Source organism: Achromobacter sp. JD-1, assembly GCF_038594925.1.
Lineage (GTDB): Bacteria > Pseudomonadota > Gammaproteobacteria > Burkholderiales > Burkholderiaceae_B > Achromobacter > Achromobacter spanius_C.
Window position 1 is genome coordinate 1 of record NZ_JBCGCS010000023.1, and the last position, 54,451, is coordinate 54,451.

General features: G+C 64.2%; 56 protein-coding genes and 2 pseudogenes (1 of these 58 cut by a window edge). 25 read left to right on the top strand and 33 right to left on the bottom strand.

Annotation, left to right across the window (positions count from 1 at the left end):
* Together WBR68_RS25945 and WBR68_RS25950 are read left to right on the top strand one after the other, a co-directional pair.
* Positions 1-223 (top strand): annotated as a pseudogene (locus WBR68_RS25945) (phage tail protein); the annotation flags it as partial.
* A gap of 244 nt (positions 224-467) precedes the next feature.
* Positions 468-824, top strand: coding sequence for a hypothetical protein (locus WBR68_RS25950; protein WP_050449843.1), 357 nt, complete (start codon positions 468-470; stop codon positions 822-824).
* Between the two features lie 3 nt (positions 825-827).
* Here WBR68_RS25950 and WBR68_RS25955 read toward each other — a convergent pair whose 3' ends face one another.
* Complete coding sequence (locus WBR68_RS25955; RefSeq protein WP_127186421.1) at positions 828-1,850, bottom strand: tyrosine-type recombinase/integrase; 1,023 nt, start codon at positions 1,848-1,850, stop codon at positions 828-830.
* Positions 1,851-1,979: 129 nt separating this feature from the next.
* On the opposite strand from WBR68_RS25955, the gene WBR68_RS25960 reads away from it, so the two are divergent.
* From WBR68_RS25960 to WBR68_RS25975, 4 genes are all read left to right on the top strand, one after another.
* Positions 1,980-2,444 carry a hypothetical protein gene (locus tag WBR68_RS25960; protein ID WP_230695656.1) on the top strand — a complete coding sequence of 155 codons (465 nt, stop codon included), beginning with the start codon at positions 1,980-1,982 and terminating at the stop codon, positions 2,442-2,444.
* Positions 2,434-2,928: a hypothetical protein gene (locus tag WBR68_RS25965; protein WP_230695657.1), complete on the top strand. Its 495-nt coding sequence runs from the start codon at positions 2,434-2,436 to the stop codon at positions 2,926-2,928. The genes WBR68_RS25960 and WBR68_RS25965 overlap by 11 nt, the downstream gene beginning before the upstream one ends.
* A complete protein-coding gene (locus WBR68_RS25970; protein WP_127185258.1) occupies positions 2,912-3,178 on the top strand; it encodes a hypothetical protein in 267 nt (88 codons plus the stop codon). Before WBR68_RS25965 ends, WBR68_RS25970 begins: the two co-directional genes overlap by 17 nt.
* 224 nt (positions 3,179-3,402) lie before the next feature.
* A complete protein-coding gene (locus tag WBR68_RS25975) occupies positions 3,403-3,873 on the top strand; it encodes a carboxymuconolactone decarboxylase family protein (RefSeq protein WP_230695658.1) in 471 nt (156 codons plus the stop codon).
* 1 nt (position 3,874) lies between these two features.
* Here WBR68_RS25975 and WBR68_RS25980 read toward each other — a convergent pair whose 3' ends face one another.
* Both WBR68_RS25980 and WBR68_RS25985 read right to left on the bottom strand, forming a co-directional pair.
* Positions 3,875-4,921, bottom strand: a complete 1,047-nt coding sequence (locus WBR68_RS25980; protein ID WP_230695659.1) for an Lnb N-terminal periplasmic domain-containing protein — start codon at positions 4,919-4,921, stop codon at positions 3,875-3,877.
* A gap of 175 nt (positions 4,922-5,096) precedes the next feature.
* Entirely contained in the window at positions 5,097-5,264 is a 168-nt protein-coding gene (locus tag WBR68_RS25985; protein WP_164741279.1) for a hypothetical protein, read from the bottom strand.
* A gap of 310 nt (positions 5,265-5,574) precedes the next feature.
* On the opposite strand from WBR68_RS25985, the gene WBR68_RS25990 reads away from it, so the two are divergent.
* Positions 5,575-5,769 (top strand): hypothetical protein, encoded by a 195-nt coding sequence (locus tag WBR68_RS25990; protein WP_050449850.1) that lies wholly within the window; start codon positions 5,575-5,577, stop codon positions 5,767-5,769.
* 5 nt (positions 5,770-5,774) lie between these two features.
* On the opposite strand, the gene WBR68_RS25995 is transcribed toward WBR68_RS25990, so the two are convergent.
* Entirely contained in the window at positions 5,775-7,022 is a 1,248-nt protein-coding gene (locus tag WBR68_RS25995; RefSeq protein WP_230695660.1) for an MFS transporter, read from the bottom strand.
* A gap of 85 nt (positions 7,023-7,107) precedes the next feature.
* On the opposite strand from WBR68_RS25995, the gene WBR68_RS26000 reads away from it, so the two are divergent.
* The 3 genes from WBR68_RS26000 to WBR68_RS26010 all read left to right on the top strand — a co-directional run bounded on the left by WBR68_RS26000 (position 7,108) and on the right by WBR68_RS26010 (position 9,186).
* Complete coding sequence (locus WBR68_RS26000) at positions 7,108-7,845, top strand: ArsR/SmtB family transcription factor (protein ID WP_050449852.1); 738 nt, start codon at positions 7,108-7,110, stop codon at positions 7,843-7,845.
* Positions 7,846-8,025: 180 nt separating this feature from the next.
* Positions 8,026-8,682, top strand: a complete 657-nt coding sequence (locus WBR68_RS26005; protein WP_230695661.1) for an N-acetyltransferase — start codon at positions 8,026-8,028, stop codon at positions 8,680-8,682.
* 231 nt (positions 8,683-8,913) lie between these two features.
* Positions 8,914-9,186: a hypothetical protein gene (locus WBR68_RS26010; RefSeq protein WP_050449854.1), complete on the top strand. Its 273-nt coding sequence runs from the start codon at positions 8,914-8,916 to the stop codon at positions 9,184-9,186.
* Here the strand turns inward: WBR68_RS26010 and WBR68_RS26015 are convergent.
* The 3 genes from WBR68_RS26015 to ypfJ all read right to left on the bottom strand — a co-directional run bounded on the left by WBR68_RS26015 (position 9,183) and on the right by ypfJ (position 11,515).
* Positions 9,183-9,947: a hypothetical protein gene (locus WBR68_RS26015; RefSeq protein ID WP_050449856.1), complete on the bottom strand. Its 765-nt coding sequence runs from the start codon at positions 9,945-9,947 to the stop codon at positions 9,183-9,185. The two genes, WBR68_RS26010 and WBR68_RS26015, sit on opposite strands and share 4 nt — an antisense overlap.
* Positions 9,944-10,480 carry a hypothetical protein gene (locus WBR68_RS26020; protein WP_050449857.1) on the bottom strand — a complete coding sequence of 179 codons (537 nt, stop codon included), beginning with the start codon at positions 10,478-10,480 and terminating at the stop codon, positions 9,944-9,946. Before WBR68_RS26020 ends, WBR68_RS26015 begins: the two co-directional genes overlap by 4 nt.
* A gap of 183 nt (positions 10,481-10,663) precedes the next feature.
* Positions 10,664-11,515, bottom strand: coding sequence for a KPN_02809 family neutral zinc metallopeptidase (gene ypfJ, locus WBR68_RS26025; RefSeq protein ID WP_230695662.1), 852 nt, complete (start codon positions 11,513-11,515; stop codon positions 10,664-10,666).
* 86 nt (positions 11,516-11,601) lie between these two features.
* Between ypfJ and WBR68_RS26030 the strand changes: the two genes are divergently transcribed.
* The 4 genes from WBR68_RS26030 to bamC all read left to right on the top strand — a co-directional run bounded on the left by WBR68_RS26030 (position 11,602) and on the right by bamC (position 15,083).
* Positions 11,602-12,228: an L-threonylcarbamoyladenylate synthase gene (locus tag WBR68_RS26030; protein WP_050449859.1), complete on the top strand. Its 627-nt coding sequence runs from the start codon at positions 11,602-11,604 to the stop codon at positions 12,226-12,228.
* Positions 12,229-12,300: 72 nt separating this feature from the next.
* Positions 12,301-12,948, top strand: coding sequence for a site-2 protease family protein (locus tag WBR68_RS26035; RefSeq protein ID WP_050449860.1), 648 nt, complete (start codon positions 12,301-12,303; stop codon positions 12,946-12,948).
* An 87-nt stretch (positions 12,949-13,035) separates the two neighbouring features.
* Entirely contained in the window at positions 13,036-13,941 is a 906-nt protein-coding gene (gene dapA, locus WBR68_RS26040; protein ID WP_050449861.1) for a 4-hydroxy-tetrahydrodipicolinate synthase, read from the top strand.
* Positions 13,942-13,958: 17 nt separating this feature from the next.
* Positions 13,959-15,083 carry an outer membrane protein assembly factor BamC gene (gene bamC / locus WBR68_RS26045; RefSeq protein WP_050449862.1) on the top strand — a complete coding sequence of 375 codons (1,125 nt, stop codon included), beginning with the start codon at positions 13,959-13,961 and terminating at the stop codon, positions 15,081-15,083.
* 169 nt (positions 15,084-15,252) lie between these two features.
* Here the strand turns inward: bamC and WBR68_RS26050 are convergent, their stop codons facing one another.
* From WBR68_RS26050 to mutS, 3 genes are all read right to left on the bottom strand, one after another.
* A complete protein-coding gene (locus tag WBR68_RS26050; RefSeq protein WP_083447553.1) occupies positions 15,253-15,465 on the bottom strand; it encodes an endopeptidase in 213 nt (70 codons plus the stop codon).
* 218 nt (positions 15,466-15,683) lie between these two features.
* On the bottom strand, positions 15,684-16,877 hold the full coding sequence (locus WBR68_RS26055; protein WP_230695663.1) for a ribosomal protein uL16 3-hydroxylase: 1,194 nt from the start codon (positions 16,875-16,877) through the stop codon (positions 15,684-15,686).
* Positions 16,874-19,528 carry a DNA mismatch repair protein MutS gene (gene mutS / locus WBR68_RS26060; protein WP_230695664.1) on the bottom strand — a complete coding sequence of 885 codons (2,655 nt, stop codon included), beginning with the start codon at positions 19,526-19,528 and terminating at the stop codon, positions 16,874-16,876. The genes WBR68_RS26055 and mutS overlap by 4 nt, the downstream gene beginning before the upstream one ends.
* A 248-nt stretch (positions 19,529-19,776) precedes the next feature.
* Here mutS and WBR68_RS26065 point away from each other — a divergent pair, with 248 nt between their 5' ends.
* Both WBR68_RS26065 and WBR68_RS26070 read left to right on the top strand, forming a co-directional pair.
* Positions 19,777-20,682, top strand: coding sequence for an aldose epimerase family protein (locus tag WBR68_RS26065; protein WP_050449240.1), 906 nt, complete (start codon positions 19,777-19,779; stop codon positions 20,680-20,682).
* A gap of 66 nt (positions 20,683-20,748) precedes the next feature.
* On the top strand, positions 20,749-21,105 hold the full coding sequence (locus WBR68_RS26070) for a hypothetical protein (RefSeq protein ID WP_050449241.1): 357 nt from the start codon (positions 20,749-20,751) through the stop codon (positions 21,103-21,105).
* A gap of 22 nt (positions 21,106-21,127) precedes the next feature.
* Here the strand turns inward: WBR68_RS26070 and WBR68_RS26075 are convergent, their stop codons facing one another.
* The 7 genes from WBR68_RS26075 to WBR68_RS26105 are packed head-to-tail and all read right to left on the bottom strand — an operon-like array spanning position 21,128 to position 28,901.
* Positions 21,128-21,880 (bottom strand): carboxymuconolactone decarboxylase family protein, encoded by a 753-nt coding sequence (locus tag WBR68_RS26075; protein ID WP_050449242.1) that lies wholly within the window; start codon positions 21,878-21,880, stop codon positions 21,128-21,130.
* Positions 21,868-23,052 (bottom strand): SDR family NAD(P)-dependent oxidoreductase, encoded by a 1,185-nt coding sequence (locus WBR68_RS26080; RefSeq protein ID WP_050449243.1) that lies wholly within the window; start codon positions 23,050-23,052, stop codon positions 21,868-21,870. The genes WBR68_RS26075 and WBR68_RS26080 overlap by 13 nt, the downstream gene beginning before the upstream one ends.
* Positions 23,052-23,810 carry an SDR family NAD(P)-dependent oxidoreductase gene (locus tag WBR68_RS26085; protein ID WP_050449245.1) on the bottom strand — a complete coding sequence of 253 codons (759 nt, stop codon included), beginning with the start codon at positions 23,808-23,810 and terminating at the stop codon, positions 23,052-23,054. Before WBR68_RS26085 ends, WBR68_RS26080 begins: the two co-directional genes overlap by 1 nt.
* A gap of 9 nt (positions 23,811-23,819) precedes the next feature.
* A complete protein-coding gene (locus WBR68_RS26090) occupies positions 23,820-24,764 on the bottom strand; it encodes an acyl-CoA dehydrogenase family protein (protein ID WP_230695665.1) in 945 nt (314 codons plus the stop codon).
* Positions 24,761-25,966, bottom strand: coding sequence for an acyl-CoA dehydrogenase family protein (locus WBR68_RS26095; protein WP_230695666.1), 1,206 nt, complete (start codon positions 25,964-25,966; stop codon positions 24,761-24,763). The genes WBR68_RS26090 and WBR68_RS26095 overlap by 4 nt, the downstream gene beginning before the upstream one ends.
* On the bottom strand, positions 25,963-28,128 hold the full coding sequence (locus WBR68_RS26100; protein ID WP_230695667.1) for an acetate--CoA ligase family protein: 2,166 nt from the start codon (positions 28,126-28,128) through the stop codon (positions 25,963-25,965). Before WBR68_RS26100 ends, WBR68_RS26095 begins: the two co-directional genes overlap by 4 nt.
* A gap of 2 nt (positions 28,129-28,130) precedes the next feature.
* A complete protein-coding gene (locus tag WBR68_RS26105) occupies positions 28,131-28,901 on the bottom strand; it encodes an enoyl-CoA hydratase/isomerase family protein (RefSeq protein ID WP_050449249.1) in 771 nt (256 codons plus the stop codon).
* Positions 28,902-29,178: 277 nt separating this feature from the next.
* Between WBR68_RS26105 and WBR68_RS26110 the strand changes: the two genes are divergently transcribed.
* Positions 29,179-30,057: an SMP-30/gluconolactonase/LRE family protein gene (locus WBR68_RS26110; protein WP_230695668.1), complete on the top strand. Its 879-nt coding sequence runs from the start codon at positions 29,179-29,181 to the stop codon at positions 30,055-30,057.
* 13 nt (positions 30,058-30,070) lie between these two features.
* On the opposite strand, the gene WBR68_RS26115 is transcribed toward WBR68_RS26110, so the two are convergent.
* Positions 30,071-31,018: a LysR family transcriptional regulator gene (locus WBR68_RS26115; RefSeq protein ID WP_127186416.1), complete on the bottom strand. Its 948-nt coding sequence runs from the start codon at positions 31,016-31,018 to the stop codon at positions 30,071-30,073.
* 108 nt (positions 31,019-31,126) lie between these two features.
* On the opposite strand from WBR68_RS26115, the gene WBR68_RS26120 reads away from it, so the two are divergent.
* Both WBR68_RS26120 and WBR68_RS26125 read left to right on the top strand, forming a co-directional pair.
* Positions 31,127-32,191 (top strand): LLM class flavin-dependent oxidoreductase, encoded by a 1,065-nt coding sequence (locus WBR68_RS26120; RefSeq protein WP_230695669.1) that lies wholly within the window; start codon positions 31,127-31,129, stop codon positions 32,189-32,191.
* Positions 32,192-32,203: 12 nt separating this feature from the next.
* On the top strand, positions 32,204-33,001 hold the full coding sequence (locus tag WBR68_RS26125; RefSeq protein ID WP_050449253.1) for a flavin reductase family protein: 798 nt from the start codon (positions 32,204-32,206) through the stop codon (positions 32,999-33,001).
* Between the two features lie 52 nt (positions 33,002-33,053).
* On the opposite strand, the gene WBR68_RS26130 is transcribed toward WBR68_RS26125, so the two are convergent.
* From WBR68_RS26130 to WBR68_RS26140, 3 genes are all read right to left on the bottom strand, one after another.
* Entirely contained in the window at positions 33,054-34,016 is a 963-nt protein-coding gene (locus WBR68_RS26130; protein WP_050449254.1) for a tripartite tricarboxylate transporter substrate binding protein, read from the bottom strand.
* Between the two features lie 192 nt (positions 34,017-34,208).
* Entirely contained in the window at positions 34,209-35,222 is a 1,014-nt protein-coding gene (locus tag WBR68_RS26135) for a zinc-binding alcohol dehydrogenase family protein (protein ID WP_127185204.1), read from the bottom strand.
* Positions 35,223-35,249: 27 nt separating this feature from the next.
* Positions 35,250-36,044, bottom strand: coding sequence for an SDR family NAD(P)-dependent oxidoreductase (locus WBR68_RS26140; protein ID WP_050449255.1), 795 nt, complete (start codon positions 36,042-36,044; stop codon positions 35,250-35,252).
* Positions 36,045-36,166: 122 nt separating this feature from the next.
* On the opposite strand from WBR68_RS26140, the gene WBR68_RS26145 reads away from it, so the two are divergent.
* Entirely contained in the window at positions 36,167-37,069 is a 903-nt protein-coding gene (locus WBR68_RS26145; protein ID WP_050449256.1) for a LysR family transcriptional regulator, read from the top strand.
* A 15-nt stretch (positions 37,070-37,084) separates the two neighbouring features.
* Here WBR68_RS26145 and WBR68_RS26150 read toward each other — a convergent pair whose 3' ends face one another.
* On the bottom strand, positions 37,085-37,603 hold the full coding sequence (locus WBR68_RS26150) for a DUF6496 domain-containing protein (protein WP_050449257.1): 519 nt from the start codon (positions 37,601-37,603) through the stop codon (positions 37,085-37,087).
* A 186-nt stretch (positions 37,604-37,789) separates the two neighbouring features.
* Between WBR68_RS26150 and WBR68_RS26155 the strand changes: the two genes are divergently transcribed.
* Positions 37,790-38,005, top strand: coding sequence for a dodecin (locus WBR68_RS26155; protein ID WP_050449258.1), 216 nt, complete (start codon positions 37,790-37,792; stop codon positions 38,003-38,005).
* A gap of 644 nt (positions 38,006-38,649) precedes the next feature.
* Here the strand turns inward: WBR68_RS26155 and WBR68_RS26160 are convergent.
* From WBR68_RS26160 to hpxZ, 4 genes are all read right to left on the bottom strand, one after another.
* A complete protein-coding gene (locus WBR68_RS26160; protein WP_230695670.1) occupies positions 38,650-39,441 on the bottom strand; it encodes a DUF6708 domain-containing protein in 792 nt (263 codons plus the stop codon).
* A 12-nt stretch (positions 39,442-39,453) separates the two neighbouring features.
* Positions 39,454-42,636 carry a T6SS effector BTH_I2691 family protein gene (locus WBR68_RS26165; RefSeq protein WP_230695671.1) on the bottom strand — a complete coding sequence of 1,061 codons (3,183 nt, stop codon included), beginning with the start codon at positions 42,634-42,636 and terminating at the stop codon, positions 39,454-39,456.
* 503 nt (positions 42,637-43,139) lie between these two features.
* A complete protein-coding gene (locus WBR68_RS26170; RefSeq protein ID WP_050449268.1) occupies positions 43,140-43,694 on the bottom strand; it encodes an NADPH-dependent FMN reductase in 555 nt (184 codons plus the stop codon).
* Positions 43,695-43,804: 110 nt separating this feature from the next.
* Complete coding sequence (hpxZ, locus tag WBR68_RS26175) at positions 43,805-44,179, bottom strand: oxalurate catabolism protein HpxZ (protein WP_230695672.1); 375 nt, start codon at positions 44,177-44,179, stop codon at positions 43,805-43,807.
* A 198-nt stretch (positions 44,180-44,377) separates the two neighbouring features.
* Between hpxZ and WBR68_RS26180 the strand changes: the two genes are divergently transcribed.
* The gene (locus WBR68_RS26180) at positions 44,378-44,920 is read left to right on the top strand and encodes an antibiotic biosynthesis monooxygenase (RefSeq protein ID WP_050449261.1); all 543 of its coding nucleotides are present in this window, start codon (positions 44,378-44,380) and stop codon (positions 44,918-44,920) included.
* Positions 44,921-45,000: 80 nt separating this feature from the next.
* Here WBR68_RS26180 and WBR68_RS26185 read toward each other — a convergent pair whose 3' ends face one another.
* From WBR68_RS26185 to WBR68_RS26215, 7 genes and pseudogenes are all read right to left on the bottom strand, one after another.
* Positions 45,001-45,708 carry a GntR family transcriptional regulator gene (locus WBR68_RS26185; protein WP_127185199.1) on the bottom strand — a complete coding sequence of 236 codons (708 nt, stop codon included), beginning with the start codon at positions 45,706-45,708 and terminating at the stop codon, positions 45,001-45,003.
* A gap of 89 nt (positions 45,709-45,797) precedes the next feature.
* Positions 45,798-47,186: an AtzE family amidohydrolase gene (locus WBR68_RS26190; protein ID WP_230695673.1), complete on the bottom strand. Its 1,389-nt coding sequence runs from the start codon at positions 47,184-47,186 to the stop codon at positions 45,798-45,800.
* Positions 47,183-47,365, bottom strand: a complete 183-nt coding sequence (locus WBR68_RS26195; protein WP_050448639.1) for a DUF4089 domain-containing protein — start codon at positions 47,363-47,365, stop codon at positions 47,183-47,185. The genes WBR68_RS26190 and WBR68_RS26195 overlap by 4 nt, the downstream gene beginning before the upstream one ends.
* Before the next feature lie 31 nt (positions 47,366-47,396).
* The gene (locus WBR68_RS26200) at positions 47,397-48,218 is read right to left on the bottom strand and encodes an ABC transporter ATP-binding protein (protein ID WP_127185197.1); all 822 of its coding nucleotides are present in this window, start codon (positions 48,216-48,218) and stop codon (positions 47,397-47,399) included.
* Positions 48,219-49,046 (bottom strand): ABC transporter permease, encoded by an 828-nt coding sequence (locus tag WBR68_RS26205; protein WP_230695674.1) that lies wholly within the window; start codon positions 49,044-49,046, stop codon positions 48,219-48,221. It lies immediately after the preceding gene.
* 3 nt (positions 49,047-49,049) lie between these two features.
* A complete protein-coding gene (locus tag WBR68_RS26210) occupies positions 49,050-50,057 on the bottom strand; it encodes an ABC transporter substrate-binding protein (RefSeq protein WP_054426592.1) in 1,008 nt (335 codons plus the stop codon).
* Positions 50,058-50,377: 320 nt separating this feature from the next.
* A pseudogene (locus WBR68_RS26215) lies at positions 50,378-50,605 on the bottom strand (NAD(P)-dependent oxidoreductase); the annotation flags it as partial.
* Between the two features lie 210 nt (positions 50,606-50,815).
* Here WBR68_RS26215 and WBR68_RS26220 point away from each other — a divergent pair.
* From WBR68_RS26220 to WBR68_RS26230, 3 genes are all read left to right on the top strand, one after another.
* On the top strand, positions 50,816-52,114 hold the full coding sequence (locus WBR68_RS26220; RefSeq protein ID WP_050448644.1) for an imelysin family protein: 1,299 nt from the start codon (positions 50,816-50,818) through the stop codon (positions 52,112-52,114).
* A complete protein-coding gene (locus tag WBR68_RS26225; protein ID WP_127185195.1) occupies positions 52,111-53,625 on the top strand; it encodes a di-heme oxidoreductase family protein in 1,515 nt (504 codons plus the stop codon). Before WBR68_RS26220 ends, WBR68_RS26225 begins: the two co-directional genes overlap by 4 nt.
* 171 nt (positions 53,626-53,796) lie before the next feature.
* On the top strand, positions 53,797-54,451 hold the 5' portion of the coding sequence (locus WBR68_RS26230) for an imelysin family protein (RefSeq protein WP_370641285.1). The gene runs 359 nt beyond the window's last position; the window shows 655 of its 1,014 coding nt (coding positions 1-655); its start codon is at positions 53,797-53,799; the stop codon falls past the right edge of the window.

Consider the following 54,451-nt stretch of genomic DNA (forward strand, 5'->3'; position numbering starts at 1 on the left):
CACTGCAAATGCGAGGGCATTGGGTTCTAAGCAATCCGACCAGTTCCGAAGCCACGGCCACGCGCAGAACGCGGCCACGCTGGACCGGAGCGGCAATGCCAATGCTGCGGGCGGCACGCTGCTGGCCGTGCGCAATCTCGGGGAAGGCTTGACCACCTTGGCTACTGGCGGCGCTGAAACGCGGCCGATGAACGCTGCTTATCACCCCCGAATTCACGCTTAGCCTACGCATGGATTCTCGGGTGATAGGCGGCATTCACCGGGCGTGTCTCCGGGCCTCCTGCTACGTCGGTCGTCATTCCCGAGCCGTCGAGCAAGGCCCAGGCTTGTGTTCCCGTAACTGCCTCTACACGGTTCGGACTAATGCGTTTAGTGATGTCGTGGATGTGCTGTTGCAGCCCCTGCGCTTGCAAGGTTCCCAACTCTCTCGCATTTGCAGTGCAAATTCCACTTCCTAGGAGAACAGTATGCAGAAAGACGTATTTCAGACCGGCGAAGGTGGTCTATATCTGTACAAGTCCATCGCCAACGAGCTCGCTCTCTCGCCCGGCGCATTCAACATCCCCTATGGCGCATTCGAGGATGCGCCGCCAGCTCCGCCCGAGGGGAAATGGCCGCGGCGTGCGGGCGGAGCATGGACCATGGTCGACGACTATCGCACCACGCCTTTGTGGGTGGTGGATACTGGCGCGCCGTATTCGCTTGGTGCCGATCATGAAGGCGCAGGCGGCACAGTCAGCTATCCAGGCTGGGGGGAACTACCAGCATGGTTGACCGCGTCAGAGCCGCCGCGATCGGTGGAAGTGGCTTCGGGTGAGGCGTAGGCGCTATGCTGCCAGGGGCCGGGCTTCTGACGCAACATCGCGTTCAAGACGCATCTCTTCCAGTTGGCGTCGCCCAAGTGGGCTGCGCGCGAGCTTCAGGGCTAACTCTCGCCCGTGTGGGTGGTAATAGCGCAGCAGCATCCGCGTGTCCACGTTGCCATTGACCTTCGCCAATTCATGAATCTGGAACACCGTAGCAAGCTGCGATGTGCCTTCGTGTCGAAGGTCATGAAATCGCAGGTCGCGAAAATAGGCGCCATTAGGTCTACGGCCGTATTGGCGGCACATATCTTCATAGTGCAATCGAGCCCGGCGACGCGCCCGGATGAAAGCGCGTGTGGCTGACCCCGGTTGCATCGTGAAGATGCTGCCCCGCAAAGGTTTGCCGGAGACCCATCGACGCAAAGCCTCTCGCGCGCGAGGGGTCAAAGGAACATTTCGCGCGCGCCCGTTCTTGGTATGTGGCAGGTGCACCACCCCGTGCATGAGGTCCAGGTTTTCGCGTAGGATTCCCACCACCTCAGACCGGCGCATGCCAGTCTCTTTGGCAACAATGAGGATGGTCGGTAGCTCTGCCGACCGGGTGGCGCGGATGATCCAGTTCAGTTCCTGACGTGGGCAGTCGTCTTCGGAGACTCCGCGCAAAGTGATGCGTTCAAACAGGCGACGATCTCGCGCGTCATCAATCGTAGGTCGGCGCACCAATTGGACCGGATTAGCCAATTGGTCAAAGCCCCAGTCTTTTCGGATCACGGTGTAGACGTGCGAAAGGAAGGCCATCCGCCGTACCACCGTGGCGGGCGCCCTGTCCTTAAGCCACTCGTCTCGCAGTTCGGTTAAGTCGGAGCTGCGGATCCGATCAACCGGCCGAATGCCCAGCCGTGTAGCGCGCCAGATGCGCGCGATGGACTGCTCTGCGGCTTGTCCTTTCTTTGTGGACGAAACCTCGGCCAGATAGCGCGTGAGCGCTTCACCCAGGGTGGGCGTGGACTTGCGGCGGGGCTGACGGCGGGACCAGAGTTTCATGGGCAAAAGCCCCGAGTTGTAACGCACATTCTCCATTCATGCCTTTTTTCATTGCCCGCTTGTGCGGGCCTTTTTTTCGTCCCTACAGGAGGCCCCATCCTGCACACAATTTTCAGGAGCAACCCCAACATGGAACCCGGCTCTACCAGTTTGGGCGGCCTGGCCGCCCTGAAGGTCGCGATGGCGTATGGCATTCCGGCTGCGATCGCGGCCATGCTTGGTCTCTTGATCATGCCGCCGCATAGCATTCGCGAGTTCACCGTCCGCACGGTATCCACCGTGGTCTGTTCTTTTCTCTTCGGTCCCGCGCTGGCCGCCGCCGTCATCACCTGGAAACCCGCCTTGATGCAATCCATGACCTGGCTGGCCCAGCATGGCGCGGGTACCGATGACGCCTTGCTCGCCAAGTTCTACGTCCTGGGGCCCAGCATGTTGTTGGCTGGCCTGCCCGCGTGGTGGGTGCTGGGCGCCTATATGCGCTGGATGGCCAGCATGCGGAAAAAAGGCGTGTTGGAATGGCTGGCGGATGCGCGCCGCAAGCTGCTTGGCGTTGGCGCGCATCGGCGGGGTGGGGGAAGCAACCATGGATCTTGATGTCATCACTCATGCCGCCATCGTGCCCGCGCTCGCGCTGCTTCCGCCAGCGATGAACACGCCCCAAGCGCGGATCCTGCTGCTTGCCATCGGCTTGCAGGAAAGCCGTTTTCAGCATCGCCGCCAGATTGGCGGGCCGGCGCGTGGGTTCTGGCAGTTTGAACGCAATGGCGGCGTGCAGGGCGTGCTGACGCATTCCGCCAGCCGGGACGACGCCTTGCGGATTTGCGCGGATCGTCATGTTGTCCCGGACTCCGCAACGGTCCATGCGGCCTTGGAAACGGACGACGTCCTAGCCGCCGCGTTTGCGCGCCTGTTGTTGTGGACGGACCCGCGGCGTTTGCCTGCTATAGGCGACGCCGATGGCGCTTGGGCGCTGTATCTGCGCACCTGGCGTCCGGGCAAGCCGCATCCGCACACGTGGCCGGCGCTGTATGCCAAAGCCCTGTCCACGACGGAGCCCGAACATGCGCGCCTGGTTTGAGCGGTTCACGGGGATGGCGATGGCCGCTTTGGCTGCGACCATCGTGCTGCTGCTGGCCTACCTGCGTGGACGCAGCGAGGGCCGCAGTGCCGAGCGCGAGCAGCGCGACACGCAAATCAATCGGCAGGCCGACCGTGCCCGCCAGGAGGCCAGGGATGTTCAGGATCACACGGCGCGCATGGATGATGCTGCCATTGCTGATGAGCTTAAGCGTGACTGGGTGCGTGGCGCCGGCCCGCGTGGGCGTTGAATATTGCGAGCACGCGCGGCCGGTGTATTTTGATGAAGCGGCCCAAGTGGATGCCACGCCCGCCCCGATACACAGGCAGATCCTGGAGGGCAATGCGGTCTGGCGCAGGCTGTGCGCGGGCGCGCCATCATGACCCAGTCGATATTGCACATCATGGTTCTAGCCATCCAGGCAATAGATGGCGCACGATGGCGGTTCTGTATTCATCGATTCCTGGATCCATCATGAGCACTCGCCTCGACTACGCCCAAGCTTCGCCCGACGGTTACAAGGCCTTCGGCGCGGTATATACCTACCTGCATGACTGCGGGCTGCCCAAGACCTTGGTCAACCTTGTCTTCCTGCGGGTGTCGCAGATCAATGGTTGCGCCTACTGCATCGACATGCATTCGCGTGACCTGATCAAGCAGGGCGTTGCCGTGGAAAAACTGGTGTTGGTGCCGGTGTGGCAAGAAGCGGGCGCCGTGTTCACGCAGCAGGAACGCGCGGCGTTTGCCTGGGCGGAAAGCGTGACGCGCGTGGCGGATACTGGCGTGCCCGACGAGGACTATGCCGCGGCAACCGCTGAATTCAACGACAAGGAACTGGCGGACCTGACCTACGCGATCGGCCTGATGAACGCCTTCAATCGTCTGGGCGTGTCATTCAGGGCGACCCCGGCCGCCACCAGGGCGGCGGAGAAGGCGGCGCGCTAAGTCAAAGGCAAGGTGGCGGTGACGCGTGCGGCGCAAGCTTGGTGGGCGCCATCCCTTCACACGGCGCACCGATACCCGGCACGCCCTGCCGGACGACCCTGGAAAACCCCGGGGCATTCCCATGGGCCCGCGCCCGATCCGTATAACGGCCCAGCCGCCGGTACTCCGCCGCGCTCTGCGCGCCTTGCAGCACACCCAGATCGTAAAAATACTCGGGCAGATACCCCGACGCCAGTTGCCGATAGTCCAGCGGCAGGCCGGGCACGATGCGCCGCGCCATCTGGAAGACGATGGTGGTGCAGTTGGCGGTCAGCGTGTGATAGAAGCGCGGCGAGTCGCGCAGGCGGTTTGCGCTGGCCACATAGGCCAGGAACAAAGATCGCGCGTTGTCCGGCGGCATGTGGACGCGGTACAGGTAGCTGTCTTCGTCGCGCACGTTGGTGCGCACGCGCAGGCTGTCTTCTTCGGTCGACGCAATAAGGCTTAGCTCATACTGTTTGAAGAAGCCGCCGATCTCGGAAAACCGGTCACCTTCCTTGCGCCGGATCTCCACCGAGAACACCACGTAGCGGTCATCGCCGAAACCGAACGACACCAAGGCGTGGGCAATGGCGGGGCGGCCCCAGTACGACAGCGCCACGTCCACGGACTGCAATTCGTTGAGCGCATAGTGGCGGGTTTCCCAACGCGGCGTGAAATCGGTGCGCGTGCGCCAGTGGAAGTTGCGCACGTTGTGCAGCGTGACGCGGTTGCCGTCGACCTCGCCATAGGTCTGGCGGGCAACCTCCGGGATCCATGCCCGATCGTTTGACGCGCGTATGCCGAGCCACCAGATCAGCAGCGCCAGCGTGGCGGTGGCGAAGCCGTAGCCCGCTGGCCGCCATGATGGCCAGGCCAATGCCGCCAGCGCGGACAGCGCCAGCAGCATCCAGGCAAGGGTCAGCAGGGCTCGCGGGCCGCGTGCCAAGGGCGCGCGTATCCACAAGGCCAGCGCGCCCCAGGACGCGACCAGCACGATGGTGATGCCAAGCAAGAGGGAAGCGGTCATGGGCACCCTGGACGGTTCAGGCCGCCAGAGTATGGCCGCGCTGGATTTGAGCCGTCAATCACGCCATGGGCGTGTCAGGGCTGATTCCGCAAAAAGACTTGCCGGCCGGGCCGGACAGAGGGGCATGAGGCGGACAACGCCGCGCAGGCAGCGAAGCGTGCGCGGTGGGACAAGCTCATGAGCGCGCCCGGCTTGTGGCTGGCGGCTCTTTTTTGGCGCGCGGTTTAGGCGCGGGTTTCTTAACTTCTGCAGGAGCGTCGAACTCCTGCTTATTGCGCTCACCGCGTGGGGTGTTTTCCGGATGCGGCTTGGGAAAAGCCCAGGGCTTCATTTTCTGATCCATTGCATGTACTCCTTGCACAGGCGGAACAGTAGCATTAGCCGTGGCTGTGGGTAAGTGAGGGTTGACGTCAATATTCATCACATCGTGATTCTTAGAAAAAAACTTGGCGCATCGACCAAGGCGGCGCTGGCGAATTTTACGCAGATTGCGCGGTGCAGCGATGCGACGCGTGCGACGACGCTTCCGCCCGCGGGCCGCGACGGGTAAACCCTGTCAGGATTTGGAGATCATCCTTTTTTTCAGGGAAAGCCGCGTCGCCGTGGGCGGCATGCAGCGCTACGATTGAAAGCGTGCACGTAGGGGGATCACTATGGACACCGCCAAGGACTGGTATGCCGCTGTCAAAGCGTGGCAGCGTGCGCGCGACGAGCTCACCGCAGCGATCGCCGCGATCAAATGGCCGAACCCGACTCCGGGCTGCCTCGAAAGCTACGACCGCGCCTATGCGCGCGAAACCGAGGCTCGCGAGCGCATGAACCAGGCATACGAACGCGTCCGACGATAAGCACGTTAACGATGTGCGCGCTTTGCCGCGCGGCCCAGCCCCGCGGCAAAGCACAGGATGGCTGCGCCCTGCAACAAGGCCGCCACCGCCAGAAAGCCGAGCATCGCTTGCCCGCTTGCGTCCAGCATCGCGCGCAGCAGGCCAAACAGCGCGGGCGCGAAGGCGTATGCGCCTTGGGATAGCGCGACAATCAGCGGCACCACGCGCAGGCTGTCTTCGCGCGCGAATTCCGTTTGCGCAATCAGCGGCGGCAAGGACGTGGCATTGCCGATGCCCGAGCCGAACAAGATTACGCCCAGCCACACCGCCCATGTATGGTCGGCCGCCAGCATCAGCGTGAGCGAACCTAAAATTTGCACGGCGTAGGCCACGCACGCGACTTTGCGCCGGTCGGCACCGGCGGGCATCACCGCGCCCACGATCGTGCGGCCCGCGATGGCGGCCGCCGTGGCCAGGCCCATCGCGATGCCCGCCGTCTGCGCGCCCAGCAACGGCGCCAACAAGGACAGCAGGTGCGCAATCAGTCCGATCTGCGCGAACAGTCCCAACGCCATGCCGCCTGCCAGCGTCAGAAAAGCGCGGTCGCGCCACAGCTTGGCCACGCGAGGCAACGGGGCGGACGACGCGGCAGCGGGCGTGGCGGGGCTGTCGCCATCGGGCAATTGGCCCAACTGCTGCGGCGTTACGGCGAACACCTTGCGCGCCAGCAGCGCAATCACCCCCACCATCACCACGCCCACCCACCAGGCGGCGTGAGCAAAGCCCGCCTGCGCGATCAGGAACACCCACAGCGGCGAGAACACAATGCCGCCCACGCTGGCGCCGTTATAGGCCATGCCCAGCGCCGCCGGACGCCGCCGCACGAACCAGGGGGCAATCAGCGCGTTGACCGCCGCGGCGCCCAACGCCACCCACCCCATGCCGCTCAACATCGCGGCGCCATACAACTGCCACGGCGCCGCGGCCATTGACCACCCGGTCACGCCCAGCGCCAACAGCACCGCGCCGCCAACGGTGACCAGGGGCACGCCAACACGGCGGTACAGACGAGGCAGGTTCGCCACAACCACGGTGCCGCTAAGAAAGTGCAGCGTGACGGCGCCGGACACCAGCGCCACGCTCCAACCGGTGCGCTGCACCACGGCGTGCAGGAACACGGGCGGGCCGTAAAAGCCCACGCCCCAGCCAAAGATGGCCAGCACGAATGTGGCGGCAAGAACTTTCCAACCGAAGAACGCGGAAGGGTTAGACATGATTTTCGGATTTCTCGGATGTTTTGTTGAGATGAGCCGCAGTATGCTTACGCCTTGCACACAACACTTTGGTCTATAGCGAATCATGGAATCCGAGTTCGCCGACATCAATCTCTCGGCCGTGGCGGGCGCCATTGCCGACCCCGCGCGCGCGCGCATGCTGTGCCTGTTGCTGGACGGGCGTGCGCGCACCGCCACCGAGCTGGCCGCCGCCGCCGATATCGGGGCGTCCACGGCCAGCAGCCATTTTCAGCGCCTGCGTGAACAGGGGCTGGTCGATATGGCCGTGCAAGGCAAGCATCGCTACTATCGCCTGGCCAATGGCGAAGTGGGGCATGCGCTGGAAGCCTTGCTGGTGGTGGCGGGCGCCGAGCGCGTACCCTTCAAGCCCAATACGCCGTCCGCGCTGCGCGACGCTCGCACCTGCTATGACCACATGGCCGGCACGCTGGCCGTGCGTATTCACGACGCCATGATCGCGCGCCATTGGCTGGCGGCTGATGGCCGCGATTACACGTTGACCCCGCTGGGTGAGGCCTCGCTGGCGCAGGTGGGGGTGGACGTGACGCAAGCACGGCAGCGCCGCCGCCGCTTTGCCTGCGCGTGCCTGGACTGGAGCGAACGCCGTTCGCACCTGGGCGGCGCGCTGGGCGCGGCCTTGCTAAGCGCATTGGTGGAGCGCGGCTGGATCGAAAAAAGCCTGGACTCGCGCGCGCTGTCGGTCACGCGCAAGGGCGCACGGCAGTTTCCGGCTTTCTTCGGCGCACCGGATGCGCCGGCCGCCCATGATGGATTGCAGGGGGACGCGCATGCCGCGGCATAGCCTGCAAGCCTTCGTTTTGCGCATGCGCGGTTTGGTCCGATGGCGGCGCATTGAACATTGCCATTCCAGCCGCGAATGCGGCTTTTTTTTCGTCGGCTTGTTTCCGTTCAATCCTTTTTGAACATTATTTCTTTCGCTTGTTTTTCTCATTAGCCTTATTACTTTCGTCAGGAGGGGGCCTTGCCTACGTTGGCGTTGCACGCATTCCGTTTTCCCACCCGGTTCGTCACCGAACTTCGCATTGACGTCAATCACGCTCCAGAAGAAATCGAGCGCGAACTCGATGCCATCCACCAGCGGATGCAGCGGCCCTTGGACCGCTTGCACGGACTGCCGCAGGTGCAGACAGACATCCCCGGCATCGTGCTGCGTTATCGCGAAGCCGATGGCGAGTACTACGTGTATGTGCTGGACGCGCGGCGCAACCGCGTGGCGGGTTACACCGTCTTCAACCGGCTGATTGAAGTGGGCAAGCGGGCAGATCCTTTCGTGCGCGCGCCGCATTCCAAATATGCCGCGCCGTATCAGGGCATGGGGCTGGCCACGGCGGTCTATCGATGGGGGTTGGAAGCGGGCTTGTGCATCATCAGTGGCGCGCGCCAATCACCCGGCGCGCATCGGCTGTGGATGGGTCTGGCGCGTGACTACGAACTGGGTTACGTGGATCTGCGACGCAAACAGTTGCGCTATCTGGGCAGGCAGGTGCCGGCCCGGGTGCAGGAAGACCTGCACACGCGAATGATCATGCTGGGGCGTGGCTGGGATCTGTCTGATTACATGGACGTAACGGGGATGACATTGTCCGACGATGCACTTTCGCAACAGGACTTAGGGTAATCCCCGTAAAGCGGTGGGGGCGGGCGCCGGGCAAAAAGCGGCGTCCGCCGAAAAGCCGCGCCAGGCTTGCCGTTGCGCCAAGCTCGCTGCCAGGCAGGGTGACCAGGCAGAAACGGGGACGCAATTATTGCAACGCAACAGTGTTTCTATTAACCACCAGGGTTACAAAACATATCCAAACTGTCATGAATGGTCGAGGTATGCTCGATCGCAGAACGAGGGCATCCGAAAGTGCATCAAAACAACTTGATCTACAAGGGATACCGGCTGACGGCCAAGGTGTCCCGGGGCGCGGACGCTGAAATTCCAGCGTTGCCCAGCGGCCCCGTATTCATCGCATCGGTAATGGTGGTTCAGGCTGGCGCCGTGCTGGAAGGCGGCGACGAATATCCGGTTCCCCGCTTTGCGGAGGGCGGATTCGTCTACAGCCCACGGGAAGCCGTGCATGCCGCCATTCTGCATGGCCGCGAAATTGTCGACGGCCTGACGAACATGCCGTCCTAGCCGGAAAAAACTTCCCGCCAATCGCGCGTCTTGGCCAGCGTCTGCACCGTTGCGGACTGCTCAAGGATGGTCACGGCCTTTTTGAATTCCTCGGCCGTGGCGCCATCCTCCAGGATGACCATGCGCGAATTGCGTGCGTCCGCCATCTTCACGTCCGACATCTTGCCGTGGGTTTGATAGACCTGCGTCCAGTCCATCTTCTTGCCGGCCTTCAGCGCAATCGGCTCGATGTAGGTCAGCGCCGTGCTGCCCGCGGCGCGCACGGCAAACGCGAAGTCGGCCGTGTGGCCGCTGCTGCCCTTGGCGCGCGCGCCCTTGACCATGCGGTTCACTCCCACGCCTTCGGCCAGCGCGCGGCCCACCTGGGCGCGAAAGCGCAGTTGGCTGAACTTGGGCATCCATTTGGCGCATTGGAACGACAGCGCCATCGCCAGCTTCACCGCGTCCCACAAGGCTTCCTGCAACTGCTCGTTCGGGCCGCTTGCCACGATGGCGCCGTCGCGGTCGAAATGCGCCAGGCTGACGCCGGGCGTTTCGTTCAGCATGTCGATGCGCTTGGGGCCGACTTCGATGCCGTAGCTGGAGGCGTGCATCGAGGTCTCACAGGCGTCGGTCAGATAGAACGTGGCGTCGTCCGGGTGCGCGATGAAAAAGGCCGCGTGCTGGCCGTCCAGCCCCAAGGTCATGGGGGCGATGGCGCGAATGGCGTGTTCACCGGCCGGCAGGACGGTCCAGCCGGAGGCTTCCAGAAAATTGCTCATAGGATCAGTTCGATTTGGCGGCCTTTGAGGGGATGCGCAAATCCGCCGACTAGCGTCAGGTTCGCCCGTGGTAGGAAGTACTGCATCAGCGCGCCGATATTGTGCAGGGCGGGCACGATGGGCTCGGCATAGCCTTCGCCTTCGTCCACCCAGATATGTTCGTGGCTGCGGTCCGCAAGCGGCTTGCGGAACTGTGGCCGGCCTTCGCCCACCAGGCTGGTGTGGAAGGAATCGTCGGTGTCCACGCCGAACACGCGGTGCGGCCCGACAAACAGGCTGGCACAGAACGCTTCAGTCAGGAAGATCGTGGCCTGGCCGTGCACCACGGTACGCGCACCGCGGTAGGTGGCGCGAAAGATCACGTCGTCGCGCACTTCGCCCTTGATCTTGCACGCGCTGCTGAACTCCATCCACTGGATGTTGTTGGCGGCGGGCTTGGGCAGCCAGGCGATCGGTTTTACGGTTTCCTTGGGTTCGGCAAGGATCTCTTGCACCTCATCAACGGTAATTAACGGTTCGAACTTGTTGGCCATAAAACGGATCTAGGGTCTTTGAACTGCGCGGCGGATGCGCGGCGCCGCTCGCGGCATGGCGCAGGGACTCATGCGCGCAAACAGGGCGAGGGGGCGTAATCTTACAAGATGGAGTCAGCACAATCCCTTTGCTGTATGGATATACAGCAAAGGGATTCGGCGGATCTGGCGTTCAGCCGATGGCTACAGCGCGCTGGCCGCGAAGGTATCGCATTGCTTGATGTTGCCGCTTTCCAGGCCGCGCTTGAACCAACGCACACGCTGGGCTGATGAGCCATGGGTGAATGAGTCTGGCACGGCATACCCTTGCGCCTGCTTTTGCAGGCGGTCGTCGCCGATGGCGGTGGCGGCGGCCAGCGCTTCTTCGACGTCGCCGCCTTCCAGGATGTTGCGAGCCGCATTGGCGCGCTGCGCCCACAAGCCGGCAAAGCAGTCGGCCTGCAACTCCATTCGTACCGACAGCGCATTGGCTTGGGCCGGGTTGCGGCGGCGCAGTTGATCGACCTGATCCGAAATGCCCAGCAGATGCTGCACGTGGTGTCCGACTTCGTGTGCGATCACATAGGCTTGCGCGAAATCGCCCGGCGCCTTGAACTGGTTCTGCAATTCATCGAAGAACGCCAGATCGATATACACCTTGCTGTCGCCCGGGCAGTAGAACGGCCCCATCGCGGACTGGCCCGTGCCGCAGGCCGTGGGTGTGGCGCCACGGAACAGCACCAGCTTGGGCGCGACGTATTGGCGGTTCAGATCTTTCTGAAAAATGGCGCCCCAGGTGTCTTCGGTTTCACCCAGCACCTTGGCCACGAAGCGCGCTTGCGGGTCGTTGGCGGGCGGCTGGGTCGCGGGGGCTTGCTGCGTTGCGGGCGGGCCTTCTGCCATCTGCAGGACCACGCTGGGGTCAACGCCGAAGTACATGGCCACCAAGGCAAGTACTATCGTACCGATGCCGATGGTTCCTCGTCCGCCGATACGGGGACCGCGAGACCGTCGGTCTTCAACGTTGTTGCTTTCGCGCGAGTCATCGAGGCGCATACTGTTTCTCCGGGCGGGGCGGCATCCCCGCCATTTTGCATCGCCGCCCGCCACTGGGCGGCATTCAAGAGTGTTAGGATAATCCCATGGCTCTGCATTTATCTATTCATCCTGCGAATCCTCAACCTCGCCTGCTCAAGCAGGCAGCCCAATGGCTGAACGATGGGGGCCTCGTGGCCGTACCCACCGATTCCAGCTACGCCGTTGTCGCGCGGCTGGACGACAAAAACGCCGCCGACGGCCTGCGCCGGCTACGCGGTCTGGACGAAAGACATCACCTGACGTTGCTGTGCCGTGACCTGGCTGAAATCGGCCATTTCGCGCGCGTCGACAACAAGCAATACCGTTTGCTGAAGGCCGCCACGCCGGGGCCGTGGACCTTCATTCTTGAAGCCACCAAGGAAGTGCCGCGGCGCGTATCGCACCCGTCGCGCAAGACCATCGGCATTCGCGTACCCGATCATCTCGTGATGCTGGGCCTGCTGGAACAAGTCGGCGCTCCGCTGCTTTCCACCACGCTGATTCCCAAGGACGAAAGCGAAGCGTTGAACGACGTCGAAGCCATTCGCGAACGCTACGACCACGATCTGGCCGCCATCATCGACGCGGGCGCCTGCCCGCAGTCACCCACCACCGTCATCGACCTGACCAGCGACGATCCCGTCGTGGTCCGTGTCGGCCGCGGCGACCCGGCCACGCTCGGTCTTGCCTGACTTCCCTTTCCCTGCGTTGCCTTTGCGTGCCGGCTGCCGCCGGCACGCGGCTCATCTACTATCCGGTTCGCCATGAACGACCTCATTCAAACCATTGCCGTCTACGCGATCCCGGTCATTTTCGCCATCACGCTGCACGAAGCCGCTCACGGTTACGTGGCGCGCATGTTTGGCGATCCCACGGCTTATGAGGCGGGCCGCATCAGCCTGAATCCGGTGCGGCATATCGACCCGGTCGGCACGCTGCTTGTGCCAATGGCCATTCTGCTGGCGTCCAAGCTATTGGGAAGCCCGGGCATGCTGTTCGGCTGGGCCAAGCCGGTGCCGGTGGATTTCGGGCGTTTGCGCCGGCCCAAGCGCGACATGCTGTGGGTGGCTCTGGCGGGACCGGCCGCGAATCTGGTCATGGCGATCATGTGGGCGTTTTCACTGCGCCTGATGCTGGAATCCGGCATGCAGGAATCCTTCTGGTTCCAGATGGGCGTGGCGGGCGTGAACATCAACCTGATATTGATGGCGCTTAATCTGCTGCCGATTCTGCCGCTGGACGGGGGACGCATCCTGTTCAGCCTGCTGCCCAACCGCCTGGCCTGGCAATATTCAAAAATCGAACCGTATGGCCTGGTGATCGTGATCGTGTTGCTGGTCACCGATGTGCTCTGGCTTTTGATGAGCCCGATGTATGACCTTGGAACGACTATCGTTCAGTGGTTTCTGTAGGATTTCATCCAATATCCGTTAAACTCAGCGGTTTCACTGATTCTGGCCCCGGGGCATCCTGCCGTGGGGCGTTGGAGCCCTACATTTATGGCATCCCCTGCACCCGCCGCAGGCGTTAATTTCCAGGGCAGCTTGGTGGCCCTGGTCACTCCCATGCTGCCCGACGGCAGCTTGGATTTCGCTGCCTACCGGTCATTGATCGACTGGCACGTCCAGGAAGGAACCGACGCGCTCGTGGTGGTGGGCACCACCGGGGAATCGCCCACGGTTTCCATGGAAGAACACGCGGAACTGATCCGCGTTGCAGTGGAACATGCCGCGGGCCGCATCCCGGTCATCGCCGGCGTGGGCGCCAACTCCACCGACGAAGCCATCCATCTGGCCAACCACGCGAAGGCCGTGGGCGCGCAGGCCGGGTTGTCGGTCGTTCCCTATTACAACAAGCCGTCGCAAGAAGGCCTGTACCGCCACTTCCGCACCATCGCGGAAGCCGTCGACCTGCCCACCATTCTGTACAACGTGCCGGGTCGCACCGTGGCCGACATGTCCAATGAAACGGTTCTGCGCCTGGCGCAGGTGCCCGGCATCATCGGCATCAAGGACGCCACCGGCGACATCGCTCGCGGCGGCCTGCTGTTGCGTGAAGCGCCTGCTGAGTTCCAGGTTTTCAGTGGCGATGACCCCACCGCCGCCGCCCTGATCCTGCTGGGCGCGCGCGGCAATATCTCCGTGACCGCCAACGTGGCCCCCAAGCTCATGCGCGACCTCTGTGCCGCCGCGCTGGCGGGCGACGTGCCGAAGGTGCGTGAACTTAATGCCTATCTGGCCCGTCTGAACAAGGCTTTGTTCGTTGAAGCCAATCCCATCCCCGTCAAGTGGGCGTTGGCCGAAATGGGCCGCAGCGCACTGGGCTACCGGCTCCCGCTGGTTGAACTGGGTACGCAGAACCACGAAGTCGTGCGTCGCGCGCTCCAGGAAACGGGTCTGCTCTAAATATCGTGAGGATACGTATGAACAAACGTCATGCCGGTTTGTCGGCATTGATGTCTCTGGTGTTGTTGGCCGGCTGCAGCGAGGTCAATCAATTCCTGGGCAATGAAGAATCTGTCGACTACAAGAGCGCCGTCACCCAGCGTGGAGAGCCTCTGAGCATCCCGCCGGATCTGACCCAGGCCAATAGCGACCCGCGTTATCGCGCGCCCGCATCGGGCTCGACGACGTACTCGCAGTTCCAACAGCAGGGCCAGGCGCAAGCCACCGCCCCGAAAACCAGCAACGTGCTGCCGGGCCGCCAAGACATGCGGGTCGAGCGCGACGGCGACCTGCGCTGGCTGGTGGTTGAACGGCCGCCGGAAGAGATCTTTCCGCGCTTGGTCGACTTCTGGACCGAAAACGGCTTTACCGTTGCCAGCAACAACCCGGCCGCCGGCCTGATTGAAACCGACTGGGCGGAAAACCGCGCCAAGATTCCGGAAAGCTGGCTGCGCCAAGCCTTGGGCGCCGTGCTGGAATCCGCTTGGGACAGCGGCGAGCGCGAGAAATTCCGCACTCGCGTCGAGCGCGTCGATGGTCACACCGAGGTGTACGTCAGCCATCGCCAGATGCTTGAAAAGCGCGTTGGCGCCGATGGCGGCCAAGTGCAATGGCAGAACGGTCAGGAAGACCCGGGCCTGAACGCCGCCATGCTTGCTCGCATGATGGTCTACCTGGGTTCGGACGTAGACAACGCCCGCAAGCTGGTGCAGCAGGCGGAAGCCTCGCCGCAGAAGCCCGCCGTGCAGGAAGACGTTCGTACGCAAGGCACCTCCTTGCTGGTCGCCGAATCGTTTGACCGCGCCTGGCGCCGTGTTGGCGTGGCCCTGGACGGTGGCGGTTTTGCGGTGGATGACCGCGATCGCTCGACCGGTGATTACTTCGTGCGTTACGTCGACACCGACACGGGCGAGCAGAACGAGCAGCCCGGCTTCTTCAGCCGCCTGTTCTCGGGCGACAAGAAGGCCGAAGCACCGCAGTACCGCATCCACCTGGCTGGCGCCGGTGAACAGACCACGGTGACGGTGCTGGACGCCAACGGCACGCGCGACAACAGCGCCACGGCCCAGCGCCTGCTGAGCGTTCTGAAGGACAAGATGTAAATCGCGTCAAGCCGGCGCCTGCGTGCCGGTTTGGAACGCAAAGGCCCCCGATCTTCGGATCGGGGGCCTTTTTCATTTGCGTAGGCCGAATCCAGACGCAAAAAAACCCGGCAATTTACTTGCCGAGGTTTTCTTGCGTCTTCAGAGCGGGGGTTCGTCTCTGTTTTTATTAAGACGCGGGCGTGGTCGAGCCGCCCGGGGTGGTCGAGCCGCCGCCAGGAGTGGTGCCGGGCGCGGGAGCCGGGGTGGCAGGCGGCGTGGTCGTGGGGGCGGGCGTGCTTGCCCCCGGAGTGGTCGCGGGCGCCGCGGCATCTTCCTTCTTGTTGCAAGCGCTGAGCGCAACGGCCAGCACCGAGGCAATAATCAAGGTTTTGCTCATCATTTTTGGACTCCTGTAGATGACGACTCTTGAAACCCCCATTAGGGGAAACCAGAACTCAGGCTACAGGAGTCCGGCGCCGCAGCGCGTGTGAAAGTTAAAAAGGTCGCATCCGAACGGCAACAAACCTTTCAGCTTGGTGTTATCTCTTTCCTTATGTGTCCCGGGGCATGGATCTGATTGCGTTCTGTTCGAATCCGATACGCCGGCGTGTCGGGATACTACGCCGGCACGTAGTGAATCCAGCCGGAATCCAACCAGTCCGCCAAGCACGAGCGCGCCTCGGGCGACAACTTGGCGCAAGCCGGATCAGCGCAGTCCAGGCGGCGGGCGTCCGCCAGCGTGCGCAGCGCGGCGTCGGCTGGCGTCATCGCGGTTTCGCCGTTGATGAAAAGCTGTTTGCCGCGATAGAGCATGCGGCTGCGGCGGTCCAACACTAGGCGGCCCGAGGTGAGCCAGGCGTCTTCCAGGTCTACGTCGATGTCGTCCGCGGCATCAAAGACGCTTTGGTTATGCGGTTCGGTCAGCCAGCAGCCCAAGAAGCGCGACGCCAGCGCATCGTCAAAACGCAGCTTTTCCACGGTTTCCAGCGTGGCGGCCACCAGCGCGTCAGGCAAGGCGGCGGGCGTGTCGACGGCGGGTTGGCCGGGGTCGCGGTAGACCGCCGACAGTTTCGGGCCGGGCAGCGCCGGTTCGCCATAAGGGCCGCCCAGCAAGCCGACGCGCGCCATCACCTGGTCGGCCGCGGCTTCAAGCAGGCCTCGCGCCAGAATGGCCTGGGTGGGGGCGCGGAAACCGATTGAGATGGTCATGCAGCCGTCGCCTAGCGCAACGCCGTCATGCGCCGCCTGCGGCGGCAGGTACAGCATGTCGCCCGGCGCCAGCACCGCCTTTTCCTCGGGCTGGAAGTTGCTGAGGATCTTCAAGGGCAGGCCCGGTTCCAGCGACAGGTCTTTCTGGCGGCCATAACGCCATTCGCGTTCGCCCGCGGCTTGCAGCAGAAAGACGTCGTAGCTGTCGAAGTGCGGCCCCACGCCGCCGCCATGGCTGGCAATGCTGACCATGACGTCATCAAGCCGGGCGTCGGGAATGAAGCGGAACAGGCCCATCAATTCAGACGCGGCATCGCTGAGCAGGTCTACGCTTTGCACCAGCAGCGTCCAGTCGCCTTCGTTGTCTTTGGGCAGTCGTGCGAAGGGGCCGTTTTCCATTTGCCATTCGCCGTTCTCGCGCCAGATCAGGCGCGATTCCACGTCGTCGCGCTTCGCCAGCTTCTTGATGGCGGCAATGGCCAGTGGCGGTTTGAAGCCAGGGATGGCCTGGCGGATCAGCAGCGGCTTGCGCTGCCAGTAGCGGCGCATGAAGTCGTTGGGGCTTTGGTTGCCCAAGAGCGGCAAGGGTTGGTCGAGGTTCATTGAAGATGCTTCTTCAGGCGGTAGAGGGCGTCCAGCGCTTCGCGCGGGGTGAGGCTGTCGGGGTCGATGGTGGCAAGCTCTTCGCGCAGCGCGTCCAGCGCTTCGATGGCGTCGTGGCGGTCGGCCTGGGCATAGGCTTGCGCATCGGCGTCGGCCGCGGCCGAGAACAAGCCCAACTGCGGGGTGGGGGCGCCTTGCGCCTCCAGCCGTTCAAGCTCGCGTGTGGCCTGGCGGATGACCGCCGCCGGCACGCCGGCGCGTTGGGCCACCTGAATGCCGTAGCTGCGGCTGGCGGGGCCTTCGCGCACTTCGTGCAGGAACACGATGCCGGCGGCCGATTCCGCCGCCGCCAGATGCACGTTGGCCGACGCCGGCTGTTCGGCCGGCAGGCGCGTCAGTTCAAAGTAGTGGGTGGCAAATAGCGTCAGCGCGCGGTTGTGCGCCAGCAGCCGGCAGGCAATGGCCCAGGCCAGCGCCAGACCGTCATAGGTGGACGTGCCGCGACCGATTTCGTCCATCAGCACCAGACTGTTGGGCGTGCTGGCCGACAGGATGGCGGCGGCCTCGGTCATTTCCATCATGAAGGTCGAACGCCCGCCCGCCAGGTCATCGGCGGCGCCGATGCGGGTGAAGATGCGGTCGATCTTGCCGATGCGGGCACGCGCGGCCGGCACGAAGCTGCCAATACGCGCCAGCAGCACAATCAGCGCCACCTGCCGCATGTAAGTCGATTTACCGCCCATGTTCGGGCCGGTGATCAGCAGCATGCGGCGGGCCGGATCCAGCCGGCAGCCGTTGGGCGTGAAGCGTTCAATGGCGTGTTCCACCACGGGGTGGCGGCCGGCGTCGATATCGATGTCGGCGTTTTCGGAAAGATCAGGCGCGATCCAGTCGTGGCGGCGCGCGTGTTCGCCCAACGCGGCCAGCGTGTCCAGCTCGGCCAGCGCGGCGGCGCAGTCCGACAGGGGCCGCACGTGTTCGGCCAGCACGTCCAGCAATTGCTCGAACAGCCATTTCTCGCGCGCCAGCGAGCGGTCCTGCGCGGACAGGACTTTGTCTTCCCAGGTCTTGAGCTCGGGCGTGATGTAGCGTTCGGCGTTTTTCAGCGTCTGGCGGCGGCGGTAGTCTTCCGGCACCTTGGCCGTCTGGCCCTTGGTGACTTCAATATAGAAGCCATGCACGCGGTTGAATTCCACGCGCAGGTTGCTGATGCCGGTGCGCTCGCGTTCGCGGGCTTCCAGTTGCACCAGGAAGTCGCCGCCGTCCGCGGCCAGGCCGCGCAGCTCGTCAAGTTCGGCATCAAAGCCCGGGGCCAGCACACCGCCGTCGCGAATGGCCACGGCGGGTTCTGGCGCAATGGCGCGCACCAGCAGCGCAGCCAGTGCCGGGTCAACGGACAGGTGCGACACAAGTTCGCCCAGGCGTGGCGACGCCGCCATGGGTTCGACCAGATCGCGCAGCGCGGGCAGTGATTGCAGAGCGTCGCGCAGGCTGGCCAGTTCACGCGGGCGCACCGAGCGCAGCGCCAGGCGAGCCGCGATACGTTCAATGTCCGGGAAGGCGTTGAGCGCGGCGCGCAGCGCTTCCAGCAGGCCGGCCGACCCAAAGGTCTGTTCGACGTCCATGCGGCCAGCCAGCAGCGCCGAAATGGCCTGCTGGCGCGCCAGCGCCTGCTCGTTTTCGCGCAAGGGGTGATGCAGCCAGCGGCGCAAGAGCCGGCTACCCATGGGCGTGCGGCAGCCGTCCAGCAGTGAAAACAGCGTGGGCGCATCTTCGCCCGACAGTGTTTGCGTCAGTTCCAGGTTGCGGCGGGTGACCGGGTCCAGCAGCACGTACTGGCCGGGGCGTTCGGCCGACAGGCTTTGCACGTGCGCCAGCGCCTGCGATTGCGTACGCGCGGCATAGCGCAGCAAGGCGCCGGCGGCGCAGATGCCGGCCGGCATGTCTTCGATATCGAAGCCCGCCAGCGTGTCGGTCTTGAAGTGCGCCAGCAGATGCGCGCGCGCGCCATCGCTTTCGAAGTGCCAGTCCGGCACGCGCGAGCGCGCGCCGTCGAACGGAAATTCAAAGACGGCGTTGTCCGCGCAGACGATCTCGGCGGGCGCAATGCGATGCAGCTCGGATTCCAGTTGGGCCGGCGCGCATTCGGTGACGCGGAATTCGCCGCTGGCCAGGTTCAGCCAGGCCAGGCCGGCACGCGGCGCGCGGGCATTGCCGGACACGAACACGGCAGCCAGCGCGCGGTCGGCCTTGGCGGGCAGCAGCGCGTCGTCGGTCAAGGTGCCGGGGGTGACGATGCGCACGATGCGGCGCTCGACCGGCCCCTTGGATGCAGCCGGGTCACCAATCTGTTCGCAGATGGCGATGGACTCGCCCATGGCGACCAGCCGCGCCAGGTATTGCTCCATGGCGTGCACGGGCAAGCCGGCCATGGGGATGGGCGTGCCGTTGGACGAACCCCGCTTGGTCAGCGTGAGGTTGAGCAGGCGCGCGCCACGCTCGGCGTCTTCGTAGAACATTTCATAGAAGTCGCCCATGCGGTAGAAGAGCAGCAAGGGGCCAGCCTCCGCTTTCAGGCGGAGGTACTGCTGCATCATGGGGGTGTGGCCTGCGTGGGCCTCGGCGGCGGTGGGTTGTGTTGCGGAATTCATGCCCGTGATTGTATCGGGGCGGGCGGGCATGTGCCGCGCCAGGCAGGATGGTTTTGGCGCTTGTTTGCCTTAATCGGGGTCGGGCTGAAGGTCGCGCGACTGCGTGCCGAAGAGGTTCCCGGATTTCCCCGCAATGGGTTCCATGGTGGGCTCCGACCGCCTACCGCGCGGTCCTACGGATTTGCCGCGACCAAGCGCCGGCGGCACAATCGCATGACGCGGCCCTGTGATGGCCGCGGGAGCAGCAGATGCCGGATTTTCCCTTCGCCGACCCCGTCAATGCGGTCGAGCGCGTGACGATTTCCAGTGGGGCGCACCTGGCCGAATTCGCGCCTGGGGGCGGTGGGCGCTTGACCCGTTTGGCTACGGGCTCGCATGACTGGATTGTGCCGCTGAACGCCACGGAGTGGCCGCCCGGCAAGTGGCCGCGCGCGGGGTCCTACCCCCTGACGCCGTATGCCAATCGCATTCGCGACGGCGTGTTCACGTTCAATGGCGCGCGCCATGCGCTGGAATCCGTGCCGGGCCGGCCGCATGCCATCCATGGCGCCGGCCTGTTCCAACCCTGGCTGGTGCGCAACCACACGCCGGATGGTATTGACCTGGTGCTGAACCAGCCGGCGGGCGTGCTGGGTTGGCCCTGGCCGTTTGAATGCGTGCAGCGCTACCGGCTGGACGCGCGCGGCCTGAGCCTGTCGCTCAGCCTCATCAATCAGGGCGATTCGCCCATGCCCTGCGGCCTGGGCATCCATCCGTATTTCACCGCCGAGCGCGTGGCGCTGAGCGCGCGGCGCTTGTGGCCCGCCGATGCAGACGGCTTGCCGACAGGCAGCCGGGTCAAGCATGTGCGTGAATTGCGCCGGTCGGCCGAGGGCTGCGATACCTATCTGTCGCAATGGGAAGGGCGCGCCACGCTGCAGTGGGCGGACGGCCACGAACTGGCGCTGCACGCGGATCCGGCGTTTGCGCATCTTGTCGTCTATACCGCGCCCGGCTCGAATTTTCTGTGCGTGGAGCCCGTCACCAATGTGGCGGATGCGTTCAATCTGGCGGCGGCGGGCGAGACTCGCACCGGGATGCAGGTGCTGGAGCCGGGGGCGCGGTTCGCGGTAACGGCCTTGATGGCGCTGACGCCGCCTCGGGGGCAACGCTGAAGGCCGGACTTTGAAACCCCGGCCTCCTGCGGCGATAATCCGTCAACCCAATCCAGGAGTTCCTACGTGAAAAAGCTCAGCACCGAACAATTGCAGGCCGCGGCCGAAACGCTGCGCCGGGTGCAGGCGAAGCTGGCCCGCTCGGGCAGCCTGCCGCTTGAGCCCACGCTGTACGCCAGTGCAAAAGGTTTTCGCCGCAACGTACCTGACTATTTATGGGCATGGCTGTCGGGCCTGCTGGCGCCGCACAAGAGTCTGGCCTCCTGGATGGACACGCATCAACCGGGCTGGCGCGACGGCAAGACGCCGGCCGCCGTGGTCTATGCGCGTACCGAGAAGGGCTGGTTCGATTGGCTGATCGCTGAACTGGAAGCGGAGATCAACGATCCGCGTGCTCGCGCCAAACGGGAAGGGCAGGCCTGACGGGAAGGGCAGGCCTGACGGGTCAAGCAGGGCCGTCCGCTGGTGGCGCAACGCCACCCGTCATCTTTGCGTAAGCCGTTGCGCCCAATGACGCGCCATGCACGGCCAGATGCGCGCCCAACTGAATCACTTGCAGGATCTCGGCACGCGCGACGCCTTCGGCCAGCGCATGCGGGATCAGCGTCTGCAACGTTTGGCGGTCTGCCTGCGTGAAGCAGGCGTGCAGCGCGATGCGCACCAATAGCCGCTCGGCGGGTGTCAAGCCAGCGGCCGGCGCGCCGCCTTCAACAAAATCGAGCAGCACGGCCACGTAGCCAGGGTCTTGCGCCGCCAGTCGCAGCAGGCTTGGCGCTTGTTCGGGCCATCGCGCATGAATGCGGGCGCAAAGGGGTTCATCCGGGGGCAAGGTTGCGACCGGGGCGGCTTGATGCAGCACGTCGGCGGCTTGCAGCACGGCGCTCAGGCCTTGCACGGTGACCAGATGCAGCACGTCGAACACATCGGCTTCGCTGGCGCCGGCTTCACGCGCCATGCGCAGATGGGTCGCCAGACCGGGCTCGTACAGATGCGTGGCCGAGGCATCCAGCGCCACATAAACCAGTTCCACCATGCGGGGTGTCAACGGCCCGGTTCGCGCCGGATACCCCGCGTAGTCCGCGTAGTGCAACAGAAATGCGGGGTTGGCGCGCAGTAGCGCTTCGGTCCATGGCCGCCAATAGCCGCGTGCGGCGATGAAGCGCGATTTGATGGCGTCCAGGTCGTCTAGTGGGTGCATAGCGTTTGCCCGGTCAGGTATTGGGATTCGGCGCCGGCCACGAAGCGCAGCAGCGGCGATAGCGTGGGGTTCGGCGCCGCCGAGGCGATTTCGACGGCGTTGATGCGGCGTGCGCGCGGCCCCCATTCGCAGGCGAGCGTGGCGATCAGCATGCGCGCGGCGGCGTCGTCGCCCGCGTGTTCCCAATCGGTGTCAGCGGCGCGTGGCAAGAGCAGCGTCAGGCTGCCGGGCGCATCGCCCCCGCCATGGCGGCGGGCGGCGGCCAAGGTGGCGGCCAGACGCCCGCCGGGCGGGCTTGCCAACACGGTGGCGTCGAGTACCGCGCGGTAGCCGTCGCGTACCTCCGTGCCGGATAGCGCCGGCCAGTGGCCATGCACGGTCAAGGACAACGGCGTATCACAGGACGCTTGCGCGATGCTGCTGGGGGCATAGGCTTGGCTGCCGCCAAACACCGACGATCCGCCGTCTACGGACAAGCGGCCGCCCGAGACGAGTGCCGCGTGGTCGCTGGCCAGAAAGGCCAGGGCGCAGGCGATTTCCTCGGGGGCGGCCAATCGGCCCAATGGAATCTTGGCGACCGCGCGCACGGGGTCCAGTCGGCCGGATGCGATCAGTCCGTCGACCAGCTCTGTTTGCACGAATCCGGGACACAGCACGCTGACGCGACGTTCCGGGTGCGCCTGCGCCAAGGCTTGGGTTTGCGCGATCAGTCCGGCCTTGCTGGGGCTATATGCGCCGCGCAACGGAATCGCGCGCAGCCCCGCGCCCGAGGCCACATTGACGATGCGCGCATGCCGCGTCAGCCGTCCGTGCAGGGCGCGCAGCAGCCGTGCCGGCGCGTGCAGGTTCAGGTCCAGCAGCCGCTGCCAGTTGTCATCGGCTTGTTCGACGGCGGGCAGATTGCTGGCGTCCGTCATGCCCGCGTTGTTGATGATGGCGTCCAGCGGCGGCACGTCGTCGGCCAGCGCGTTGATCTGCTCGGGATCGGTCAGGTCCGCGACGCGGGCAAGATGATCACTGCCCGCGTGCTCTGACCGCAGCGCCGTCAGCAGCGCATCAAGCGCTTCCGCATTGCGGTCCACCAGCACGCAGCGCCGTCCCAGTCGTGCCAGCCGCCAGGCCGTGGCGCAGCCGATGCCGCTGGCCGCGCCCGTCAACAGCACCGTTTCCATCAGAGCGTGGTGAACGTGATGCCGCCGTCCACCACCAGCGCCTGCGCCGTGATGAAACGCGCTTCGTCGCTGGCCAGAAACGCAATGCCGCTGGCCACGTCTTCCACCGTGCCCAGCCGTCCCATCGGCGTGCTGGCGATGCGGCGCGCGTCACGTTCGGCGTTGCGGTTGCGCTGGGTGCCTTCGGTTGGCACGGCCGACGGGCAGACGGCGTTGACGCGGATGCCGCGCCCGCCCAGCTCGGCTGCGGCCGCGCGCGTGATGCCCAGCACGCCCGCCTTGATGCCCGAATACACCATCGAACTGGGCGCGGATTTCAGGGCGGCGGTGGACGCCACGTTGACGATGGCGCCGCCGCGTGCCGGGTCCATCGCCTCGGCGGCCGCCTGGATGCCCCAGATGACGGCTTTGAAGCCGATGTCCAGCATGCGGTCCATCGTGTCGGCCTGGATCTCTGCGGCGCTTTGGTAGCGCACCCATGCCGCGTTGTTGACCAGGATGTCAAAGCGCGAGCCATGTTCGGCGGCCTGGCGCACGGCCTGCCCGATGCCTACGCGCGAGGCCACGTTCTGCACCACCGCAAACGCCTTGCCGCCCGCGGCGGTGATGTCGGCGACGGCCGCGTCCACCAGTTCCTGTTTTAAATCGTTGATGCCGACGATGGCGCCGCGCGCGGCAAGCACGCGGGCCGTTGCGCGGCCGATGCCGGCGCCTGCGCCGGTGACGAGCGCGACGCGCCCAGCCAGATCTTGTTGCATGGTTTTTTCCTACACCGATTCAATGAAATCGCGGCCGACTGCGCGCGACAAACCGTTGAACGCCGCATCCAGCTTGCGCACCGCGCGCAGCGCGGGGTGCAAGGGCAGTTCCCAGGTAAAGCCCATGCCGCCGTGCAGGTGGATGGCTTTCTCGATGACGAAGGCGGCGTTGCTGATGGCGCCGGCCAACGCGGGCCGGGTGTCGCGCGGTGCGCCGAATTCGTCGGTGTGCATGGCGCGGCGGATGGCGGCGCTGGACACGTCCTGCACCAAGCGCATGCGGGCCAGCAAGTGGCGCACAGCCTGCTTGGCCGACAGCGGGCGGCCAAATTGCACGCGGGCGGCCAGGTAGGTGGCAGCGGCTTGCAGCGCCCCTTCAGCCGCGCCGTTGGCGAACTCGGCCAGCAGCAAGCGGGCGGCGCGTTGCAGCGCGGCCCATGCGCGCGCATCAAGCCGCGTCAACATCGGCGCGCCCTGCAAGGTCAGCCAGATCTGAGGATGCTCGGGGTCCAGCATGCGCTGTGTCTCCCGCGCCACGTCACGCGCATCCACCAGCGCCGCGCCGTCGCCATCGACCACCAACACCCAATCCGCGGGGCCGTGGTCCAAGCGGGCAAAGCCTTCCTGCAAGCTGCCTTGCCAGGCGATGCCGGCCAGCCGTTCGCCCGCCACCAGGGCAGCCGCGTGCGGCGTACCGGCCAGCGCGCGGGCCAGCAACATCTGTTCGGCCAGCGGCAGGGGCAGTTGCAGCCGGCCCGCCGCGTGCGCGATCGGCAAGGCGAATGCCAGGTCCAGGCCCAGGCCGCCGTCAGCTTCGTCCGCCAGCACGCCGCACAGACCGGCCTGCGCCAGCACGGCGGCCATCTCATGCGGATCGTGGCGCGACAGCGCATCAGTGATGGCCGCGTCGGCGGCTTGCGCAAACTCTTCGGGCCGCAGTTCTTCGCTGCTCATGTCAAATCCTTGGGTAGTTGCATGACGCGCTGCGCAATCACATCCAGCTGCACTTCGGTGGTGCCGGCATAGATGGTCTCGGCGCGCGCGAACAGGTACGCGTGGGTAAAGGCCTGCTGCGCGCGCCGCGCCAAGGGGCTGGAATGCGGCCCTACCTGTGACAGCAGCGATAGCGCCAGGCCGGCAAACGCCTGATGGCATTCAGACCAATACAGCTTGGTCAATGATCCCCGCGCGCCGATGGATTCACCGCGCAGCATGCGATCCACCGTCAGTTCCACCAACCCCTTCAAACCGTCGATCTCGGCAACAAGGTCACCGACGCGGCGTTGCACATAGCCATCGTCCAACGACAGCGCAAGGCGGGCGTCGGATTTGCACGCGGCGAGCAACTGACGCAGCTCGCATTCGAAGCGCCAGGGGCGGTACATGCGGTTGGTGGCGCGTTCGATCGACAGCACGCGGATGGCCGCGTTCCAGCCTTCGTCCGGTGCGCCCAGGCGCGCGCTGTCGGGCACGATCACATCGTCAAAAAAGACTTCGGCGAATGACTCCTTGCCGTCGATCGACTTGATCGGCACCACGCGGATGCCCGGCGTGTCCATCGGCACGGCGAACATCAGCAGCCCCCGGTGCTTGTCCGCCACGGTGCCGGTGCGCGTCAGCAGCAGGCAGTAATGCGCCTTGGCCGCGCCGCTGGTCCAGATTTTCTGACCGTTGATGCGCCAGGTTTCGCCTTCCTGCACGGCCTTCGTGCGCAGCCGCGCCAGGTCCGACCCGGCGTCCGGTTCGGAAAAGCCCTGGCACCAGAACTGCCGCATGGCCAGGATTTCCGGCAGGAAAGCCTGCTTCTGGACGTCGTTGCCAACGGCCATGATGATGGGGCCGGCCAGTTCCTTGCCGATGGAGCTGACGCTTTCCGGCATCGGCAGCGCGCCGATTTCCTTGTTCACCGCCAGATGCTCACGCAGCGTCAGACCGTGGCCGCCATAGGCCTTGGGCCAGGTCATGCCGGCCAGGCCGGCATGATGCATTGCCGCTTCCCAGTCGCTGCTTTCGGCCAGTGTGGCGGCGCGCCAGTTCAGGCTGTCCGCGCGCATGAAATCCGGTAGATGGGCGCGCAGCCAGGTGCGCGCGTGTTGCCGGTAGACCTCGGCGCCCGAAGCGGGGTCGGGAACGATCACCTGTTGTTCAGCGTTCATGCTTGTCCTTGCGGTGCGGGGGCGGCGCGTGGAATCATCAACGCGTCCAGCACCACCACGCCCTGGCCCTGGGGCCTTACCAGAATGGGGTTCATGTCGATGTCGGCAATGTCATCGCGATGGCGGAAGGCAAATTCCGACAGGCGGGCTACGCTGCGTGCCGCCGCCGCGATATCGGCCTTGGCCTGTCCGCGCGCGCCGTCCAGAATCGGAAACATTTTCAACGACCGGATCATCGCCAGCGCCTCGTCTTCAGTGACGGGGGCGGCCTGCACCGCCACGTCGTTCAGCACTTCGGCAAAGATGCCGCCCATGCCCACCATGACGATCGGCCCGAAGACCGGGTCTTGCGATACGCCCGCGATCATCTCCGTGCCGCCGCGCAGCAGGGGCGCCACCAGCACGCCGTCAATGCGGGCGCTGGGCGCGTGGCGCGCCACGTTGGCAAGAATGCGCGCGTGGGCCGCGCGCACGGCTTGCGCATCGGCCACGTCCAGCGCCACGCCGCCGGCCTCGGTTTTGTGCGCCACGTCCTCCGACGCGATCTTCAGCACGACGGGGTAGCCGATGGCGTCAGCGGCGCGCACGGCCGCGTCGGCATCCGTGGCGACCACTTCGCGCGGCACGTCGATGCCCGCGTCACCCAGCGCCTGCTTGGCGTGGAATTCATTCTTGAAGACGATGGGGTCAACGGCGCGAGCGGCCTGCGGCGCCGCCACAGTCTCCGCCTCGCCCTTCCCACGCAGCCGTCCCAGCCGTGCCAACCCCGCCAGGCCCGTCGCCGCGGCGTCGATGCTGCCGAACACGGGGATACCCAGCGCGTTGATCTGTTCGATGGCGTCCGCCGGCCCCTGGCTGATGATCATCAGCAGACGATCGGGGTGGCTCGCGCGTACCTGCGCCAGCGCTTCCAGGTAGATCCCGCGCAGCCGCGTGTTGTACAGCGACAGCGACATGAACAGCAGCAGCGAACTGTCCGACGGGTCTTCCAGCAACGCGGTCAGCATCTTTCCCAGGATGTCCGGCCGGCTCGACATCTGCGCCGACGCGTCGACCGGGTTGCCGGTGCTGGCGGTGGGCACGGCTTCATGGATGCGTTGCTGCGTCAGCGGCGCCAAGGCGGGCAGGGTCATGCCGGCCTCGCTCATGGCGTCGGCCATCATGATGCCAAAGCCACCCGACGCCGCCACCAACGTCACCGCGTCGTTGCGTGGCAGCCGGTTCGGCATCAGCATCGACGCCGCGTGGCCAATGTCGATCAGCGCTTCCACCGAGCGCACGCGCAGCACGCCGTGGCGGCGGAAGACGGCGTCGATGACGGCATCGGATCCGGTCAGCGCGCCGGTGTGCGAGGCGGCCGCCTGCTGGCCTTTTTCAGTGGAGCCGATCTTCAACACGATGACCGGCTTGCCGCGCTGGCGCGCCAGGCGCAGCGCGCTGATCAGCTTGGTGGCGTCGCGGCAGGTTTCCATGCAGCACAGGATGATGTGCGTGTCCGGGTCGTCGGCCAGCGCCGCGATGCCATCCGCCACGTCCACGTCCGCCTCGTTGCCGGTTGCGATGAAGCGGCTGACGCCCATGCCGCGCCGGGCCACGCTTTGCATGGTGTGGCTGCCCACGTTGCCCGACTGCGACACGATGCCCGCGTGCCCAACGGGTGGCATGTGTTCTTCCAATGCGATCGAGAACGAGCCGATCAGGCGGTCGGCCACATTGACCGCGCCCAGGCAGTTCGGCCCCAACACGCGCATGCCATGTTCGCGCGCAATGGCAACCAGCTCGGCTTGCAGCGCGGTGCCGGCAGGGCCTGCTTCCGTGAACCCCGCCGACAGCACGATGGCGGCCTTGGTGCCGCGCGCCGCGCAGTCACGCAAGGCGGCGGGCGTGGCGCTGGCGGGCACCGCCAGAATCGCCAGTTCGGGGGCGGTGGGCGTGTCGCGCACCGAGACGTAGGCGGGCAAGCCCTGGATGACGCCGCCCTTGGGGTTGATGGGATACACGGCGCCGGCATAGCCATGCTTGATCAGCATATGCACGGGCCGGCCGCCGATCTTGGTGACGTCGTCCGACGCGCCCACGATGGCGATGCTGCTTGCCTTGAAAAACGGCGTCAGCCCGGCGCCCGCGGGTTGCGGATTGTGCGCTTGTGCGGTCTGCGCCATGTTCAGCGCCCCTTGAATTGCGGCTGGCGCTTTTCCAGGAAGGCCATGCGCGCCTCGCGGGCATCTTCCGTCTTGGCCAGCGTCATCGTGAAGTCCTGCTCGAAGCGGTAGGCGTCGCGTTGCGGCATCAGGTCAACCATGTTGGCCGCGCGCTTGGCATACAGCACGGCCAGCGGCGCCTTGGATGCGATTTCATGCGCCAGCGCCAGCGCCGTCGGCAGCAACTGGTCAGGCGGCAACACGTCTTCCAGTACGTTGCGGCGCAACAGGTCATGCGCGCTGAGACGCTGGCCGGTGAAGAACATGCGGCGCAGGGTGGAGCGGCCCACCAGCGTGCGCAACATGGACGCGCCGCCCGCCAGGCCGACGTTGATCTCGGGCATGCCGAAGGTGGCGTTGTCCGATGCGTACATGATGTCGCACGCAGCCATCAGCCCCAGCCCCGCGCCCAGCGCCGCGCCATTGACGGCGGCAATCACTGGCTTGGCGCATTCCTTGATGGCGTTGCCGGTTTCGCGGGTGATGCGGTTGTGTTCCAGGAAGTCGCCGGCGATGTCGGCGTTGGGGCGGTCTTTCAAGTCCGCACCAGCGCAAAACACCTTGCCATGCCCGGTCAGCACCGCGCAGCGTATGTCGTCGCGTTCGGATATTTCGTCGAAGATGGCGACGATGCGGCGGCGCATGGCGCGATTCAGTGCGTTGACGGGCGGGCTGTTCAGCGTGACGAGCGCAACGCCTTCATTGACTTCCAGAGTGACGGTGGCCTCGCTCATGCGGTCACCTTGTTGGTCGGGAAAATGGCAAGGGCGCGCAGGGCGCCGGTGGCATGCTGCATGACGTGTCTCCTTGAGTCCGATGGACCGGTCCTGCTGCGTTTCAAGCGCTGGGCGGCCGGCTTTTTTTGGATTATATGGACGGGTATTGGGCAGGATTCAGGCCAAAAATGTTGGTTGTGTTCTGCATGAAAACGGCATATTCCCGTGCGCTTCAAGCCGATACCATGGCTTGGGAAATCGTCCGCCGGACGAGCAGAACAGAGGCGGTCGGCTTATGCAGATTGAGCGTATCGGCACGGTTCGCGCCGCGTTGGGCGAGTGCCCGGTGTGGGACGCGGTGGGCAATGCCTTGTGGATGCTGGACTGCCGCAGCGGGCAGTTGCTGAGGGTGGATCCGGACAGCGGCGCTACTCGTGAATGGACCTTACCCGCGCCGGTGGGTTCGTTCGCGCTGAATCGCGATGACGAAGTCATCGTGGCGCTGAAAGAGACCTTTGCGCTGGTCAGCCTGATCGATGGCACGCTGCGCACGCTGGCGCGCATCGACGACAGCCATCCGCATCTGCGCTTGAACGACGGCGCGCCGCTACCCGATGGCAGTTTTGTGGCCGGCACCATGCACATACACCGGCAAAATGGCGAAGCACCGCTGGGCGGCTTGTATCGCGTGGACACGCAGGGCAATGTCCACCGCATCGCGCAAGGCTTGGGCGTGGTGAACGGCCCGGTCATGCATCCGGACGGGCAGCATTTTCATGTGTGCGATAGCGCGCAGCGCAAGGTGTTTCGGTATCGCATGGATGAGGTGGGTTGCTTGTCATCCCCGGAAGTCTTCGTTGACACCGACGCGTTGAAGTCGGCCCCGGACGGCTGCTGCTTTGATCGCGATGGCGGCTTGTGGACCGCGCTGGTGCATGCGGCAGCCATCGCGCGCTTCGACGCGAACGGCAAGCTGGATCGCCGCATCGAGCTGCCGGCCGCGCATCCGGCGTCGCTCTGTTTTGGCGGCCCCGATCTGTCGGATATCTTTGTCACCACGATCAGCGACAGCGGCCGCCTGACGGCCTCGGGCTCGTTGGATGGTGCCTTGCTGCGCATTCGGGGTGCGGGCGCCGTGGGCGCGCCGCGCGGGCGGTGCCGCATTCGCCCCTGATCACTGCCCCTGATCAGGGGCTTTCAGCCGCGGCCATCTTGTTATACGCCGTGAACCGCAGCGCCGACCCCGACACGTGCGAGGCCACGAAGTCCAGGAACAGCCGGATCTTCACGGGGATCATCGCGGTGTCCAGAATGGTGGCGTACATGCCTTCTTCGAAGGTCGTATTCGTGACGTGGTAATCGGGGAATAGACGCACCAGCGTGCCGCGCGAAATATCGTTGTGCACGGTGTAGTCATCCAGAAGCGCAATGCCTTCGCCCAGCAGCGCCAGTTCCAGCAGCGCAACGCCGTTGTTGGTGACGTGGCGCGGCTTGATCAGCACTTCTTCGATGGCCTCTTCCTGCTTGAAGCGCCAGCAGGTTTGATCGCCCGGCAGCAGATAGGCCAGGCAATCGTGCTGCGCGATATCGGCAGGCAGCGCGGGTGCCGGGCGCTTGGCCAGATACGCGGGCGAGGCCACCAGGAAGCGTTCGCTCTTGAACAGGATGCGCCGCTTCAGGCCCGCTTCCACGGGCGGCGATATACGGAAATCGATGTCGAAGTTGTTGCGGCGCAGGTCGGCCTTGGCCTCGGTCAGCACCAGTTCAATATGGATGTCGGGATACTGTTGGCGGAAGGCGGCAACCAGCGGCGGCAGCACGCCCAGGCCGAACATCATGCGCGAATGCACTCGCAATATGCCCTTGGGCGCGGCGCGGATCTCGGTGATGTTGCGATGCGCCTCGTTGATGTTCCACAAGATGGATTCAAGCTGTTGCGCATATTCCTGGCCGGCTTCGGTCAGCACGACCTGGCGTGTCGAACGCAGCAGCAGCTTTACGTTCAACTCGTTTTCGAACTCGGTGATCATGCGGGATACCGACGTTGCAGACACCCCGAATTGCCGAGCGGTTTCAGAGAAACTCTCGGTCTTGGAGATCGATAGAAAGAGCTCCATCGCGCGCAGCCTGTCCATCATTCCTCCACTTTACGCAGCACAGAACGCCGCATTTTCTGTATTCATCCGATGACTGCCGGCCTCTAGAATTTCCTCAGAACGTCAAGCATTCAATGAGGAGACATTATGGAATTCGGCGTGTTCATTCTGGCGCAGCAGCGAGGTTACCACCAGTCCTCAAAGCAAGTCATCAACAACTCCATCGAACAAACCGTGGTGGCGGAGCAGGCCGGTTTCGACGCCGCCTGGTACGCCGAGCACCACTTCAACAACTACTCCTTGTCGCCGTCGCCACTGATGACGGTGGCGCATGCGGCGGCCAAAACGCACCGCATCCGTCTGGGCACGGCCGTGTGCATCTTGCCGCTGTACCACCCCGCGCGCTTCCTGGCCGAAGTGGGTTTTGTGGACACCGTGTCCAACGGCCGTCTGGACCTGGGCGTGGGCTCGGGCTATCAGGAATTCGAGTTCGAACGCTTTGGCGTGCAGATCGCCGATTCGGGCGCGATCTTCAATGAGTTTCTTGACGTCATCCCCAAGGGCCTCACGCAGAAGATCTTTGAACACGACGGCCAGTTCCTGAAGATTCCGCCCAGCTCGATCGCGGTGCGCTGCCTGCAAGACCCGATGCCGCCGCTATGGATCACGTCGGGCAACCCGGTGACATTGGGCCGTGGCGTGCGCGAAAACCATAACCTGTTCGTCACCGCGCTGCTCAAGGGCAACGACGCCATTGCCGAGCTGCGCGGCCGCCTGGAGAAAGTGGCCGAAGACAATGGCCGCGACCTGGACCGCGATGTGAAGTTCGGCTTCCTGCGCTGTGGCTACGCGTCGGACAACAAGGCCGAGATCGACGCGTACCTGGACTGCGCGCGCTTTCAGCGCCGCATTTCCGAAAGCCTGAAGTTCCGCCGCGCGCAAAGCGACGACGGCTACATGGTCAAGGAAGTGCCGTCGGAAAATGATCCCACGTTCGAGCAGCTGCGCAAGAACCTGCCGGTGGGCTCGGTCAATGAAGTCATCGACAAGATGCTCGAAGAGATCAGCATCCTGCGGCCCAAGCACATTGCCCTGCAGACGCAGTTGGGCGACTTCGACCAGAAGACGATGCTCAAGCAGATCGAACTGTGGGGCGACAAGATCATTCCGGCCATCCGCAAGGAAGTCGGCAGCGCCACGGCCGTTGCCTGAAAGGAGCGCAAGATGCAGATCTATCTGAGCAACGCAGGGGCGATCACGCTGCGCCATCCGTCGGACTTTCGGCGGCTGGACGTGCTGGCCGATCCGCAGCCGCGTGAACGGCTGGAACGCGCCATCGCGCGGGTGGGGCGGCGCGAGGACGAACGCCATGTGCGCCTGTCACCGTCCGTGCTGCGCTTCTTGTCGCAACACGCGGGCGACCCAAAGTGGGAGGCGGATTTTTCCGCCATGGTCGACTACGCGGCCACGCACGGGTGGGTCGATGAGCGCGGCGACATCCGCGCGCACATGGTGTTCAACGAGCATGACCAGGTGGTGTCGGTTGACGACTTCAAGGCGGCGATGCGCTCGTTGCCGGCCGGTATCAGCGCGGTGACGACGGGCGACGGCGAACAGGTGGCAGGAATGATCGTGTCCAGCCTGACGTCGATCTCGGCCGACCCGCCGATGGTGGGATTCTTCGTCCAGCAGACCTCGTCCGCGCGCGAGCCCTTGCTGCGTCATGGCCGCTTCGTGGCCAATGTGCTGGGCGAGGGGCACGAAGCCGTCATGCAGGCGTTCCTGAGTCAGCCGCAGGGCATGGCCCGGTTCGCGCACGGCGGCTGGGAGATGAACGGGCAGGGCACGCCGGTATTGCCGGACGCGCTGGCCAGTATCGAATGCGATATCGTGTGCACCGAAGCGCTGGGGACTCATGACCTGATCGTAGGCAAGATCCGCAAGACGACGTGCCGCGAGGCGCAGCCCGTAATCAATTTCCAATCCGCCACGCATCGGATCGCCCGGGCGCCGCTGCAGTAGGACGGGGGGGCTGCCCGTTAGCGCTGCCAGCAAACGGGCGGCTAGGCGTGGTTCAGTCCAGAACGATGTGGTTTTCCTGGATGACGCGGCCCCAATATTTGCGGTCGGCTTCCAGCTGGGCGTCCAAGGCTTGCGGGCCGCCCGCCTTCTCGGTCTGCCCGTTCGCGACCAGCAGTTTGCGGAAGCTCTCGGACTGAACCGTCTTGATGGCGGCGGCGGAATAGGCCTGGATAACGTCGGCGGGCGTGCCTTTGGGCGCATGCAGCGCGGTCCAATAGCTGGCTTTCAGTTGGGGGTAACCCAGTTCCGTCACCGACGGGACGCCGGGCAGGGCAGGGTCGCGCTGCTCGGTCGTCAGGGCAAGGATCTTCACCGCGCCCGCCTTTTGATGGTCGGCCAGGGCGATGGGCGTCATATAGGAAAGGTCATTGCGGCCGGTGATCAAGTCGATAAGACTGGTCGGCGTGCTCTTGTACGGTACGGCCATCAAGGGAATACCCAGCGTTTTGGACAGGATCAGCCCATAAAGATCCGTCACGCTGCCCGGCCCCAGCGAGCCATAGGTCAGCGCGCGGTTTTCCTTCTTGGCGTAAGCGACCAGGTCCGCAATGGAATTCACGCCCATCGTCGCGGGCACGGTGATGGTCAACGGGCCATCGAACATCATTGCCACGGACTCAAAACTGTCGAACCGGTACTGCAAGCTGGGGCGTAGCAGGATGTTCAGCGACACGGGACCCGAGCCGCCCATCAGCAGCGTGTGGCCGTCGGCGGGGGCGCGCGCAACCTGCGTGGCGCCGATGATGCCGTTGGCGCCCGGCTTGTTTTCCACGACGAACGGCACGCCCAACTGCGCGCTCATGCCTTCGGCCAGCACCCGGGCGAAGTTGTCATTGGGGCCGCCCGCGGCGTAGGGCACGATCAGGGTCACGGGCTTGGGCGCGGCGCGCAGCGGCCGGGCAAGCATCATGAGGGAGCCGGCCGCGATGAAGCCGCGGCGCGTGAGCTTGAACATTGTCTCTCTCCTTGTTCCCCGCCGCCCTGCGTGTCCGTGCCTTCTGCGGGCCGGCTTTGCGTCTTGTCATGGTGGCGGCTTGGGGAGGCTGGCGCTTGGGCGCCAGCCCGGGGTTGTCACAGAAGTCGATGATAATTTTTATCGGCCGTGACGATTACCCCATCTTTACGCAGAACAGTTCTGCGAAGGCAGTCAGAACCCTTCCAGCACCACCTTGCCCTGTGCCTTGCCGCTTTCAATGAAGGCGTGCGCGCGGCGCAGATTTTCGGCGTTGATCTTGCCGTAGTGCTCGCCCAGCGTGGTGCGCAGCGTGCCGTTGTCGATCAGGCGCGCGGCCTGGTTCAGCAATTCGTGCTGGGCAATCATGTCGGACGTCTGGTGCAGCGGCCGGGCAAACATGAATTCCCAATGCAGCGATGCTGACTTGCCCTTGAGCAGGCGCACGTCGATGGCGGCGGGGTCGTCGATCAGCGCAATCTTGCCTTGCGGGGCGATGGCTTCGGCTAGTTGCGCAAAGTGCTTGTCGGTGTGCGTCAGGCCGGCAATATAGCTCACTTGCGGCACGCCGATACGCTTGAGTTCTTCAGTCAGCGGCTTGCTGTGGTCGATGACGTGGTGGGCGCCCAGCTCGCGCACCCAGGCTTGGGTTTCCGGACGCGAGGCGGTGCCGATCACCGTCAGGCCGGTCAGTTGACGCGCCAGTTGCACCAGAATGGACCCCACGCCGCCCGCCGCGCCGACCACCAGCAAGGTGCCCTGGCTGGGAGCGGCGTTGTCCAGCACGCGCAAGCGGTCAAACAGCAACTCCCAGGCGGTGATGGTGGTCAAGGGCAGCGCGGCGGCCTGGGCAAAGTCCAGGCTCTTGGGCATATGGCCGACGATGCGCTCGTCCACCACATGCCGTTCGCTGTTGGCGCCGGGCCGGTTCAACGCGCCCGCGTACCAGACGCGGTCGCCGGGCTGGAACAGGCTGGTCTTGGCGCCCACGGCGCGCACGACGCCCGCCGCGTCCCAGCCGATGATCTCGGGCTTGCCGTCCTTGGGTGCGCGGTTGGCGCGGATCTTCACGTCCACCGGGTTCACCGAGATGGCGTGTACGTCGACCAGCAGGTCGTGGTCACCGGGCACGGGTTCGTCGACGGTGATGTCTTGCAGCGCGTGGGCATGGTCGGCCGGCAGGTTCTTGAAATAGGCGATAGCTTTCATGGGGATGGCTCGTTAGGGGGATGGAAATCAAAGAATGGAGCGGACCACGCCGCCGTCCACGCGCAGCGCCGCGCCATTGGTGGCGCTGGCCTGCGTGGAGCAGGTGTAGACGACCATGTTGGCCACTTCGTCCACGGTGGCCAGGCGGCGCAGCAGCGACGTGGGGCGATGCTGGGCAATGAAGTTGCGCTCCATTTCGTCTTGCGACACGCCTTGCTCCTTGGCCATTTCGGCGAAAAAGTCGGCCACGCCTTCCGAGCGCGTCGGCCCCGGCAGCACGGCGTTGACGGTCACGCCCGTGCCCGCGGTCAGCTCGGCCAGGCCGCGCGACACCGCCAGCATGGCGGTTTTGCTGACGCCGTAGTGGATCATCTCGGCGGGAATCTGCACCCCGGATTCGCTTGATATGAAAACAATGCGGCCCCAGTTGGCGGCGATCATGCGGGGCAGGTAATAGCGTGACAGCCGAATGCCGCTCATGACGTTGATGTCCAGCATGTCCTGCCAGTCGTCGTCGGTGATTTCCGTGAACGACTTCGGGGCGAAGAAGCCGGCGTTGTTGACCAGGATGTCTACGTCGGGGTGGGCAGCGCAGACCGCGGCCGCGCCATCGGCGGTGGCCAGATCAGCCTGGACGGTGGTGACGCTGGCGGTGGGGAATTTCTGCGTGATGGCCGCGGCGGCCTGGGCAAGCTTGTTCGGGCTGCGGCCGTGCAGCACCACTTGGGCGCCGGCTTCAGCCAGGCCAAAGGCGATCGCCAGGCCGATGCCGCCGGACGATCCGGTCACCAGTGCTTTCTTGCCATTCAGTTCGATGTTCATGTGTCAGCTCCAGAAAGGTCGAGAGGGTCTTGAATACGTCGCCATGATTACCCAGTCCGCGCCGCCGAAAAACCGGCTAGCATCGCACTCAGTTTCAATAATTTTTTGAAAATGGGCCTGGCATGGTGCGGTTTGAAGACTTGCGGATCTTTGTGGCGTCGGCCAATCACGGCAGTTTTTCGGGCGCCGCGCGCGAACTTGAGGTGTCGCCGGCGGTGGCCAGCGCCGCGCTCAAGCGCTTGGAACAGACCCTGGACGCGCGCCTGTTCGTGCGGTCCACGCGCAGCCTGCGGCTGACCGCCGACGGCGAGCGTTATCTGGAATACGCCCGCTCGGCCCTTGCCACGCTGGAGGCCGGCAAGAACGCCATGGCGCGCGACAAGACTGCGATATCCGGCACGCTGTCGGTTTCAATTCCGTCCGACCTGGGCCGCCATGTGCTGCTGCCGTGGCTGGACGAGTTCCAGCATCAATATCCGCGCGTGAGCTTCCAGGTGCGCATCAGCGACCGCCTGGCCGACCTGTATCGCCAGCCTGTCGACATCGCCATCCGCTACGGCAAGCCCAGCGATTCCGCGCTGGTGGCTTTGCCGCTGGCCGAACACAACCGCCGCGTGGTCTGCGCGTCGCCCGCCTATCTGGCGCGCCACGGCGTGCCGCAAAAGCCCGATGACCTGCGCGACCACAACTGTCTGTCCTTCGTGCTGGGCGAAACCTTGCACGACCGCTGGGCGTTCGAACACGACGGCGCGGCGATGACCGTTCCGGTCAAGGGCGACCGCGTCGGCGACGACGGCGATCTGGTGCGCCGCTGGGCGCTGGCGGGCAAGGGCGTGGCCTACAAGTCGCGCTACGACGTGTTGCGTGATCTGCGCGCCGGTCGGCTGGTGGCGTTGCTGCCGGACTACGCCACCGAACCATCGCCGCTGTACTTGCTGTGCGTGCACCGCATGCTGCTGTCGCCGGCCGTCAAGCGCATGCGCGAATTCCTGCAAGAGCGCTTTCGGCAGTTTGACGCGGGCTAAGCAGCGGCAACACGCTTAATGCGCCGCATGGTGGCGCGACGCCGCGGCTTTGTTTCTTGCGCGCGTGCGCGCCGCCTTCTTCGCGGCGGCGGAACGCCCGGCCGCACCCTTGGTGGCCGCCGCCTTTTTCGCCGCCGCCGAGCGGTCGGCGGCGGTGCGCCGGCTGGCCGTCTTGCTGGCGTGGTGCGAGAGCGCCGAGCGCGAGGCGGGCTTGGTGCTTTCCTTCTTCAAAGCCTGGGTGGTGGCACGCGAGCGCGTCGCGGACTTGGCGTGCCCGTCATGCGCGGCTTCGGCATCCTTCTTGGCGCGGCGCTTCGTGGCCGCACTGGCGCTTTTCGACGGCGAGGCCTTCACGCCCGCGCGCCTGGCCTTGGACAGTCCGATCGCAATGGCTTGTTTGGTGGAACGCACGCCATGCTTGCCTTCGCGCACGTGTTCGATTTCCTCGCGCACGAATTCGCCGGCCTGCGTGGACGCGGACTTGCCTTCGCGCTTGTCTTGCTTGGCACGCTCCAGGGTTTTTCGTTCAGGCATGGTGATCTCCTTGCTGGGTTGCGGGAGCGGGCTCCGTCGCCAGTCGAGACCACGCGACGGAACTCGTAACACCACAATAGCGCCGCGGCAGTATCCTGTGTGTTCGAATGGATTGCCGGTCGTAAGCGCCGGAACATCGCGTGCAGACCGACAGTTCACGACTCACCCCCTTAGCGGAGACGAGCTATGTCGAATCATGTCTACAAGCAAATCGAACTGGTGGGCTCTTCCACCACCTCAACCGATGACGCCATCGCCAAAGCGATCGAGCGCGCATCCGAAACGCTACGCAACCTGGATTGGTTTGAAGTCACCGAAGTGCGCGGCCATATCAAGGACGGCAAGGTGGCCCATTGGCAGGTCGGTTTGAAGATCGGCATGCGCCTGGAAGGCGACGAGTAATCCCTCGGCTGGTCTTTCTTTGAGCAGCGCTTCCAAGTGCTTGTCGGATAAGAAGTTTTCAGGCTTGTTATCCGACTGTTCATAGGCTTGTCCACATTCCATGGGGACAAGCCTGTTCTTTATCCCCAGCTTGTGCGGCCTCGGTCGGGGGGCGTGGGCCCTCGCGGGTGGGGTGCGCGTTATTGGGCGTTTATTGCCCGCTGCCCCCAAGTGCCTGGCCCATAAGGGTTTTTAGCGACTACCCGCACACTGTCCTCAGCCTTATCCACATTTGGCGGGGACAACTTGGCGTCCCTGAACGCACAGCTGGGTCATTGTTGACCACCCTCTGCAGGTGCTTGATATCAATGACGTTTTCGTACCTGCCCTCAAACTGTCCTCATGCTTTTCCACAGAATGCTGGGACAAATAAACAAGCGCTGCGCGGCGTCGGCAATGGCTGGTTGGACATCCAGCTTTTTCGGGGATAAGTCCGGTCAATCTCATCCAAAAGGATGATTGCGCATGGTTTGATCAGCACGCGCAAGTGCTTGGCGGGACAGGAGATTTTGACTGTGCCCCAAGACTGTCCTCAGCCTTCTCCACAGATGGCGGGGATAAGTTTCAAAGGGACCGCGGAGGTGGGCGACAGTTCGCTTCGCGGATCAAGTCGGGCCACTGCGTGATTCCAGATCCATCGCAGCCGGCCATTTGACCTTTGGCGCCAGACGAAGCGCCAGGTTGTGCGGCGGAACGTCGTTGGGATCGTTGAGTTTTTCGATGGGCGGCAGCGCGTCGGGGCCGTGCTGCATGTAGGTGCGGACGTAATCCCATGAGCTGCCTTCGTCTTGGCATACGGTCAGGGGAAAGCGGGTGATCACCACATTGGTTTTGGGTTTGACGACTGCGATGGACACGCCCCAGGTGATGATTAAGCCCCCTTGTGGGGTAAACGCGCGTCGACGCCAAAATTCGGCATGCAGGTCGTCCCAATCGAAGGAATGCGTGGTGACGCGCCACCGCGTCGGGAAGGTAAGCCAGTTTTGCTTGAACTCGTATATATAGACTTTTCGGCGAAGACGATTGAAGCGGATAGGGCAATCTCTGGGTGGCAATATGGCGGCACCTAGAAGAAAGGCTGGTGCGATGATGACGAATATGATGGCACCGACGTAGAGACCAATCATCGTGGGGTCGAAACCAAAAAAGTTATTTGAAAACAGCATCTTGGTTGACCATGTAAAGAAAATTATGCTTGTTATCAACTGAGCGGTACCCAGCAGCAGAGTTATGTTTCGGCGCGTCGAAACATTGCGCGAAAGTTCCAAATAGGTGCTGCTTTGGCTATTGGTGCTGGCACTTGGGCGTGCTTTTATGCTGATGGGATCGTTGGCAGGCGGGAGGTCAGCCTGCCATCCGGCGCATGGTTGATTAAGAATGGGAGATTTTCTGCTCACGAGTGCTCTTGCCTAGCGCTGGGAATATATTGTCAGGTCCGCATAGTCAGCGGCATCGGAACTCTCGGGCCAGTACTTAATACGCAATGTCGCGGCCTGAACGTCCTGATCGAATAGTTCTAAAAGCAGCGTGCCCGCGATAGTAGGCCGCGACTGAGTGGGCCTATAGGTCGCATTAACGTCTTCGGCGTAATTCGGCCGTTTTTCAACTGGCGATATTTCGCGAAGCTGGGTGCTGTTATGGTGTCCGTTTATCGCCACCTGTTCACCCTTGTAGCTGTGGACGCTCAGATACATTGAATATGCTGAATGGTCCGCATCCCAATACGGCAGTTCGATTCGATACGTAATTGCCTTTCCTGCTATGACGCTGACGCCATCCGTTGAAATTCCGGCAGGGTGGGAAATGTTGACGAAACTAAGGTGAGCCTTCATGCCTAAGATTGCCGCGTTTAGCGCTCCAATGGCGACATCCTTGTCCGCGTTTGCTTGCTTAGCTTTGATGATGTTCTCTTCGATCGTCCTGCGCTCCCGAAGAGGGAGTGATGTCTTGGCAGTGTTCCACCATATCGGGGGCGATTCGTCGTGATTGCCGAAATAGCAACGGCGGGCCCATAGTTCGAGGTCTGTCGATTCTCGGGTTTTGGCATATTGGGATACCGAGTACGCCACGATGCCGAGCGCTATGGCCCATCCAAGCGGGCCGAGCAAGCTAGTAACGCCAGCGGCGGCTGCGTGGGCTGCAAAGTACGCGGTCGCAAGGTGAACGACGTGCGCAATGCCGTGGATAAAGGCAGCCTCCCTATCGCCGTTTTTGAGCGATCGGTTTACCGCGAATCCGCTTTGCATCCCGTCCGCAATGCCGGAGAGGGCCGCTGTTACGCCGCCAAACCGCACAAATCCCTTGCCCAGTTCCAGCGCGTTCAATGCAGTTGCTCCGCCGAGGCCGGCCTTGGTCGCCGCGTTGGCAACTCCCCGTATCCCCACGCCCGTCGCTTCAATACCCACACCCACCACCCCCACCGCGCTTGCCGCCACGCCCGCGACGGCTTCTGGGTAGTGGTCGCCCATCACGCGCTCCAGGTCTTGCAGGCTTCTTGCCAGCCCATCCTGCTGAAAGAACAACGCGCCCATCGATAGCGCCAAATCCAGGTTCGCCATCCCGCGTATTCCGACAAAGGCGGTATGCGCCCGTAGCTTTGCATCCGCAACAGTGGTCCGTAGTTGCCCGGCTATTGCATGTGCCTTGGGTTCCAGGCCGCCAATCCCCACCACCACGCTGCGCCAACCGCCTTCCAGGGTCTCCGCTGTGGCATTGGACATTGCCCTCAGCTTTTCTTTCAGCCCTTCAGCGGTATCCGCCACCCAGAACGTGGCTTTGAATATCTGGTTCTGCGCCGGACCCGGCAGGGTCAGCATGCCGCTGAATATCAGCGCGCGGGCCTTCTTGCCGGCTTCTTTCGCTGCCGTGTCATATTCCTGGCGCATCTGCTGGGTGAGTAATTCCTGATACTCGCCCAACGTCAGTTCGATCTGAACTTGCAGCATCTGGACGCGCTCGCATAGCAGCAGGGCGGCTTGATGCACCGTGGCGGCCACGGGTAGAAGCTGTTCTTGCGCCCGTGCGTCCATCGTCAACATTGCGTTGATCATTGCGCCTTGCAGTTGGCCGACCGCGTCTCTCACGCTGCTGCGTAGGTACATCTCGCCTTCTTGCGAGGCCATCACGTCTTTGATTGCGGCATACAGCTTGCCGGAATCATTCGCTTTAAAGCCTTCCGTAAAAGTGGGGCGCAGGCCTTCAAGCAGGGGGGCATTCTTGGCCAGTAGCGCGTGGTACAGAATGCTGTCGGGGTTCTCCAGCAAGGCTTTCCATAACTGCTGCGTGGGGCCCAGTGCCGCGCCGTCGACCGGGGGCGCGTCGCTAGGACCGCCATCCAGGCAAGCCGCCACCATCTTGGTATACGCCGCGGCGGAATACGGATCGCTTGCCGAGTAGTCGTAGCGCGCAATGCGCAACCAGGCTAGAGATTGCAGCCCACTCACGTAGCGGTTGGCCATTACGTCGATCAAGGTTTGCCGGCGTTGCCATTCCTTGTCGTGGGCGTCCTGAAACTGCTTGCGGCGTGGCTCGCTGTAACGTTGTTCCAGACGCTCGTGATAATTGGCCGTGATGCGCTTGGCAGCAGTTTCCGTTGCGCGCGGCACATCAACAGGCGGCAAGTATGAGCGCGTGCCCAGCACCGGATGGTCGTTATGTTGCCGACGGTATTCGATGTCTTTGTCGACTTCCTGCACCGCTTGCGTCCGCGCCCAGGTCTTCTCAAGCTCTCTGATCTGCAACAGCGCCGCCGAGGTGAACAGCAGATACTGCCGCTCTGCATTCCCCGCCCAGGCCAACCGCTCGTTAATCAGCATGTGCCGCTGCTGGTTGAATTCCAGCACGGCGCCCACGGGGTCAGGCAAGGCCAACACTGGTACGCCTTGCGGCAGCCCCTGAGTCTTGGCGATATCGTCGACGTAGTCATTCAACGGCACGAACCGATGAGTGCGCAGCCGTACTGCATGCCGGCTGCCAAAATCCACCCCGTCGTAGCGGTATTCCCACACGTGATCAGTCAGGAATCCATCCGCGAACTTCAAGCCATGCAGTATTTCCTGCGGCGTCTTGCGCAGCGTTGTCAGATCGACTTTCAAGAACCGCGCGGACGGCGCGCGTTGTGCTTTGTAATCGTCCAGCACCGGCTGGGGCCACCGGTCTTGCGAGAAGGCGATCCACGCTTCCTTATAGACCTTGGTGTCAATATGAATGAACGAAGCGCGCACGTCATGCCCTTCGCTTGTGCAAGCCTGGGACAGCGGCTTTGGCCTGCCTTTCGGCATTCGGTAGGGGTCATATTGGCGCATATGCCCGTCGGCAGTGACTTGGTACGCATGCCAGATCTCTTGATCCAGCAGTACATACACATAGCCTTCGCGCAGCACGCGGTATTTGCCCGGCTGCAGATCAATGCGTACGCGGTCTTGTTCAGGATCAAAGGGTGTCGCCGACGTCGGCGGCAAGGGCGCATCCCGTAGCAGCAAGATCGGCATGCCGCCGCGCTCGCAGGCACGGCAGGTATCTATCGGCACCGCCGACGTTTCCTGAAGCGCCAGTCGAATTTGATTGGTGAACGAATCTGCGTGCGAACCCATGAGGCAACTCCCCGTATTGGCCGAGAGGTGAAGACGGTTGCGCCGCTCGGCGTTGCCGTTGAGTACCCAGGCAGGCGCGCGGCGCATCTGAGCCAGAAACGCGCGCGCCTACCCAATACGAGCTAATGCAATATCCATGCCATGTGACGGGCGTCGAGAAATAGTTCAACCATATCAATGGCTTGCGAGAGAATTGGCAGGGCTGAAGAGTCGTGGATTGCGCGACGCGTCTTGCAAACACATGTTTTCGACGAGAAATCGGGCCAGATCTGACCCGATTGAAAATAAGCCGATATTTATCAATGGCTTAGATCGAGCCAGATTTGGCCCGATCGGGTCAAATCTGGCCCAGTGCGTTATGAAAGCCGGAAATCGCCATAAAAAAGCCCCCCGACGTATCGGGGGGCTTGATCGCCCGGAGGTAGATCGGGCGATCGGCGCCGGCGGGTTTTGACCCTGCCGGCGGCGGCGGCGATCAGCAGTTCACAATCAGCGCTGCACAATCAGGTGCTCATCTTCTTGACCCAGTCGACGTAGCGGTCGACCCAGCCTTGCAGGAACTTGCGTGTGCCTTCATTGGTGATGGTGTATTGGTCGTCGACCAGGCCATCGGAATACTGCAGGAAGACTTCAGGCGTGGTCAGCGCGTTGGCGCCTTCGGCGGCCAGGATGTTGCGCAGGTGCTGTTGCATCATCGCGGTGCCGGCGGCGCTGGGGGACGCGCCCACGATGCCGACGGCCTTGCCCGGCCAGGAATTCTGGCCCCACGGGCGCGAGCCCCAATCGATGGCGTTCTTGATGGCGGCGGGCACCGAGCGGTTGTGCTCAGGGGATACGAAAAGAATGCCTTGCGCGTCGGCGATCTGCTGCTTGAGCTTGGCGGCGGGGGCGGGCAGGTTGTTTTCGTTGTCCTGGTTGTACAGGGGGATGTCGCCCAGGCTCACATACTCGAATTTGAAGTCCGCGGGAACCAACTTTTCAAGCGCTCGGGCCAATCGCAAATTGATCGAGGCGGCGCGCAGGCTGCCGACAAAAACCGCAATCTTGTATGTGCTCATGGGCAAATGCTCCGGCGGAAAAAAGGTAGGGTCAGTGTAGACCTGGTGCGCGATGCGCTCAATCATCAAGCGCGTGATGTCTTGATGCGAGATGTGTCATTGTGCACCCGTCATGCCATCAAGCTGACGTGCGCCGACACCACGCGCCAACCCACGGGGGTACGCATCCAGGTCTGGCTTTGGCGACCGATGCGGTCGCTGCCTTCGCGCTGGAATTCAATATTGGTGGTGGCGAAGTCGGTGCCGTAGGTGGTGATGGCGGTGCGCAGGACGCGGCGGGCCAATCCTTGCGGTGAACGGCCCGCGCGGAATTCGCGGATGGCGTCATAGCCGTAGAGGTTTTCACTGGCGCCGTAGCGCAGCGTGTGGGGGCTGTTCCAGAACAGCGTGTCCAGCTCCTCGACGTCATTCGTGACCAATGCCGTTTCGTAGCGCTCGAAGGCGGTGGTGACCTCGGCGACGACGTCGGGCAGGTTGATGTCCATAAGCTTTCTCCGAATGCACCGATGTGGTGCGTTAAGTAGGGGTAATCACCAATATGGTGTGTGCTGCGGTGCGCAAAACCTCGGGCGTTGCGCCATGTCTTCATTCACGCCTGGGAAATGCTGCGCCGCAAGGCTGGCACGCGGATTGCTAGGGTTAACACTGCATAACAAGCTGCACCGTTGCTCAGGAGTTCCGTCATGTCCAGTTCCGCTGTTTCTGCCCCGGTCACCATGCTGGTTACCCGTCACATTGCGCCCGAACGCTATAGCGATTTTTTGTCCTGGATGCGCCAGGGCGAAATCCTGGCGGCGGGGTTCCCCGGCTTCTTGGGGTCGGGTGTGCTGCAACCGCCTGAAGGGGGTGACGAGTACCAGATCGTGCTGCGCTTTACCGACGAGGCCAGCCTGTTGCGCTGGGAAAAGTCCTTGCCGCGCCGCATGTGGCTGGAACGCGGCGCGAATCTGGTGCGCGCGAGCCATGAGCACCGCGTCAGCGGAACGGAGGGCTGGTTCGCACCCAAGGCGGCCAGCGCGCCGCCACGCTGGAAGCAGGCCGTAAGCATCTGGCTGGCCTATTTTCCGGTGCTGCTGGTGTTTTCGATTCTGGTCAGCGAACACTTGAACATGCTGCCGGTGTTCTGGCGCGTGCTGATCACGAGTGTGATATTGACACCCATCATGGTGTTCATCTGCATCCCGGTCATATCGCGCGTGTTGCAGCGCTGGTTGCGGGCGGGGTGAGCGTGGGCGCGAAACCCGGGGTATGAGCCTGACACCGTAGCGCCGGGGCATGAACCCCGGCCTTCCATAACGCCGCGCCTTCATGCCGCCTTGGCATGCCGCGTGGAGTACAGGCGGTGCAGCGTGATCTTACGCACGGCGGTCTGGCTGTCATGGATATGCGCCTGCAGCAGTTGCGCGGCAACGGCGCCGTCACGCGCGAGCACTGCGCGCAAGATTGCGCCGTGTTCTTCGTAAGTATTGTCGATGCGGTCCTGCAGCGTGAAGTCCAGCCGGCGCACGATGCGGATGCGTTCGGTGGCGGCGCGATGCACGCGCGAGATTTCCGGGTTGCCGGCGGCCGCCACCAGGTCGATATGGAAGCGTTCGTCCAGGTCGGCCAGCCATTCGCCATCGTTGGAACGTTCGCTTGGGCTGACCAGCCAGGTGTCTGCCAGCGCTTGCAGCGCGCGCAGCGGATCGGGCAGTTGCCCAGGAGCGCACAAGGCATGGACGGACGCGATTTCCAGCACGCTGCGCAGTTCGTAGAAATGGTCCAGCGTGTTGAAGTCCAGCGGCTTGACCAGCCAGCCGTTGCGCTGTCGAACTTCCAGATAGCCTTCGCGTTCCAGCCGGAACAGCGCTTCGCGCACCGGGGTGCGACTGACCTGCAGCCGTTCCGCGATTTCGGTTTCAGTGAAGCGGTCGCCCGGCGCCAGCCGGAAGTCCAGGATGTCGCGTTTCAAAGCCCCGTAGGCCGTGTCGGCCAGGGTGCGCGGCATGTCGATGGCAGCGAAAGCAGTTTCCATAACGGGGCCTTGATTGCGAAAAGGTATGGGGCGGTCGGGCGTAGTCGAAGGCGGGCGGGGTGGCTGGGGTGGCTATGCGTCGGTAAGCGTCAGACTGTCCGGACCTGCGCCGCGCCGGCCTGTTCCAGCGCGTAGGCGGCGGCCAGGCAATCGGCTTCGCGCCAGGGCGCGCCGATCAGTTGCACGCCTAGCGGCAGGTGGCCGTCCTGCTCGGCTTCGGGCCAGGTGGGCGCGGTGCACACGGGCAGGCCGATGCATGAAATGGGCTGCGTCAACAGCCCCATGCTGGCGCGCGCCGGCAGTTCCTTGCCCGCCAGCGTCAGCCAGTCGGTGCCGATGGGCGTGGCGGATACGGGCGTGGCGGGCGCGATCAGCACGTCGTACTGATCGAACAGCGCCAAGGCCTCGCGGTAGACGCGGTGGCGGATGCGTTGCGCCTGCTGCACCCAGGCCGCGGGCACCAGGCTGCCGGCCACGAGGCGGTCGCGGGAATAGGGTTCGTAGTAGTCGTAGTGGGTGACCAGCTTGCGCCGATGCAAGGCGCCGCCTTCGGCCGCCGTGATGATGAAGGCGGCGGCGCGGGCTTGCGTGGCGCCGGGCAGTTCTACGATGGCGGTGGCGTCCAGGGCGCGCGCGGCGATCTCGACGGCACGGCGCGCGGCGGGGCCGGCCCAATCGTTGAAGTAGCCGCCCAGGACCGCCACGCGCAGCTTGCGCGCGCCGGCCGCAAGCGCGGGTAGCACGGGTTCGGCGGCGTGTTGCGCGCAGGCGGCGTCGTCGGCGTCCGGCCCTTGCAGCGCATCGTAGGCGGCGGCCAGGTCGCTGGCGCTGGCCGCGAACGGCCCCAGGTGATCCAGGCTGCCCACGAACGGAAAGGAACCGGTGCGGGGCAGGCGGCCATAGGTCGGCTTCAAGCCAAAGACGCCGCACAGGGACGCCGGCACCCGGATCGACCCGTTGGTGTCGGACCCCAAGGTCAGCGGCACCAGTCCGCCCGCGACGGCGGCCGCGCTGCCGCCGGACGAGCCTCCCGCGACCCGGGTGACGTCATGCGGGTTGCGGCAGGGGCCGTAGTGCGTGTTTTCGGTGGTGAAGCCGTACGCGTGTTCGTCCATGTTCAAGGCGCCGACCAGCACCGCGCCGGCCTCGCGCAAGCGCGTGACCAGGCGGGCGTCGTGGCGGGCGGGCGGGTTGGCGGCATTGACGCGGCCCCCCGCCAAGGTGACTTCGTCGGCGATGTCGAACAGGTTCTTGACGGCGTAGGGCACGCCGGCCAGCGGCGGCAGCGCTTCGCCACGGGCGCGGCGCGCGTCGATGGCGGCGGCTTCCTGACGCGCGCGCGCTTCGGTGATGGCGGTAAAACAGTTGTAGCGGGCGTCGCGTTCGCGGATGCGCGCCAAGGTGGCGTCCAGCACCGCGACGGCGCTGCGCTCGCCGCTGGCAACCTGGCGGGCGATGTCGGTGGCGGGGCCGCTCATGGACGGAACACCGATGCGGATTCCAGTTCCACGGGCAGCGGCTCGTCGACAAAGCTTGCCGCAATGTCGTGGATGCGCGCGAACTGCTGCACGACTTCCACCGTGGTGGATTCGCGCAAGGCATAGCCCGACAGCGCCAAGGCGCTACGCACGTATTGATCGATGGTTTCCTGGGTCATGGCGGAGGCTCCCGATAGATGCTGGTTTGACCTACTTGCGCACTTCGCGCTGGAAAATTTCCAGGCTCAGTTTCTTCATCTGGATGAAGCTGGGTTCAGACAAGGTTTCCACGGTGCGTGGGCGGGCGTCGGTGTAGTCCAGAATTTCAGCCACGCGTGTGGGCCGCTTGGTCAAGAGCAGCACCTGGTCGGCCAGGTACACGGCTTCTTCCAGGTCATGCGACACCAGCAGCATCGTCGTGCCGGTCTGCAAAAATACCTCTTGCAGCTTTTCGCGGATGAACAGCGTCATCTCGAAGTCCAGCGCCGAAAACGGTTCGTCCAGGAACAGCACCTCGGGTCCGGGTGCAAGCGCGCGCATGATGGACGCCGTCTGCTGCTGCCCGCCCGACAGTTCATACGGGTAGCGTTTCAGGTCGAACTTGACGTCGAACGAGGCCACCAGCTCTTCCACGCGCGCATCCACTTCGGCCTTGCTGCGGCCTTCCAGCCGCAGCGGGTAGGCGATGTTGTCGATGGTGCGCAGCCACGGGAACATGGCTTCGCGGTAGTTCTGGAACACGTAGCCGATCTTCGTTTGCGCCAGCGATTTGCCATCGAACAGGATCTCGCCCGCATCAATGGGAATCAGGCCCGCGATCATGTTGATCAGCGTGGACTTGCCGCAGCCGTTGGGGCCGAACACCGAAACGATCTTGCCCTTGGGGATGTCCAGGTTGAAGTCTTCATACAGCGGCCAGCCCGCGAAATACTTGGTCAGGCCACGGATGGTGATGTGCGTGCCCAAGGGGCCGGGCGCAAATGGCGCGGCAGCGGGGGCGGGGGCGATGATGGGATTGATGACGGTAGACATTTATCGGCCGCTCCAATGGACCACGCGCTTTTCCAGCACAAGAAAAAGAATGTTCAGCACATAGCCCAGCGCGCCCGCCGCCAGGATGGACGCATACATCTCGCGCACGTTCAGCACCTGCTGCGAATTGATGATGCGATTGCCCAGCCCACTGTCGGACCCGATGAACATTTCGGCCACGATCACGATCACCAGCGCCATCGACACACCGCTGCGCAAGCCGACGAACGTGGGTTGCAGGCTTTCCCAGATCAGCACGTCCTTGAAGATCTGCCAGCGCGATGCGCCCATCACGCGGGCCGCCATTACGCGCTGCTTGCGCGCGTTGATGACGCCATAGGCGCTGTTGAACAGAATCACCAGCACGGCAGCGAACGCCGCGATGGCGATCTTGTTCATGTCGGTGACGCCGAAGATCATCAGGAACAGCGGGATCAGCGCGGACGACGGCGTGGAGCGGAAGAAGTCCACCAGGAACTCCACGCTGCGATACGCTTTTTCATTGCTGCCCAGGAGCACGCCCAGCGGCACGCCGATGACGCCGGCAATGACGAAGGCTTGCAGCGTGCGGTTCAGGGACGACAGGAAATCCCACAGCAGCGGGCCGCCCGCCAGACCCTTCACCAAGGCCACGATAGTGGCGCTGGGGGTGGGCAACAGCACGGGGCTGACCAGTTGCAGCCGCACAACCAGGTCCCAGATGACGAAGAGCGCCAGGGGCCCGATCAGCGGCAGGAAGCGCGACGCATCGAACTTGCGCGGCGGCGACTTGGCGGGAGCAGCCGCGCCAGCAGGGGCGGCGGGCGTGGCAGACGTTGTTGCTGTCATGGATCAGCCCTTGTAAAGCATGCTCGACACGTCGACCTTTTGCGCAAAGATGCCCTTGTCGGTGAACAGGTCGAAGAATTTCTGGAAGTACTGGATGTCGCTTGCCGTGAACTCGTTGTAGAGCGTGTAGGCGGCCAGCGGCACTTCTTCGGTCATGGGGCCTTCGATGGCGGTGTAGCCCTTCATGAAGGGGCGCGCCTCGGCCGGCTTGGTGCGGATCAGTTCAATGCCGCGCGCATAGGCCGCGATGAATTTCTTGCTTTCTTCCGGATGCTTTTTCAGGAAGGCGGTGGTCAGCGAGGCCGAGCCGCCGAACCACGGCGCCATGGGATCGCCCAATACGTACTTGGCGATGACGCCGGTTTCCAGCACGCGCGTGGTGCCGTTCAGGCGGCCCACCGTGCCCGTGGGTTCCAGCGTGTAGCACGCATCCAACTGGCCGGCGGCAACCGCGGCTACGTGCTGGCTGATTGCCAACTCGACCACGGTTGCCCCGGTTGCGCCGGCGCGCTCCAGTACTGCTTTGGCCAGCGTGGCGTTCTGGATGCCGGGTCCAGATCCGACCTTTTTCCCCTTGAGGTCTGCTATGGATTTGATGGGACTGTCTTTCGCGACGATGAACTCATCCAGCACGTTCTTGGCGTTGCTGGGGTTGGACGCAAAAATCTTGAACAGGCCGGGCGAGGCGATTTCGCCGATGGCCAGATTGGCCGATCCCGTGCCGTTGGCGCTGCCGTCCGCGCGGCCGGCCAGCATGGCTTCCATGACCTGCTGCGCGCCGGCGAACTTCAGCGGCTCGACATTCAGGCCGGCTTCCTTGAAATAGCCTTTTTCAACCGCGGCGTAGAACGGCAGGCCGGCGGCAACGGGCCAGAAGCCGATACGGATTACCGGACCCGACTGCGCGCGCACCAGCGCGGGCGCGGCCAGCGTCGCGGCGCCCATGGCGGCGCCCTGGATCAGGCGGCGGCGGGTGGCGTTGAAAGCAAAGGGCGCATTGCGGTTGATCATGAGGGCTCCTGGAGGGCTTGCATGGATTTGGGTCTGAGGCCTGTCTTGTAGACAAGCTTGCATACCAGTCATCAAGCAAAACCCGTGCCAGGTTTGCGCGTGGGGCTTTTCCTTGGAGTTCTCCCGGGCTTTTCGTGCGGCGGAGCCCGCCCGAGCTTCGGGCTGGTGCCTTGCGTGAACCAATTTGGTGCATGGCGCACCATTTAAGGGGACGTATCGCGGGTCGACGTAGTCTGGCCGCTCAGCGAGCCACTCGCCGCCCAATCAGCCGACCTATCAGCCGACCTATCAGCCGACCAGCCGGTTCACCAGCGGCTCGCCGCCAGCGCGTCATACGTGGCGGTGTGACGGGCATCCGCCACGGGCGTGGCGGAATGGCGCACCACCGTCAGGTTCAGGCCCAGCGCGCGCAGCAAGGCGCCAATGCGCTGGCCGATGGCGCCCCAGCCCACCACTACCGCGTGCTGTCCCGCCAGATCACGCGCCGCGCGGCCGATCCTGCCGAGTTCGGCCACCCGGACGAAATAGCGGAGTTGTCGAAGTTCCATGGATAGGGGGAGGGAAGAGAGCTTGCCGGATAGTAGCGGCGAGCCCTTGATATTGCGCGGATTCCATCGGGAAAGCCGTTCAAAAAAGTGTCAGGTATCTGACTTAGGGCTGAATATCAAACGAAAATTGTTTACACTCGCATCCTCAAAACTGAAGTCGGAACGGCCCGCCGCGGGGGCGGACACCGTTCGAGTCACGGGAGAAAGTCGATGCGCAAGTTGTTGTTGGGAGCGGTGCTGGCCGCGGCGGTATTTGGAGGAACGGCCCACGCGGCGGCAGAGCCTCGCGCCGTGGTCGCCACCTATTCGGACCTGGCGCTGGCGGGCTATGAAGACTCGCTGACCGCCGCCAAGACGCTGCGCACGGCCATCAATGCACTGATCGCCAAGCCCAGCCCCGACACGCTGAAGGCCGCGCGCGAAGCCTGGCTGGCGGCCCGCGTGCCCTACCAGCAAACCGAAGCCTATCGCTTCGGCAACCCCATCGTTGACGACTGGGAAGGCCGCGTAAACGCCTGGCCGCTGGACGAGGGCCTGATCGACTATGTCGACGCTTCGTACGGCACCGAAAACGACGAAAACGCCTTCTACGCCGTCAACGTCATCGCCAATTCAAAGATCTCGGTGGGCGGCAAGACGGTGGACGTCAGCAAGATCACGCCGCAACTGCTGTCTGAAGTGCTGCACGAAGCCGACGGCAACGAAGCCAACGTGGCCACGGGCTATCACGCCATCGAATTCCTGCTGTGGGGCCAAGACCTGAACGGCTCCGGCCCCGCGCCGGCCGATCGCAAGGGCACGCCGCAAGAGCGCCATTCCGGCGACCGCCCGCACACGGATTTCGACCCCAAGCAATGCACGGGCGGCCACTGCGAACGCCGCATTGAATTCCTGAAGGCCGTGACGGATCTGCTGGTGACCGACCTGGAAGAAATGGTGGGCAACTGGAAGAAGGACGGCGCCGCGCGCAAGGCCGTCGAAGAAGATCCCAAGGCAGGGCTGATCGCCATGCTGACCGGTCTGGGCAGCCTGTCGTACGGCGAACTGGCCGGCGAACGCATGAAGCTGGGCCTGATGCTGCATGACCCCGAAGAAGAGCACGACTGCTTCTCGGACAACACCCACAACTCGCACTACTACGACCAGATCGGCATCCGCAATGTCTACCTGGGCGCCTACACCCGCATCGACGGCAAAGAGGTCAAGGGCGCAAGCTTGTCCGAACTGGTCAAGGCTCGCGATCCGAAGCTGGATGCCGAAGTGCGCGCCAAGCTGGACGCCACCGTGGCCGCCATGCAGGCCATGAAGACCCGCGCTGAAACGGTCGAAACCTACGACCAGATGATTGCGGATGGCAACAAGGAAGGCAACGCCGTGGTGCAAGCCGCCATTGACCGCCTGGTGGACCAAACCCGCAGCCTGGAGCGCGTGATCACGCTGCTTGAGCTGGGCAAGGTGGCCATCGAAGGTTCCGACAGCCTGGACAAACCTGACGCCGTATTCAAGTGAAACTCGTACTAGCCGCCGTACTGGCGGCGTCGGCTCATGCCGGCGCCGCCGCCACTGAAGTGACTGCCGGGCGTGATGACCTTACGCCCGAAGACCAAAAGCGCGTCACCGCCATCACCGCGCCCACGCGCGATTTTTCAAAGGTCGAATCCTTTGAAACCATGCAGGCGGGCGCCGCGACCACCAACAAGCTGATCAACGCCGATATCTTTTCCCAGCCCTCGGCCAATATGAGCTTCGAGGGCCGTCAGGAATTCCAGGTTGGCAATGGCCTGTTCCGCAAGGACTGGGTGTCGGCGCCTGCCTCGACGCAGGCCTCCGATGGCCTGGGCCCGCTATTCAACGCACGCTCTTGCCAGGCCTGTCATACCAAGGACGGGCGCGGCACGGTGCCCGGCTTCGATCCTTTGGAACGCACGGACGCCGTGGCGCTGCTGTTGCGCCTGGCCATACCGCGCGGCCCCGACCGTGGCCATCCCAAGCTGGCGCCGGGCGAAATCGCCGAACTGCCCGAACCCGTCTACGGCGTGCAGTTGCAGAACTTCGCCGTAGCGGGGTTGCCCGCCGAAGGCCGCATGGAGATCGAATACGAGCCCATCCCGGTGGCGCTGAATGGCGGCGAAACCGCCACGCTGATGAAGCCCACCTACCGTATCGAGAACCTTGGCTACGGCCCGATGCGCGCCGACACGCAGATCTCGCCCCGCCTGGCGCCGCCGATGATCGGCCTGGGCTTGCTGGAATCCATCCACGAAGCCGACATCCTGGCCAACGTGGGGGCGGACAAGCGCGATGGCATTGTCGGCAAGCCCAACTGGGTGACCGATGCGCGCACCGGCAAACGCGCGCTGGGGCGCTTCAACCTGAAGGCCGGCCAACCCACTGTGGAACAGCAGAGCGCCGCGGCGTTCTCCAACGACATGGGCTTGTCCACGCCGATGTTTCCCAAGCATTCGGGTGATTGCACGCCCGCGCAGAAGCAATGCCTGGACATGCCGCACGGGGCGCAGCCGCGCTTTGGCCCGGAAGAAGTGCCGGCCAAGCTGATGGACTTCGTCACCACCTATGCCACCAACCTGGCCGTGCCGCAGCGCCGCGACGCGGACGACGCGCGCGTGCTGGCGGGCAAGAAGCTGTTCTACGAAGCCAACTGTGTGGCGTGCCACGTGCCCAAGTACGTGACGAGCCGCAACGCCAAGCAGCCGGAGCATCGCTTTCAGTTGATCTGGCCCTACACCGACCTGCTGGTGCACGACATGGGTGATGACCTGGCCGATGGTGTGTCCGACGGGCAGGCCAATGGCCGCGAGTGGCGCACGCCGCCGCTGTGGGGCATCGGCCTGACCAAGACCGTGAACCCGTCTGCCACCTGGCTGCACGACGGACGCGCGCGCACCTTGCTGGAAGCCGTGCTGTGGCATGGCGGCGCGGGCAAGGCCTCGCGCGACCGCGTGGTGGCGATGACGCCTGACGAGCGCGCCGATCTGATCCGTTTCCTGGAGTCGCTGTAAATGGCCCGATACGCCGTGATGACCGAATTCAAGCCTGCCGTGTTCAAGCCTTTCGGGTTCAAGCGGGCGGTGTTCAGGCATGGGGTGTTCAAACATGCCGTGGCTACCGTGCTGGTGGCGGCGGCTTCGTTGATCGCATCAACGGCCGTTCAAGCCCAGTCGCACGCCACGTTGCCGGCGGACCTGGGCGAACGGCTGGCGCGCGATTACGCGCGTCCGGCCGTGGGCAAGATGGTGGATGCCGCCGCCGCGTTGGACGGCGCGCTGGGTGGCTGGTGCGCCAAGCCGGATGCGGCGGGCGCGGCGCGTGTGGGCGAGGCATTCTCGCAGTTGGCGCTGGCCTGGTCGGGCGTGGAGATTCTGCGCTTCGGGCCGTTGGTGCAGGCCAACCGCTTTGAACGGCTGGCCTTCTGGCCCGACACCCGAGGCGTGATGCCCCGGCAAGTGCAGCAACTGATTGCTGCCAAGGATGACGCCTTGCTGGCGCCCGGCGCGCTGGCCGGCCGCAGCGTGGCGGTGCAGGGCCTGCCCGCCTTGGAATACGTGTTGTACGGCGACCCGGGTTTGCTGAAGGAAGGCAAGCAAAGCGCCACGCCCACCTTCGCCTACGCATGCGGCTATGCGCGCGCGCTTGCCGCCAACGTCACCACGATATCGCGCGATGTGGCGCAGGCCTGGAGCGCGCAGGGCGATTTTGGCCGCCAGTTCGCCAAGCCGCAGCCAGCCAACGACCTGTACCGCAATCCGCAGGAAGTGGCGGCCGAAGCCATGAAGGCCTTGTCGACCGGCCTGCAGTTTGCGCGCGACGTGAAGATCTTGCCGGTGC

Excerpts from the sequence above, each read along its gene's own strand:
- WBR68_RS26095 (WP_230695666.1), bottom strand. The coding sequence starts at position 25,966 with ATGAACGCTGAACAACAGGTGATCGTTCCCGACCCCGCTTCGGGCGCC.
- WBR68_RS25975 (WP_230695658.1), top strand. The coding sequence starts at position 3,403 with ATGAGCACTCGCCTCGACTACGCCCAAGCTTCGCCCGACGGTTACAAG.
- WBR68_RS26200 (WP_127185197.1), bottom strand. The coding sequence starts at position 48,218 with ATGTCTACCGTCATCAATCCCATCATCGCCCCCGCCCCCGCTGCCGCG.
- WBR68_RS26035 (WP_050449860.1), top strand. The coding sequence starts at position 12,301 with ATGAACGACCTCATTCAAACCATTGCCGTCTACGCGATCCCGGTCATT.
- WBR68_RS26210 (WP_054426592.1), bottom strand. The coding sequence starts at position 50,057 with ATGATCAACCGCAATGCGCCCTTTGCTTTCAACGCCACCCGCCGCCGC.
- WBR68_RS26050 (WP_083447553.1), bottom strand. The coding sequence starts at position 15,465 with ATGATGAGCAAAACCTTGATTATTGCCTCGGTGCTGGCCGTTGCGCTC.
- mutS (WP_230695664.1), bottom strand. The coding sequence starts at position 19,528 with ATGAATTCCGCAACACAACCCACCGCCGCCGAGGCCCACGCAGGCCAC.
- WBR68_RS26165 (WP_230695671.1), bottom strand. The coding sequence starts at position 42,636 with ATGGGTTCGCACGCAGATTCGTTCACCAATCAAATTCGACTGGCGCTT.
- WBR68_RS26180 (WP_050449261.1), top strand. The coding sequence starts at position 44,378 with ATGTCCAGTTCCGCTGTTTCTGCCCCGGTCACCATGCTGGTTACCCGT.
- WBR68_RS25960 (WP_230695656.1), top strand. The coding sequence starts at position 1,980 with ATGGAACCCGGCTCTACCAGTTTGGGCGGCCTGGCCGCCCTGAAGGTC.
- WBR68_RS26000 (WP_050449852.1), top strand. The coding sequence starts at position 7,108 with ATGGAATCCGAGTTCGCCGACATCAATCTCTCGGCCGTGGCGGGCGCC.
- WBR68_RS26205 (WP_230695674.1), bottom strand. The coding sequence starts at position 49,046 with ATGACAGCAACAACGTCTGCCACGCCCGCCGCCCCTGCTGGCGCGGCT.
- WBR68_RS26105 (WP_050449249.1), bottom strand. The coding sequence starts at position 28,901 with ATGAGCGAGGCCACCGTCACTCTGGAAGTCAATGAAGGCGTTGCGCTC.
- WBR68_RS25995 (WP_230695660.1), bottom strand. The coding sequence starts at position 7,022 with ATGTCTAACCCTTCCGCGTTCTTCGGTTGGAAAGTTCTTGCCGCCACA.
- WBR68_RS25955 (WP_127186421.1), bottom strand. The coding sequence starts at position 1,850 with ATGAAACTCTGGTCCCGCCGTCAGCCCCGCCGCAAGTCCACGCCCACC.
- WBR68_RS26140 (WP_050449255.1), bottom strand. The coding sequence starts at position 36,044 with ATGAACATCGAACTGAATGGCAAGAAAGCACTGGTGACCGGATCGTCC.
- ypfJ (WP_230695662.1), bottom strand. The coding sequence starts at position 11,515 with ATGCGCCTCGATGACTCGCGCGAAAGCAACAACGTTGAAGACCGACGG.
- WBR68_RS25985 (WP_164741279.1), bottom strand. The coding sequence starts at position 5,264 with ATGGATCAGAAAATGAAGCCCTGGGCTTTTCCCAAGCCGCATCCGGAA.
- WBR68_RS26115 (WP_127186416.1), bottom strand. The coding sequence starts at position 31,018 with ATGGACAGGCTGCGCGCGATGGAGCTCTTTCTATCGATCTCCAAGACC.
- WBR68_RS26075 (WP_050449242.1), bottom strand. The coding sequence starts at position 21,880 with ATGCACCCACTAGACGACCTGGACGCCATCAAATCGCGCTTCATCGCC.
- WBR68_RS26195 (WP_050448639.1), bottom strand. The coding sequence starts at position 47,365 with ATGACCCAGGAAACCATCGATCAATACGTGCGTAGCGCCTTGGCGCTG.
- WBR68_RS26110 (WP_230695668.1), top strand. The coding sequence starts at position 29,179 with ATGCAGATTGAGCGTATCGGCACGGTTCGCGCCGCGTTGGGCGAGTGC.
- WBR68_RS26120 (WP_230695669.1), top strand. The coding sequence starts at position 31,127 with ATGGAATTCGGCGTGTTCATTCTGGCGCAGCAGCGAGGTTACCACCAG.
- WBR68_RS26085 (WP_050449245.1), bottom strand. The coding sequence starts at position 23,810 with ATGCAACAAGATCTGGCTGGGCGCGTCGCGCTCGTCACCGGCGCAGGC.
- hpxZ (WP_230695672.1), bottom strand. The coding sequence starts at position 44,179 with ATGGACATCAACCTGCCCGACGTCGTCGCCGAGGTCACCACCGCCTTC.
- WBR68_RS26170 (WP_050449268.1), bottom strand. The coding sequence starts at position 43,694 with ATGAGCACATACAAGATTGCGGTTTTTGTCGGCAGCCTGCGCGCCGCC.
- WBR68_RS26055 (WP_230695663.1), bottom strand. The coding sequence starts at position 16,877 with ATGAACCTCGACCAACCCTTGCCGCTCTTGGGCAACCAAAGCCCCAAC.
- WBR68_RS26190 (WP_230695673.1), bottom strand. The coding sequence starts at position 47,186 with ATGAGCGGCCCCGCCACCGACATCGCCCGCCAGGTTGCCAGCGGCGAG.
- bamC (WP_050449862.1), top strand. The coding sequence starts at position 13,959 with ATGAACAAACGTCATGCCGGTTTGTCGGCATTGATGTCTCTGGTGTTG.
- WBR68_RS26030 (WP_050449859.1), top strand. The coding sequence starts at position 11,602 with ATGGCTCTGCATTTATCTATTCATCCTGCGAATCCTCAACCTCGCCTG.
- WBR68_RS25965 (WP_230695657.1), top strand. The coding sequence starts at position 2,434 with ATGGATCTTGATGTCATCACTCATGCCGCCATCGTGCCCGCGCTCGCG.
- WBR68_RS25950 (WP_050449843.1), top strand. The coding sequence starts at position 468 with ATGCAGAAAGACGTATTTCAGACCGGCGAAGGTGGTCTATATCTGTAC.
- WBR68_RS26020 (WP_050449857.1), bottom strand. The coding sequence starts at position 10,480 with ATGGCCAACAAGTTCGAACCGTTAATTACCGTTGATGAGGTGCAAGAG.
- WBR68_RS26100 (WP_230695667.1), bottom strand. The coding sequence starts at position 28,128 with ATGGCGCAGACCGCACAAGCGCACAATCCGCAACCCGCGGGCGCCGGG.
- WBR68_RS25990 (WP_050449850.1), top strand. The coding sequence starts at position 5,575 with ATGGACACCGCCAAGGACTGGTATGCCGCTGTCAAAGCGTGGCAGCGT.
- WBR68_RS26145 (WP_050449256.1), top strand. The coding sequence starts at position 36,167 with ATGGTGCGGTTTGAAGACTTGCGGATCTTTGTGGCGTCGGCCAATCAC.
- WBR68_RS26065 (WP_050449240.1), top strand. The coding sequence starts at position 19,777 with ATGCCGGATTTTCCCTTCGCCGACCCCGTCAATGCGGTCGAGCGCGTG.
- WBR68_RS26130 (WP_050449254.1), bottom strand. The coding sequence starts at position 34,016 with ATGTTCAAGCTCACGCGCCGCGGCTTCATCGCGGCCGGCTCCCTCATG.
- WBR68_RS26015 (WP_050449856.1), bottom strand. The coding sequence starts at position 9,947 with ATGAGCAATTTTCTGGAAGCCTCCGGCTGGACCGTCCTGCCGGCCGGT.
- WBR68_RS26090 (WP_230695665.1), bottom strand. The coding sequence starts at position 24,764 with ATGAGCAGCGAAGAACTGCGGCCCGAAGAGTTTGCGCAAGCCGCCGAC.
- WBR68_RS26135 (WP_127185204.1), bottom strand. The coding sequence starts at position 35,222 with ATGAAAGCTATCGCCTATTTCAAGAACCTGCCGGCCGACCATGCCCAC.
- WBR68_RS25980 (WP_230695659.1), bottom strand. The coding sequence starts at position 4,921 with ATGACCGCTTCCCTCTTGCTTGGCATCACCATCGTGCTGGTCGCGTCC.
- WBR68_RS26125 (WP_050449253.1), top strand. The coding sequence starts at position 32,204 with ATGCAGATCTATCTGAGCAACGCAGGGGCGATCACGCTGCGCCATCCG.
- WBR68_RS26185 (WP_127185199.1), bottom strand. The coding sequence starts at position 45,708 with ATGGAAACTGCTTTCGCTGCCATCGACATGCCGCGCACCCTGGCCGAC.
- WBR68_RS26080 (WP_050449243.1), bottom strand. The coding sequence starts at position 23,052 with ATGGAAACGGTGCTGTTGACGGGCGCGGCCAGCGGCATCGGCTGCGCC.
- WBR68_RS26150 (WP_050449257.1), bottom strand. The coding sequence starts at position 37,603 with ATGCCTGAACGAAAAACCCTGGAGCGTGCCAAGCAAGACAAGCGCGAA.
- dapA (WP_050449861.1), top strand. The coding sequence starts at position 13,036 with ATGGCATCCCCTGCACCCGCCGCAGGCGTTAATTTCCAGGGCAGCTTG.
- WBR68_RS26220 (WP_050448644.1), top strand. The coding sequence starts at position 50,816 with ATGCGCAAGTTGTTGTTGGGAGCGGTGCTGGCCGCGGCGGTATTTGGA.
- WBR68_RS26155 (WP_050449258.1), top strand. The coding sequence starts at position 37,790 with ATGTCGAATCATGTCTACAAGCAAATCGAACTGGTGGGCTCTTCCACC.
- WBR68_RS25970 (WP_127185258.1), top strand. The coding sequence starts at position 2,912 with ATGCGCGCCTGGTTTGAGCGGTTCACGGGGATGGCGATGGCCGCTTTG.